Source organism: Nocardia nepalensis, assembly GCF_048910785.1.
GTDB lineage: Bacteria > Actinomycetota > Actinomycetes > Mycobacteriales > Mycobacteriaceae > Nocardia > Nocardia nepalensis.
The window spans coordinates 1-57,671 of record NZ_JBKBET010000022.1 but is presented as its reverse complement, the minus strand read 5'-3'; the positions used below and the strand labels follow the sequence as shown (position 1 = coordinate 57,671).

Here is a 57,671-nt window from a genome sequence, read left to right as displayed (position 1 = left end):
TCGCACCGCTGCTGTGAACGGTCGGGCTCAGGCCGATTTGGGTTTCCGCGTGGATTCGCTTTCCACCCGTGCTACGAACCGCTCGACGTTATCGAGCGCGTCCTTGGCCTCCGGCAGCAGCAGATACGGCAGCTGGAATACATGGAACATGCCCGGCCATGTCTGGACCTCGCAGTCGCCGCCCGCCGCGAGCAGTGCGGCGCCATAGGCTTCGGAGTCGGCCGACAACACCTCGGCCGCGCCTGCCTGCAACAGGATCGGCGGCAGATCCGGCCCGACCGCGCTGAGCACATTCAGCCGGGGATCGGCGAAATGGTCCGAACCGGTGTAGAGCTCGGTCAACTTCCGCGCCGCCCGCACCCGCATAAAGGCGTCGTCGACGTGCGGTTCCCGCTCCTTGGCCAGCGCCCAGGTCGAGTCGACCAGCGCCGAGAATCCGACCACCGCCCTCGGCTGCTCGAGCCCCAGCTCGCGCAGTTGCACACATAACCCGAGCGCGAGATGGCCGCCCGCGGAGTCACCCATCACAACGATGTCCTCGGCCGCATGCCCGCGAGCGCGCAACCACAGGTAGCCATTGAGCGTGTCATCGTGGGCGGCCGGAAACCGGTACTCCGGCGCGCGTCGATAGTCGAGACTGAAGGCCGCTCGATCCAACCGTCGCGACAGCTCGCTGACCAGGCCGCGATGGGTCCCCGGAGTGCAGCCGACATAACCGCTGCCGTGCAGGAAGTAGAGCACAGGACGGCCAGGCTCGGGCACCGCGCCGACCCATTCACCACGCAACCTGCCCCGCGGCCCTGCCACATCGATCGCCTTGTGCGGCAACGTCGGTGCCGATCCGGCGGCGCACGCCACCAGCAGCACCGCACGAGCGAGCCGCGCACCGGCCCGATCCGGCAGCAGCGGCGCCAGCAGCTGCGGACCACGGACGACAACTTTGGCGGCCAGGCTCATACCGCGCCCGGCAAGCGAGGGACGGGTAGAGCTGGCGTGATCGACGTTGACCATCTATCGATTGAAGCAGCCCAGCAGGCTGCTAGCAATAGTTAGCGGTACCTGAAGTAACGCCATATCAGATATCGCGCTTGGGCCCGTATCCGCGCATCTGGTCGCGCAGTGCGCCGCTGACGGCATTCGAAAGCCACGAGTTCAGCGAAACCCCGCTGGCCGCGGCGGCTTCCTCGGCCTTGGCCTTCATCTGTTCGACCAGTCGCAGGGTGACCCGGCTGATATCGCCGGTCATCTCCTCGAACGTGGGATGCTCGTTCTCCGGGGCGGGGTTCTTGCGCACATCCACGGTCGCGTCGGTGCCGTCCACCGAAACATGCACCGTCCGGTCGCCGAGTACCGTGCTGACCTCCGCGGCCAGATCCGATAGCGCGGCGAGCAGCGCCAACCGCGCCGAACTCTCCGTGGCCGCGGCCAGGGCGGCGGCGGTGGCCTGGGTTTTTTCGTCACCGAGGGCGGCGGCCGCGATCAGGTCCTCGCGTAGCCGTGCGGTGTATTTATTCAAATCCATGACATCAGTGTGACGCCATCATTGATGTCATTCAAGGGTGGATTTGACATCATGATCATCGGGTGGGAGGTGAATCACTCGCCCGGGCAAGCCGATCGGCGGTCAGGGTGTCGAGGGCGTTATCGGGAGCGGGTAGCCTTTCTGACCATGACGAACGGTGAATCGACGCCAACGGAGCTGCGCGCGTCCGGCGCGGTAGGTGTCGCGATGGTGACCCCCTTCGGTGTCGACGGCAAGCTCAATGTCGATGCCGGGGTCGCGCTCGCGGCCCGCCTGGTCGACCGCGGCGTCGATTTGCTGGCGATTTCCGGGACCACCGGCGAATCGCCGACCACCACCGAATCGGAGAAGGCGGACCTGCTCCGTGCCGTCGTCGACGCCGTCGGGGATCGTGCCACCGTGATCGCGGGCGCGGGCACCTACGACACCGCGCATTCCATCGAACTGGCCCGCAATGCCCAGCGCGCTGGCGCGCACGGCCTACTCGTGGTGACCCCGTACTACTCCCGCCCCACCCAGGACGGCCTGCTCGCGCACTTCACCGCCGTCGCGGACGCCACCGACCTGCCGGTCACCCTGTACGACATTCCGCCGCGCTCAGTGGTTCCCATTGCCAGCGACACCATTCGCAAGCTCGCCGAACATCCGCGCATCGTCGCGGTCAAGGACGCCAAGGGCGATTTGAACGCCGGTGCGGACCTCATCGCGAATACCGATCTGGCCTTTTACTCCGGCGACGATGCGCTGAATCTGCCCTGGCTCTCGGTCGGGGCGACCGGATTCATCAGCGTCATCGGACATCTCGTGCCCGAGCGGCTGCGCACCCTGCTCGACGCCTATACCGCCGGTGATGTGGTGCGGGCCCGCGAGATCAACGCGAGCCTGCTGCCGCTGAACGCCGCGATGTCGCGCCTGGGCGGCGTCGCGATGAGCAAGGGCGGTCTGCGCCTGCTCGGCGTGGATGTCGGCGAACCGCGCCTGCCGCAACTGATGCCGACCACCGAACAACTCGATGCCCTGGCCGCCGACCTTCGGCTGGCAGGGGTGCTTTCGTGAGGAGTAAGCGAATCAAGGACACCGCACTGTCAGACGTGATCGAACCAACCATTCGGGAGGTGCAGTCATGACTGAGGCAGTAGGCCGCCGCCGCCCCCGCCGGACCGCGACCCGGGCCGCTGGCGCGCCCGAACCGGCCGCGAAACGTCCGGCCACCACGGAAAAGGCCGAGCAGGCAGCACAATCCGACATCGGCGACCTATCGAGATCACCCGAATCAGTGATCGAGGACCGAACGCGAGCGGAAACAGCGCCCGCGAAGAAGGCCGCCGCGAAGGCTCCCGCGGTGAAAGCATCCGCCGCGAAGGCTCCGGCCGCCAAGGCCGAACAACCCCGCAGGCAGGGCCGCGGTCGTCAGCAGGGTGGCCGCGGACGCGGTGAGCAGCCCGTGGCGGCCCCCGCCCAACGTGCCGCCGCCGACCGGCTCGGCGCCCCGCCGAAGCTGCCCAAGCACGGTCTGCGCGTCTTCGCCCTCGGCGGCATCGGCGAAATCGGCCGCAATATGACCGTTTTCGAATACGGCGGCAAACTGCTCATCGTCGACTGCGGCGTGCTGTTCCCGGAGGACCAGCAGCCCGGCGTCGACCTGATCCTGCCCGACTTCCGGCCCATCGAGCACCGGATGGACGATATCGAGGCCATCGTGCTCACCCACGGCCACGAGGATCACATCGGCGCGGTGCCGTTCCTGCTGCGCCTGCGCGCCGATATCCCGGTCGTCGGATCGAAATTCACTCTCGCGCTGGTGGCCGCGAAATGCCGGGAGCACCGGCAACGTCCGAAGCTCGTCGAGGTAATCGAGGGCCAGCACACCACGCACGGCCCGTTCGGCTGCGAATACTTCGCCGTCAACCACTCGATTCCGGATGCCATCGCCGTCGCCATCCGCACCCCGGCGGGTGTCGTGCTGCACACCGGCGATATCAAACTCGATCAGCTGCCCCTGGACGGCCGTCTCACCGACCTCGCCGGATTCTCCCGCCTCGGCGACGAGGGCGTCGACCTTTTCCTGGTGGACTCCACCAATGCCGAGGTGCCCGGCTTCGTCACGCCCGAACGCGAGATCGGCGGCGTGCTGGACACGGTGATCGGCAAGGCCCGCCACCGGGTGATCGTCGCATCGTTCGCCAGCCATGTGCACCGCATCCAGCAGGTGGTCGATGTCGCCCAGAAGTACGGGCGCCGTGTGTGTTTCGTCGGCCGCTCGATGACGCGCAATATGGAGATCGCGCAGGAGTTGGGCTATTTGACGGTGCCCGACGGCGTGGTCGTCGATCTCGATGTCGCCGCGACCCTGCCGGGCGATCGGCTGGTGCTGATCTCCACCGGATCGCAGGGCGAACCGCTCTCGGCGCTATCGCGGATGGCGCGCGGCGAACACCGCCAGATCAATATCCGCGCCGACGATCTGGTGGTGCTGGCCTCTTCGCTGATCCCGGGCAATGAGAATTCGGTATTCGCGGTGGTCAACGGTCTGTCCAGGCTCGGCGCGACGGTGATCACCCAGCAGAATGCGAAGGTGCACGTCTCCGGGCACGCGTCCGCGGGTGAGCTGCTGTATCTGTACAACGCGGTGCGGCCCACCAATGCCATGCCGGTGCACGGCGAATGGCGGCATCTGCGCGCCAATGCCGCGCTGGCCGTGGCGACCGGCGTGCCGGAGGATCGGGTGGTGCTCGCCGAGGACGGCGTGGTGGTGGACCTGGTCGACGGGATCGCCTCCATCGTGGGCCGGGTTCCGGTCGGGCATGTGTACGTCGACGGTCTGTCGGTCGGCGATGTCGGTGAGTCGACACTGTCGGATCGTCTGGTCCTGGGCGAGGGCGGATTCATCTCCATCACCCTCGCGGTCGACTCGACCACTGGTAAGGCCGTCAGCACGCCCGAGATCAGTGGGCGCGGGTTCTCCGATGATCCGACCGCGCTGGTGGATGCCGCGGATCTGGTCGAGGTCGAACTGCTCCGGCTGGCGGGCGAGGGCGTCACCGATACCCATCGCATCGCGCAGAGCGTGCGGCGCGTGGTCGGCCGCTGGGTGGCCGAGACCTACCGCCGCCGCCCGATGATCGTGCCGACGGTCATCGGCGTCTGACAGAAGCCCGAAAACCGCCGGAAGCCGTTGCTATCCGGCGGTTTTCGCGTGTTACGGCTGGCAGTGTGGTCGAGGTCGGCGGAGTCGGACCGCCGCGCCGGCACCGCATCCGATATGTTCGGCACATGAGCATGGCGCAACGGGAACGTCGGGCACTGGTGGACACGATGTCCGCGGTGGGGCCGGACTCGCCCACCCTGTGCGGCAGTTGGACCGTGCGAGATCTGGCCGCGCACTTGGTAGTTCGAGAGCGTCGCCCGGACGCGTCCCCCGGCATCATGCTGAAACCGCTCGCCGGATATCTGGAGTCGGTGCAGGCCAAGGCGGCGCGGCGGCCCTTCCCTGAACTGCTGGAAGACGTGCGGACCGGTCCGCCGTGGTGGTCGCCGCTCAAACCGGTCGACGCCGTCGCGAATCTGACCGAAATGTTCGTCCATCACGAGGATGTGCGTCGCTCCGCGCCCGGCTGGGAGCCGCGTGAGCTGCCCGCCGCCGATGAGGACAAGCTGTGGTCGGCGGTGCGACGGATGGGCCGCATGGCCTACCGCAAATCGCCGGTCACCGTCGAACTCGCCACACCTGACGGCAAGAGCGCCATCGTGCACACGAAATCCGGAACCGCGCCGGTGACGCTGACCGGCAAGCCGTCCGAGCTGCTGCTGCACGCCTTCGGGCGCGACGAGGTGCGGATCGAAACCGCGGGTGATCCCGACGCCATCCGCATCGTCTTGAGCCTCGATCGCTCGATATAACACGCTGACGTGCCCGGAAAGGACTGGAGGGTGGCGAGCGTGACTCAGGATCTTCCAGTGTTTCGTGATGATCGAATGCTGTGGATGCCCTGATCGATAGGTCAACCATCAACGCGTCTCCCGCGCTGATGTGGGGCAACGGTTTGTTGTCGGTGGCTCGTGGCATGCTCTGATGGTGGTGCGGCACACCTCATTCCGTTTCTGCTTGGACCCCACGGTCGAGCAGCAAGCGGTGCTATCACGCCACGTAGGTGCTGCGCGGTTCGCATTCAATCACTGCTTGCACACGGTGAAGGCGGCGTTGACGGCCCGCCGAATCGATCGATCGGTACCGGTGCCGTGGTCGGGATTCGATCTGATCAACGATTTCAACCGGTGGAAGAAATCTGAGCAGGCCGGGCGCGTATTCACCGTCGATACCATGGGCACCGCCACCGTGGCAGTGACCGGGTTGCAATGGCGCGATCAGGTGTGCCAGCAGGTATTCGAAGAAGCCGGGGTGGATTGCGGGCGGGCGTTGGCGGCCTGGGCCGAAGCGCGCGGCGGCACCCGTAATGGTCGGCGGGTCGGCTTTCCCCAGTTCAAGAAGAAGGCCACCGCAGTGCGCTCGTTCCGGTTGCGTAATAAGCGCTCACACAACGGTCGCTCCCTGATCCGGGTTGGTGACAACGATCGCCCACGATCGGTGACGTTGCCGCGGATCGGAACAATAACGGTTCATGACGACACCCGGCGGCTGCGGCGGATGCTGGCTTCGGGTGCCGCGAAGGTCCTGTTCGCCACAATCAGCCAAAAGGGTGGACGGTGGTGGATCACGCTGAATGTGGAAGCCACCGACCTGGACGCTCGCCACCAGCACGAACCACGCGCGAAATCCGACGGCGGCGGCTGGGTGGGCGTAGATCGTGGCTTGTCCGCGTTCATGGTCGCGGCAACCAGTGACGGTGCTGAAGTCGCCCGCGTTAGCGATCCTCCGAAGCCGCTGGTTGCCGGAATACGCAAGCAGCGTCGCCTTGCCAAGTCGGTTGCACGAAAGCTGAAGGGTTCCAACAATAGGCGGAAGGCGGCCGCCCAACTGGGTCGTCATCATGCCCGCGTTGCCAATGTTCGTCGTCATTTTCTGCATGAGATCACCGCAGGGTTGGTCAAAATCCACGATCGGCTCGTCTTGGAAGATCTGAATATCGCTGGCATGCTGCGCAATCGCCGCTTGGCGCGCGCGATCAGTGATGCCGCATGGGCCGAGTTCGGCCGCCTGATCACGTACAAGCAGGCCTGGCGCGGCGGCACGGTAGTGCTCGCCGATCGTTGGTTTCCGTCGAGTCAGATCTGCTCGCGTTGCGGTATCCGCAACGCCGAATTGACCTTGGCCGACCGAAACTTTGCCTGTGGATGTGGTCATCGACTCGACCGCGATCGCAATGCCGCAGTTAACCTCGCCGCCTGGGGCGAACAACATCATTATGATTCTTCCAGGCTCGGGAGCCCGAAGCACGAGCCCCGGTCATCAATGTCCGCTGACGGGACGGCGCTGGCCCACACGCCTGTGGGTGAAAACGGCCCGGTTGACGCGGAAACCGACACTCAGTCATGAGTCGAGGATGTCCGAGAAGGACGGTGCTTCCCTACCTCGTCTGTAGGGATCCACGCTGTAGCCTGAGTCCATGGCAGGTAAGTCCCGCAGCTCCACGACCACTCGTGCGCGGGCGGGATCGGCCCGGGGGAGGACCACGGCGGCATCTCGTTCGGGCCAGGCTCGCGCCACCGGTCAACGCCGGTCGCCCGCACCGCGCGGCCGCACCACACCGGCGCGCCGCCCCGTCCGTCGCAAGTCGGATACCGCACCGCTCGCGGTGATCAGCCGTGGCATCAGCAGCGGCTGGAATATGCTCGCGCGCGGACTCGGCGCCACCACTCGGGCCGTGAGCCGGGCCGGCGAAATCGAACACGGCCATCGTCGCGACGGCATCGCACTGGCCCTCATCGCGCTCAGTGCGGTGATCGCGGCCGCGGTGTGGCTCTCCGCGGGCGGGCCGATCGGGCATTGGGTCGAGGAGGCGATTCGCGCGGTCTCCGGATCGGCATCGGCCGGACTCCCGTTCGTGGCCACCGGCATTGCCATTGTCTTGATGCGGACCGAGGCGCATCCGGAGATCCGCCCGCGGCTCGTGCTCGGCGGACTGCTGATCGGATTGCCGATCCTCGGTCTGTGGCATATCGCGGCCGGATCGCCCTCCGATGCGCACGGGCGTTCCCGCGCAGCGGGTTTCGTCGGTTTCGTGATGGGTGGTCCGCTCACCAATGGGCTCACCGCTTGGCTGTCGGTGCCGATTCTATTGCTGGCCATCGTCTTCGGTGTGCTGCTTGTGACCGGCACGACCATGCGCGAGGTGCCGCAACGGCTGCGCGAATACTTCGGCACCGGCAGCGGCGGCGACGAATACGGTGACTACAACAGCGAATCCGATTTCGATCCGGCCAACTACGATGCCGACGGATTCCCGCTGCATCGCAACACCAAGTCTCGGCGGCGCGGTCGCACGCCCGAGGAGAACTACCCGCCCGACGAATTCGGCGGCTCCGATGCGGTCACCGAGATCATCGGTGAGCCGCCGCTGCGCGATGCGAAACCGATTGCGACAGAGACGCCCGAAGAGAAGCCCAAGCCGAAGAAGCGCGCCCCGGTCAAGGTCGAGGACCAGACCCCACCACCACCGAAGCAGTTGGAGTTCATCACCGACCGCGAGGTCGAGGGTGACTACACGCTGCCGCCGCTGACGCTGCTGACCGACGGCGAACCGCCCAAGAAGCGCAGTGCCGCCAATGAATCGATGATCGAGGCGATCACCGAGGTGCTGGTGCAGTTCAAGATCGACGCGGCGGTCACCGGCTTCGTGCGCGGCCCGACGGTCACCCGGTACGAGGTGGAGCTGGGTCCGGGTGTGAAGGTCGAGAAGATCACCGCGCTGGCCCGCAATATCGCCTATGCCGTTGCCACCGAGAATGTTCGGCTGCTCGCTCCGATTCCGGGTAAGTCCGCCGTCGGCATCGAGGTGCCCAATTCCGATCGCGAACTGGTGCGCCTGGCCGATGTGCTCAAGGCGCCGGCGACCCGAAACGACCACCACCCCTTGGTGATCGGTCTCGGCAAGAATATCGAGGGCGATTTCGTCTCGGCGAATCTGGCCAAGATGCCGCATTTGCTGGTCGCCGGATCCACCGGTTCCGGTAAGTCGAGCTTCGTGAACTCGATGCTGGTCTCGCTGCTGGCGCGTTCCACCCCGGACGAGGTCCGGATGATCCTCATCGACCCCAAGATGGTGGAACTCACGCCTTACGAGGGCATTCCGCACCTCATCACGCCCATCATCACCCAGCCGAAGAAGGCCGCCGCCGCGCTGGCCTGGCTGGTGGAGGAGATGGAGCAGCGCTATCAGGACATGCAGGCCAATAAGGTGCGCCACATCGACGACTTCAACAAGAAGGTCAAGTCGGGCGCCATCACCGCGCCGCTGGGCAGCGAACGGGTGTACCGGCCCTATCCGTACATCCTCGCCATCGTCGACGAACTCGCGGATCTGATGATGACCGCACCGCGCGATGTCGAGGACGCGATCGTGCGCATCACCCAAAAGGCCCGCGCCGCGGGGATTCACCTGGTGCTCGCCACCCAGCGCCCTTCGGTGGACGTGGTCACCGGTCTGATCAAGACCAACGTGCCGTCCCGATTGGCCTTTGCCACTTCGTCATTGACGGATTCGCGTGTCATCTTGGACCAGCCGGGTGCCGAGAAGTTGATCGGCATGGGCGATGGGCTCTTCCTGCCCATGGGCGCGAATAAGCCCACCCGCCTGCAGGGCGCGTTCATCTCCGATGAGGAGATCCACGCGGTCGTCGACTTCGCCAAGAACCAGGCCGAACCCGAATACCAGGAGGGCGTCACCGCCGCCAAGGCGGGCGAGAAGAAGGACGTCGATCCCGATATCGGCGACGATCTGGATGTCTTCATCCAGGCCGTAGAGCTGGTCGTCACTTCACAATTCGGCTCGACCTCCATGCTGCAGCGCAAGCTGCGCGTCGGCTTCGCCAAGGCGGGCCGGCTGATGGATCTGATGGAAACCCGCGGCGTGGTCGGACCAAGTGAGGGTTCCAAGGCCCGCGATGTGCTCATCAAGCCCGACGAACTCGAGGGCCTGCTGTGGACGATCCGCGGCGGCGGTGACGAGGAACCGGGCGACCCGGAGAGCTAACCGCGCCGAAAACGCTTCTGCGGCAAGTATTCTCACCGCCGGTGGGCCACTCTGGCGTGGATACAGTGGCCCGACATGGTGATCTGCGGAATCAAGGTGTCGCACGATGGCGGTGTCGCGGTCGTCGAGGACGACCGGTTGGTGTTCAGCATCGAGATGGAGAAGCTCGGCAACGGACTCCGGTACAGCACGCAGCAGCGGTAAACCGGCGGCGTGCACGGCGGCGGCGGTATCGTCGGTCAGGTCCCATGCCGGTTGCGTCAATGCCGAGCCGGAGGGCGGCGCGGCCAGTGCGGTGGCGGCGATCCCGGCGCATCGTTGCCATGGCTGGCGATGCTCGATCGAGCCGACCACGCGTCCGCGATGATGGTGTCGATGTCGGAGGATTTCGGCGACCAACCCAGCTCGGCGTGCGCGCGGCGGCTGTCGCTGATGAGCCGCTGTGGTTCCGGTGCCGCGGCACGGTATTCGACCGGGATGCGTCGTCCGGTCACCCGGGCGGCCACCGCGACGAGGTCGTTGACGCTGGTGCCGACTCCGGTGCCGATGTTGTAGCGGCGGTGCCGGCCCGGCTGCGGGAGTCCGGCCACAACGGCGTCGAAGGCGCGGGCGGCATCGTCACGATGTAGGTAGTCGCGGACCGCGGTGCCGTCACCATTGACGATCAGGGCTGGATCCGTGCCGCCGGCCACCGCGAGGATCCGCGAGAGGATCCGCGTGTCGTCCGGGTCGGGGCCACCGGCAATGTTGAACAGTCGCAACACCGTTGCGTCGAGCCGACCGGTCGCGGCCTGCGCGGCGATCACCGCCTCGGCGGCCTGCTTACTCGCGGCGTACGGGTGCTGCGGGTCGTCGATGAGGTGCTCGGGCATGGGTTGCCGCGTTGGTGTCCCGTAGATCGACGCGGTGGACGCGAATACGAGTCGGTGCACCCCGGCTGCCGCCATAGCCCGTAACAGCGTCACGGTTCCGCCCACATTGACCGCGAAGTAGTCCAGCGGCTCGGCAAACGATTCGCGAACTCGGGTCAGCCCGGCGAGATGACAGACCAGATCGACGTCCCGCAGAGCCGTTCCGAGGGCATTCTGGTCGCCGAGGTCGGCGGTTCGGATCGCAATCCCCGCCGGGACACGGGACCGCCCTCGATGCACCAGCCCGACAACCTCATGTCCGCTGGCGCAGAGGGTCCGCACGACCGCGCTGCCGAGGTAGCCGTTCGCTCCGGTGACGAGTATCCGCACAGGACCATCGAACCAGCCCACGAGAGCCGCAGGCGCGGTGGTAGCTCATCGTGGAGTCGAACCACGCGACAGGGCCTTATGAGAGCCCCGGGGCGAACCTGCATGAGCCTCGGTCGGTGCGCTGGAGTGCCCGATTACCCCACACTCCATCGGCGCGCTCGGAAGGATTCGAACCTTCATCCGCCTGCTTCGTAAACAGGTGCTCCATCCGTTGAGCTACGAGCGCTGGTCCGGGTCGCGACCCGGATCGTTCCCTCGGCGAGATTCGAACTCGCACCTACCGGATTCTAATTCCGGTGCCTCTGCCAATTGGGCTACGAGGGAATGGTTTTGGTACCCGTGGGTGGGATCGAACCACCGACCTGCGCCGTCGGAGGGCGTCCGTGGCGACTGCTTGCGGGTCGCTCGAAAGGGTCAGCTCTGGTCCACTGAGCAACACGGGTTCAAAACCGGTCTACGGCAGGGTTATTCAAATCCGGTAATACGAAATGTGTACTGCCGTATATTCGCTGTGAAGTTATGAGCACGGATGGAGGGACTCGAACCCCCAACAGCACGACTTTGGAGATCGTTGCTCTTCCGGTTGAGCTACATCCGCTGGACAAGAAAAGGGGCCGCTCCGTGGCGATTATTTCGCCGGGAGCGGCCCCTGCTCAGGCCTTCTCGAATCGAGACCTCAGGGGCGGCTCCGGGCATTTGCCTGTCGCAGTTGCGACATCAGCGGCCGGGTCAGGCGGAGCTGCGACATCGACCGCCGGGCGCCCGCACGCAATTGCCAGGCACCGGCGAGGGAGCGTAGTCCCTGGTCCTGAGTGCTGGTCATTGCCTTTGCCTTTCGTGGTCCCGATTACGGGTGCTGATTACGTTCTGGATAACGCTAACACCGAAGGACGCGCGGAGGAACCCATTTATTCCCCATCGGCGAGTTGTCGGCACGCCTGCAGCGGGTAACTCGGCGGCAGCCGCTCCGGATGGTCGGTGAACCGCCACTCGTCATTCGCCTCGCGCGTCATCTGGCCGGGCACCACGGAACAGTGCGGTGCTCTACCGGTCCGGTGATCGTTATGCGGTCACCAGTTCGCCGATCCTGTGATTTCCACTGTTGGTCACGATCTGGGGGAATTCGGTATCGGTTTCGACATAAGTCGTTCCATCCGAAAACGCCATGGGCTCAGCGATTTCGCAGTACGGATAGCCGACAGTCGGTCGGTCGGTGCGGGTTTCGACGATGCCCCTACAACGTGGCGATTCCAGTGAATACCCGATCGGCAACCACCCCGCTAGCTCGATGGGGCACTCATGGGTTTACGGCAGCTGTTCTTCCTGATCGGCGGCCTGCTGGATCGGCTGGTCTATCTGTCCTACGGCCTGTCGGCGATTCTCGCGTTCATCGGCGTCGAACTGGTGCTGCACGCACTGCACGAGAACACCCTGCCTTTCGTCAACGGTGGTGCGCACGTCAAGGTACCCGAGATTTCGACGCCGATCTCGCTGGGTGTCATTCTCGGGATTCTGGTCGTCGCGACGGTGGCGAGCCTGCTCGAGACCCGTGGTGCGGCGGCCCGATCCGCCGAGGGCCGGATCGGCGACTAGAACACTCGGTTGCGTTCGGGTGCGATCTCGAAACCGCGCCCGGTCGCATCATTGCGGCAGGTCACCCCGACGGGCTGAACCAGGCAGGTGAATCCGTGCACGCTGAGGCTGGAGCCGACCGGCAGCACCGGTGCGCCGCCGGCGCCCTTGCCCGGCTTCGTCGGCGATCCGACGAAGAAGCCCCGGTTCACGCAGAGATATCCGGCGCTGTCGCCGACGGCGAGGGCGGCCGCGCTCGGGTCGCTACTCCAGCAGGCCTGCATCTCGGGCGGAACCGGGCTGGTCGCGCCCTGGCAGCCCACCGGTCGTTTCGGCTGTCCGAACGGCTCGTCGAGGAAGCCGCAGACGATGCCGCGGTCGGCCGTCTGGAAGTAGTAGCCGTCCTCGGCGCGGTACTGCTGCTCGTCGGCCATGCCGGGGAGTACCACCGGACGACCCACTACGGTGAAATTTGCCGGATTGTCGGAATCGGTGTCCCGGCCGGTCACCAAACATGCGGCCAGCGTGAGAAACGCGGCCGACATCGACGCGAAAATCGCGATGGATATGCGCATACGGGGGAGTCTGCGTGGCGGGACTCGGATTCGTTCGCACCCGCTCCGGCGTGTCGCCGGAAGTTTGCTGACCACCGGGCGTCCGGCCGGGGCATGCGGTGGTCAGCCGCTTTCGTCAGGATGCGAATGTGCCCATCACCGGCAGCCACTCCACCGCGCGCACCGCGTCGATCAGGTTCTCGCGCGCGAACGGATCCTGCGGTAGCAGTTCCTTCATCGCCGCGTCGTCCGCGACCTGGAACAGCAGCAGTGCGCCGGAGCCGTCCGGGTAGGGGCCGCTGGTGAGCAGCGAACCCGCCTCGATGAGGCCGTTCAGCCAGGCCCGATGTTCGGGCCGGAAGGTGTCGCGGGCCTCGACGGTGGCATCGGAGTAGGTGTAGTGCACGGCGAAGATGGGCACGATCGATCCGTTCTGATCAGAGGTTGAGCAGCATTCGAGTATTGCCGAGGGTGTTCGGCTTCACATAGCTGAGGTCCAGGAATTCCGCGACACCGGGATCGAAGGTCCGACACATCTCCGCGTACACCTCGGCGGTCACCGGTGTGCCGTCGATCTCCACGAACCCGTGCCTGCCGAAGAACTCCACCTCGAAGGTGAGCACGAACAGCCGCCCGAGTTCGAGTTCCCTGGCCACCGCGACCAGTCGCTCGACGATGAGCCGCCCGACCCCGTGTCCCTTGACATCGGGATGTACCGCGACGGTGCGCACCTCGCCGAGATCGGCCCACAGCACATGCAGCGCGCCGCAGCCGACCACCCGGCCGTCGAGTTCGGCCACCCAGAATTCCTGCACTGCCTCGTACAGCGTGACCAGGTTCTTCTCCAGCAGGATCCGACCGGCGTAGACATCGACCAGGCTCTTGATCTGGGGCACATCGGAGGTTCGGGCGCGTCGCACGACAGGGCGAGATTTGTCCGCGGCAGGTGCCGCGCCCGGATACGCGTCGCTAGTCGAACCACCTAGTGGTCCCCGAGAGGTCATGGGGTGCACAGTAGTCGGCCCGGCTACCGATACTCTGAACGTGTGCCGCACATCCACCCGCTCCGCTCACCGCATCGCTTCGGCATGCGTTCGAGCCTCGTGGCGGCGGTGGTTGCCTTCACGCGCGTGGCGCAGCCGGGCGCCGGCGAGGCGGAGGCATGAGCGTGCAACCAGAAGAGATCGATCGACGTTGGGGTGAGCCGGCGGTGCGGACCGGATTCCTGCCCACCCAGGGTGAACCGGTCGTTCCGCTGATGAATATCGCGAATGTGCTCACCATGCTGCGCATCGTGCTGGTCCCGCTGTTCGTGCTCGCGCTGTTCGTGGGCGGTGGACATCAGACCGGCTGGCGGATCGCGGCCGCGGCGCTGTTCGGCATCGCCGCGATCACCGATCGCTTCGACGGACAGTTGGCCCGCAAATACGGACTCGTGACCGATTTCGGCAAGCTCGCCGATCCGATCGCGGATAAGGCGCTGATCGGTTCGGCGGTGATCGGACTCTCGGTGCTCGGCGACCTGGCGTGGTGGATCACCCTGGTCATCTGCGGTCGTGAGATCGGGATCACGCTTTTGCGGCTGGCGGTGGTGCGGCGCGGGGTTATTCCGGCCGGTCGCGGCGGCAAATTGAAGACGCTGGTGCAATCGGTCGCGATCGCGGTACTGCTGCTGCCGCTGCACGGTGGATTCGCCACCGCGGGAATGACTCTGATGTATGTGGCCGTCGCGCTGACGGTCGTGACCGGACTCGATTACGTGGGTCAGGCGGCGCGGGTATGGCTCGCGGGAGGTCCGGGCCGGGCGCGCGGCGCATGACCGATCCGCTGACAACCGGCGCGCCGGTCGTCGAATTGGTGCACGCGCTGAGTGCTGCTCGGCAGACCGTGGCGACAGCCGAATCACTGACGGCGGGTCTGCTCGCGGCGACCATCGCCGGGGTGCCCGGCGCCAGCGCGGTACTGCGCGGCGGTCTGGTCGTCTACGCGACCGATCTCAAACACACGCTCGCGGGTGTCAGCGATGAGGTGCTGGCGACGGAGGGGCCGGTCGCCGCGAGTACCGCCGAGGAACTGGCGGTCGGGGCGCGTCTGCGCTGCGGTGCGGACTGGGGGATCGGGCTGACCGGGGTCGCCGGACCGGATTCGCAAGACGGGCACGCCGTCGGCACGGTCTTCCTCGGTCTGGCCGGTCCGGGGCATACCGAGGTGATGCGCTGGAAGCTGAGCGGTGACCGCTGGGCGATCAGAATCGGCGCTACGCACAGCGCGGTTCGGGAGTTGCGTCGTATCGTGGGAGACGACCGCTAGCGGTGGCGTCCTTGCGCGGCCGCAATGAGTTTGCCCCCGTGGGAACCAACCGGCCCGTGTTCGACGTTGTGCCAGAAAGGACGGCGTGCGCAGCGCTGGCAGGCGCCCGCGGACCCGGTTACTGGGAGCTGAAGGAGAACGACATGACGCTGCTGCGAGAGGCGATCGGGGACAGTCTGCGGCGTGCTCGTCTCGCCCAGAGCCGGACCTTGCGTGAGGTGTCCACCTCGGCGCGCGTGAGCCTGGGATATCTGTCGGAGGTCGAGCGGGGCCGCAAAGAGGCCTCCAGCGAACTGCTCGCCGCCATCTGCGCGGCCCTGGATGTGCCGCTGTCGCGGGTGCTCTGGGATGTGAGCACGATCATGGCCGGTGTGGACGCGCTGCCCGCCGACGCACCCGCCCAGACCGCCGACGCACCCGAGGCGGAGCGGACCGCCGCGGTCGAGCCCGCCGAGTCGGCGTCGGAGCCCGCCACGATGTCGGCGGCCGGTGCCCGGACCAAGATCGCCGAAGACACCCGGATCGTCATTCCGGCCCCGAAGGCGGACATGCTGGTCCTGGTGAAAAGCAACTGAGAGGTGACGTCCACGACCGGCGCTGCGCGGCAGTGCCGGAAGCGGATAGATTCTGTAATAGGCGTCGGTTGGGCCGGGTTCGCTCGGCCCGGGTGCCAGATGGTGGAGGATAGGCACATATAGGGTGCGTGACGGTCGCGCACTAGAGTCGCGGTAAAGCGCGGCGCATCTTATGGAGGCGGGATCAATCGATGGCTAATCCGTTCGTCAAGGCCTGGAAGTACATGATGGCCCTCTTCGATTCGAAGATCGAGGAGCATGCGGATCCGAAGGTCCAGATTCAGCAGGCTATCGAGGAAGCTCAGCGTCAGCACCAGGCCCTCTCGCAGCAGGCCGCATCGGTCATCGGCAACCAGCGTCAGCTGGAGATGAAGCTGAACCGTCAGCTCGACGATGTCGAAAAGCTCAATGCCAATGCGCGCCAGGCCGTCATGCTGGCCGACCAGGCCGCCGCGGCGGGCGATACCGAGAAGGCGATCCAGTACACCAACGCCGCCGAGGCGTTCGCCGCGCAGTTGGTCACCGCCGAGCAGGCCGTCGAGGATCTCAAGGTGCTGCACGACCAGTCGCTGCAGGCGGCCGCGCAGGCCAAGAAGGCGGTCGAGCAGAACGCGATGCTGCTGCAGCAGAAGGTCGCCGAACGCACCAAACTGCTCAGCCAGCTGGAGCAGGCCAAGATGCAGGAGCAGGTCTCCGCGTCGCTGCAGCGGATGGATTCGACGCTGTCCGCGCCCGGCACCACGCCGAGCCTGGACGCGGTGCGCGAGAAGATCGAGCGCCGCTACGCCAACGCGCTCGGCGCCGCCGAACTCGCGGGCAATTCGGTGCAGGGCCGCATGCTCGAGGTGCAGCAGGCCAGCATCCAGATGGCCGGGCACAGCAAGCTGGAGCAGATCCGCGCCTCGATGCGCGGTGATGCGCTGCCCGCCGGTGGTGCGGGCGCTCCCGCGATCAATCCGGCCGCGGCGCAGGTGAATCCGGCGCAGCCGCAGATGAACAAGGGTCAGACCGCGCAGCAGTAGCGGATAGCTTCACACCAGATACAGCTCGGCGAGGACTGATTCGGTGAAGGACATGGCACGGGTACCCGACGGGTCGGCCGTCGATCACGCTCGGGCCCTGCCCGTCTGGATGCCGCATCGCTCGCGGAGTGGGTTCGCGCTCCGGGGAGGAAACCGATGAGCCCGCAGGGACCTCGCGAGCAGCGCAGTGGCGGCCGCTCCGGTCGCCGCCGTAGTTCGGCCGTCGTGCGCGCGCAGTCCGCGCTCACACCGCAACCCGGGAGCCTGCCCGACAGTCTGCGCGAAGTGGGCGAGCATGCGCTGGTCGCCGTGCGCCGCTGGGCGGATCCGCGGGAACGGGAGTTGCGCAAGCGCCGCCGGGCCCGTCGGCGCAGCTTCCAACTGGGCACCGTCGGCGGTCTCACGACGGCGGGAACCGTTGGGCTCATGGTGATTTCGGCCCCGGTATGGGCCGTGGTGGTGGTCGGTGGCGGAGCGGTGGCGCTGGTCACCGGCACCGCGCTGAGCGCGCGCCGCTACCTCCAATTACGCAGCGCCCCACTGCCGCAGGCGGCCTTTGTGCCGCGCAAGCAACCACCGCCGTGGTCATCCGCGCGCGGTCCGATTTCCCGCCTGGTTCGCGCGGAGAAGGCATTGCACGGCCTCGGCACTCAGATCGCTCGATCGAATCGGCTGCCCGAGGACGAACTCGCCGATATGATCGAAACCGCGGGCTCGGGCGCGGCCGCGCTGCATGCGCTGGCCGCCGACATCGCCGCCATGGAACAGGCGCTCGGCGCCATGGGCGGGGCGAAATCCGTTGTCGCCGTTGGCCTTACCGAGAATATGCAATTCGCGCTCGGCCGCCTCGACAGCGGTGTCGCCGAATACGAGCAGGTGGTCGCCGCCGCCGGACGCATCCTCGCGGTCCCCGAAAGTGCGGTGCTGCGGCACAATTTCGATGTGATCGTGGCGGATCTGCGCCATGCCGCGGACCGGTTGGACGGGTGGGCGCAGGCGCTCACCGAGGTCGCGGATCAGCACGCGCCCACTTCGCTTCCCCCGCAGGGGCGCTGACCACTCGGGTTCGGGAAATCCGGGCCCTGTTTCGATCTGCCCTGTCGGGCGCACCTTTGCTGAGCGATGAGCTTGCCACAACCAGCTGTCCGTATCGAGGATGATTCGCTACGCGATCGACCATGACAGCGGCGCACTGACCCCGCGCGAACACCTCGAGCTCGGTCGTGATCCTTGGGTCGAGGTAATTGACATGTCTTGAGCGACACCACCTTCCAGATCGATGTCGATCGATCCATCCGGGCGTCGGCCCCGAATCACTAGTGATCGACGCTGCTGACGTTCGTCGAGGCCGACCTCTGCGGGCCGGCCATGCGGCGCGGATCCAGTTTGCAGGTTCGTCCCGGGAGGTGGCGTCGCTACATGCTGTTGATACTGATCGTTCCCGTCGTAGCGGCAATTATCGCCGTCGCCATCTTCGTAATCGGGGATCGGCTGCGGCCGGAGTCATGGGTGGCGACCGACGAGGAGTCGGCGGGATCCCTCGTGCTCGACCTGATCAATACGCTCTTTCTGGCCGTGGTCGCCTTCGTGGTGGTGATCTGCTGGCAGGAGTACGACAACGCGCACAATCACACCGTCGCGGAGGCGAAGGCGCTGGTGGATACGTACTGGACCGCGCATGCGATGCCCGATCGGGAACACCGTCAGATCCAGGGCCTGGTGCGGGATTACACCGATCAGGTGCTCAACCGGGAGTGGCCGGTAATGCAGACGGACCGGCGGCTGAGTCAGCCCACGCAGGACACGCTCGACAGCCTGCGCGATGCCGTCGCGTCGGTGAATTCGACGGATCAGGATGTCGTCGATCTGCGCGAGAGTGCGATGGCCAGCCTCGACGCGGTCGCCGAGGCGCGCCAGGACCGCGCCATGGACGCGAGTTACCAGATGCCCGGATTCCTTTATGCGGCCTTGTGGTTCGGCACGATTCTGCTGTTGTGCTCCGCGGTGCTGTCCGGTGTCGAGGTCACCAGGCGCAGTCTGCTGATGACCGCGCTGCTCGGTGTCGTGGTCGGCTCGGCGGTGCTGGCGATCTACAACCTCGATCGGCCGTTCTCCGGTGGAAACAGCGTCCCGAGGGACGCCTTCGAATATGCGATGTCCCGCTACGAGCACATCACCTGACGGGTCACTTCGGACGGTGGAGCTGCGACGAATGGGGTATTTGCAGATGGCATTTGATGTGCGGACACGAAGGACTGCAAGTGGATTGGCCGCGGCGACGATGATTCCGTTGGCCGCTGGGCTGTTGGTGGGACAGTCCGCTGCCGCCGATTCGGTGCTGCCCGAGGTGCCGGGCATCGGGAGTATCGCCACCGGCAGTGCGTCGTTCGACGTCATTGGAACAGGAAGCGCGGCTGCGGATTTTCTGCGTGATGGAACCGCCAGCGGCTCTTCCGGAGGCGTGTTGGATCTCGAGCCCAGGAGTGCCGGAACGGGTGGTGGCCTACTCGGTGGCGTTGACTCATTCGCCGCTGGAGAACAAGTGCCGCATGCGGATGCGACGGTTGGTGCGGGCGAGGCGCTGGGTCTGGACCCGGGCAGTATTCAGTCGGCCTGCACCGGCAGCGCCGTAATCGGTAGCGCGGCAATCCTGCTCGGGTCGGCGACCGGAAGTGGGGTGCTCGGCCCGGGTTTGGTCGGTACCGGTTCGGTCGGTTCGAGTGGGTCCGGACTCGGCAGCGTCATCGTCGGCAGTGCGGCCACCGGCAGCGCACTGCTGACCTGCCTGCTCCTGCTTCCGGCCCCCACACCTCCCCAGCCCGGCATCCCCCTCCAACTCGGCCCGCCGATACCTGGTCCACCCGCACCGCCGGTCGTTCCGTCGGAATTCATCACCGCCGCACCACCCGCGATCGCGCCGGAAATCCCGATCCTGGCCACCCCGCACCAACCACTGAACGAGGCAGTCGAATCCACCCCGGATCCGATTGCCTGGAACCTGCTGGAGCTGGTGGCGGTCATGGTGGTCACGGTCTTGACCGTGGTACGCAGGATCACCGGCGGTCGCCATGCCAGGCGGGCCGAATAATGCCCGGCAGCAGCGCTATTCGGACTTCGCCCGGTCGCGCTCCTCGGCGATCCGACGCCGGATTTCGTCCCACGACATCGGCAATTCGTCGACGGGCGCGGTGAAGAAGACAAAGGTGGCTTCCCGCATGACCTTTCGCTTGCGCTGGACGGTCGACTTATGCGGTTCGGCGCCCGCGTAGGCGAAGATCGCCGCCTTATCGGTCCAGGCGGAGTAGGTCCAGAAGGTGCCCTTGAACATTTCCGCCTTCAATGCGACACCGAGCGCGCCGGGGGAGCGGCGGGCCTGGCGCCACAGCGCCAGCGAGGCCATCAGGAAGGCCGGTGCGTGCAGCACCGATTTGACCTCGAGGCGGGAGGCCATGCACTGCGCCTCGGACGCGGTGGGGGCGTTGACGGTCATCCACGGAAGGGTGGGCATGGTCTGCTCTTTCGGCTGAAGCTACGGGCTGGTCGCGCTCGGGCGACTGCGCTCGAGGGTTTCACACGCCAGATGATCTTGTCAATGACAAGATTACGGAACTTTCTCAGGGTGAACCCTGATCTTCACCCGGATATCGGTGCTGAGCTGGTGATTTATCGTTTTCTGGCTGCCACCATGGAGGAGTCGGATCGTCGGATAGCGGTTCGCCGGAGACCCTCTGGAGGCTGGCATGTTGTGGAAAATCATCGGTGTCGTAGCGGTCGTCTGGATCGCGCTCGCCATTATCGGTGCGTTGATCAAGGGGCTGTTCCCGATTCTGGTGATCAGCGCGGTCGTATTCGGGCTGTACCTGCTGTACAAGGCGGTGTCGGGCTCGGACAATTCCACCGTGAGCAAGCTGTAGCGTCTGAGCAAAGCCGCATGCCCGCCGGGACTTTCGGGTGCGCGGTATCCAGAGGTAGGCCGTGCGCCGTCCGAAGTGGACAGTGCGCGGCCTACCCGCTTTTCGGGGAGCGGCCCGGTGCGAGTCGAAGGGTCTGTTTGAATGATTCGCGTGGAGCAGGTTCCCGAAGACTGGCAGCGCGGCCTCGTGATCGTGGCCCATCCCGACGATATCGAGTACGGCGCCGCGGCCGCCGTCGCCCGCTGGACGGGACAGGGCAAGGACATTCGGTATGTCCTGGTCACCTCGGGTGAGGCCGGGATCGCGGGCATACCGCCCGCGGAGGCCGGACCGTTGCGCGAGGCCGAGGAGATCGCCGCCGCCAAGGCGGTCGGCGTGCACGAGGTGGAATTTCTCGGGTATCCGGACGGTCGCGTCGAGGAGACCCTGGCTCTGCGCCGTGATCTGGCCGCCGCGATCCGCCGCCATCGACCAGAGTTGGTGGTGTTGTTCAACTTCGGCGACACCTGGGCGCCCGGTTACGCCAATAGCGCCGACCATCGCGCGGTCGGCCGCGCCGCTCTCGACGCCATCTCGGATGCGGGCAACGAGTGGATCTTCCCCGAACTCACCGAAGCCCCGTGGTCGGCCCGCCTGGCCGCCGTGGTCGGCCCCGGCGCCACCCATGCCGTCGACGTCACCGACACCCTCGAACAGGCGGCCGCCTCACTGGCCGAACACCGCCGCTACCTCGAGGTGCTCAGCCCCGAACCGGTCGCCGACCAGGTCCGCGCGGTTATCGATAGGGCAACCGCCCCGATATCGGGCTTCCCCGCCGCCCACGCCGTCGGCTTCGAGCTTTATTACTTCGGCTGAACGGGTCGCGGGCGAGATCGGCAATCATCGCAACCGTGGCGCGTATCGACAGTTGCCCGCGGTTGCCCGGCCCGTGGAATGTCGGTCACGCGTCCGACTGTGGCCGGGCTCCGGCGATGCCGTTTGTTACGAACTGTTGCGGACGTCACGTTTAGCTAGGGCGACCAGCCAGGTAGCCTGTCAGGCCGACGGGCCGGATTGCGTAGCCGACGGTCAGCTGGTTACCTGCTGGTCGTGGTGAGGATGGAGTCGTCTACCTGTGCTTATCGATTCACGGAGTTCTGTTGGCCGTGGGGCGCGACGGGCGGCATCACCGCGAGAGCGAGGGTGAATAACCCCCATAGCCGGTGACGGGGACGCGGGGTGGCCCTCGCCTGGGACGCCGACGTCCGCGGAGTGGCGGCTACTGTGTTCTATTCGGCGAACATATAGCGCATTCCCAACCATGGGAAGCCTAGAAGTTTGCTGTCTGTAGGATCGCACGCTTGGCCTACGGCAATGCGATCGTCCGTTGGCGCAGCGCGTTTCCGTTGTGAGGGTGGGTCTTTGCGCGGGCAGGTTGGCAATCGTTGAGAGGTGAAGTACCGGGTATGGCTAGGGACCGTCGTTCTTCGCGTGGTAGTCGTCGCCGAGTCGGTCTACTCTTCGGGAATTTGCTCGCGGCAGCTGTGGAGTCCGCGGCCGATACCGTCGCCGTCCGGTTCAATCCCTCGGGCGATCCCGCCGATGACCGGCAGCTGACCTACCGGGAGCTCGACGAGTCGTCCTCGCGCTTGGCGCGCGAACTCATCGCGCAGCGGATCGGCGCGGGCGATGTGGTGGCGATCGGCATCGCGCGCGGCATCGAATGGATCCTCGCCGTGTGGGCGGTCGCGAAGACGGGTGCGGCCTACGTGCCCGTGGACCCGACGTATCCGCCGGAGCGGATCGCGCACATGCTCTCGGATTCGGGTGCGGTTCTCGGCCTGACCACCACGGCACACCGGCCGGTATTCGGTACCGGGGTGGATTGGGTCGAACTCGATGATCCGGCGCGGGCCGAGCGAATCGCCGAACAGCCCGGACATCCCATCTCCTACGCGGACCGGGTGCGCCCGATCGATCACCGGCACCCTGCGTACGTCATCTACACCTCTGGTTCTACCGGGAAACCCAAGGGCGTCGTGGTCACGCACGCCGGTCTCAGTGGGCTCGTGGCCGCGGGGCGGGAGACCCTGCGAGTGCACGCGGGTTCTCGTGTGCTGCACGTGTGCTCGCCGAATTTCGACCCCTCGGTGGTGGAACTGCTGCTCGCCTTCTCGACGGGTGCGACGTTGGTCGTGGTGCCGCCGCACGTGGGCGGTGGCTTCGAGCTGGCGGATCTGCTGCGGCGTGAGCGCGTCACGCACATGATCATTACGCCCGGTGCGCTGGAGTCGGTGGATCCGGCCGGGCTCGACGACCTCGAGACGGTGCTGGTCGGCGGCGAGCCGTGCGGTCCGGAGCTGGTGGGACGCTGGGCGCGCGACGGTCGGCTGTTCATCAACGGGTACGGCCCGACCGAGGTCACCGTCTGGGCGACCTTGAGCGAGTCGCTACAGCCGGGCGCGCCGATCACCATCGGCACCGCGCTCGCGGGAGTGGGTGCGTTCGTGCTGGATGCGCGATTGCGGCCAGTGCCGGCGGGGGTGGTCGGGGAGTTGTATCTGTCCGGGCTCGCGCTGGCCCAGGGGTATCTGGGGCGGCCGGGACTGACCTCGGAACGGTTCGTGGCCAGCCCGTTCGGCGCGGAGTCCGGTGATCCCGCGGCACGGTTGTATCGCACCGGTGATCTGGTGCGCCGCAACGAAGCCGACGGCACCCTCGAATATCTGGGCCGGACCGACTTCCAGGTCAAGATCCGTGGTTTCCGTATCGAACTCGGCGAGATCGACAATGCGCTGGCCGCCCATCCCGATATCGATTATGCGGTGACCCTTGGCAAGTCGCTCCCGTCCGGTGCGAAGGTGCTGGTGTCGTATGTGCTGCCCCATGCTGGGACCGCTGTGGACACCGCGGCGCTGGCGAGCTTCGCCGGGGACCGATTGCCGGAGTACATGGTGCCCGCGGCGATCGTGGTGCTCGACAAGATTCCGCTCACCCCGATCGGCAAGCTGGACCGCGCCGCGCTGCCGGAACCGGTCTTCGCCGCGAGCGAATTCCGTGCTCCGGTAAGCGCGGTCGAGTCGATCATCGCCGAAGTGTTCGCGGCCGTGCTCGGTGTCGAGCGGGTCGGTCTGGACGACTCGTTCTTCGCGCTGGGCGGCGATTCGATCCTGTCGATCCAACTGGTGTCGCGGGCCAAAGCGCGCGGTGTCGTATTCACCCCGCGCGATGTGTTCGATCACCGCACTGTCGCGGCTTTGGCCGAGATCGCCATGCTCGCAGGTGAATCGGAGCCGCAGCGGTTGGCCGAACTGCCCGGCGCCGGCGTCGGCGAGATCCCGCTGACGCCCATCATGGCGGCGGCGCTGGCGAATGGCTCGTCGTATCAGCGGTTCTCGCAGTCGATGGCGCTGCGGCTGCCCGATGGCATCGACCGGGAGATCTTGGTCGCGACCCTCGGTGCGGTATTCGGTCACCACGATGCACTGCGCGCCCGGTTGCGTGAAACCGAGACCTCATGGGTATTCGAGGCGCTGGAGCCTGGCGCCGTGGACGTCGACGCCCTGGTGCACCGGGTCGAGTTGCCCGCCGATATCGACCATGCGGAGTTGTCGCGGCGGGCGAGTGTGGAATATGACGCGGCCCTCGGCCGACTGGATCCCTCGAACGCGGCCATGGTCCAGTTCGTGTGGTTCGCGTTCCCGGAGTCCGGCGGATCCGCGGATGCCGCCGTCGAACGCCGTCGTGATGTATTGCTGGTCATCGCACACCATTTCGTGGTCGACGGTGTTTCCTGGCGGATTCTGATTCCGGATCTGGCGCTGGCCTGGTCGCAGCTGGCGGCCGGGCAGCCGGCGGCGCTGCCCGCCAACGGAACCTCGATGCGGCGGTGGGCGCATGCCCTCCTCGATGCGGCCGAGGATTCGGCGCGAGTCGCGGAACTGCCGTTCTGGCAGCGGGTTTCGACGACAACGGAGCCGCTGCTCGGTGCGCGTGCACTCGATCCGGCGGTGGACACCTTCGCGACGGTCGACCGCATCCAGGTGACGCTGCCAACGGAGGTGACCGAGGCGGTGCTGACCGCGGTCCCCGGCCGGTATCGCGGTGGTGTCAACGACGGCCTGCTGTCGGCGCTGGCGTTGGCGGTGAGCAAGTGGCGCGGCGAAAGCTCCGGTGGCACCGCACTGGTCAAGCTGGAGGGCCACGGCCGCGAAGAGGAGATCGTCGCGGGGGCGGATCTGTCCAGGACCGTCGGCTGGTTCACCAGCGCATACCCGGTCCGGCTGGATCTTTCCGGCGTCGATATCGAGGACGCGCTCGCGGGCGGAAATGCCATGGGCGACATCGTGAAATCGGTGAAGGAGCAGCTGCTGGCCGTTCCCGACAAGGGAATCGGCTACGGGCTGCTGCGTTACCTGAACCCGCAGACCGCCGCCCAGCTGGGCGATGCCTGCCAGATCAGCTTCAACTATTTGGGCCGGATGTCGACCGGGGAGATCCCCGCGGAACTCGGTGCATTGGGGTGGGTGCCGGTCGCGGATCTCGGGCAGTTGGATGCCGAGATGGATCCGGATATGCCAGCCAACGGCGTGCTCGACATCAACGCGATCGTCACCGACGGCGCGGACGGTCCGCAGCTGGGCGCGTCGTTCGCCTTCCCGAGCGGGCTGTTGTCGCGGGAGCGGGCGCAGGAGTTCGCGGATCTGTGGGTCGATGCGCTGCACGCGCTGGCCGGGCATGTGCGCCGGCCGGATGCCGGTGGGCTGACGCCGTCGGATCTGCCGCTGGTCAGCGTCGGCCAGTCGGATATCGAAGGGTGGGAACGGAATTACCCGGGGCTGTCGGATGTGTGGCCGCTCTCACCGCTGCAGTCCGGGCTGCTGTTCCACGCCCTGATGGCCGAGTCGAGTGTCGATGTCTACACCACTCAGGCGACGGTGGATCTGCGCGGCGCCGTGGACGTCGAGCGGCTGCGGACCGCGGCGCAGGCCATCTTGGACCGCTATCCCAACCTGCGGACCGCATTCGTCACCGGCGCCGACGGCCAGGCCGTGCAGCTGGTCATGGACCGGGTCGAGGTGCCGTGGCGGGAGGTGGATCTGACGCACCTGCCCGAGGCCGAGCGGTTGACCGAGCTGCGGCGGCTGGTCGTGCTCGAGCGCGAGACCGCCTTCGATATGGCGGTGGCGCCACTGATGCGGTTCACGCTGTACCGCACCGAGGCTGCCACCAGCGATACGCCTGGGCAGTGCCATCTCGTGATCACCACCCATCACATCCTGCTCGACGGCTGGTCGATGCCGCTGCTGATGCGGGATGTGCTGGTGCTCTACGCGACCCAGGGCGAACAGTCCGCACTGCCGCGGATTTCCTCCTACCGCAACTTCTTGAGCTGGCTGGCGGGCCGGGATCGGGAGGCTTCGCTGCGGGCGTGGGCGCAGGCGCTGTCCGGTGCGGACGAGCCGACCCAGCTCGCGCCGCAACCGCGGACGGTCGAACGCCATGCGATCGGCAAGGTGGTCACCGAGATCGACGCCGAGCGCACCCGCCGGATCACCGAGCAGGCCGCCGAACTCGGCGTCACCGTGAATACCTTGATGCAGGCCGCGTGGGGCATCCTGCTCGGGCGTCTCACCGGTCGCGACGACGTGGTGTTCGGCACCACGGTGTCCGGCCGTCCGGCCGAGCTGTCCGGCGTCGAGTCGATGGTGGGCTTGTTCATCAATACGCTGCCGGTGCGCGTTCGGATCGACGGCGGCGCGCCGGCCGAGGAGTTCTTGCGGCGCCTGCAGGCCGAGCAAGCCGGTCTGCTCGACCACCATTCGGTGGGGCTCACCGATATTCAGCGGATCGCCGGTGCCGGAGCGCAATTCGACACCCTGCTGGTATTCGAGTCGTACCCGATCGACCGCGACGCGATCGCCGCCGTCGATGCCATCGACGGCATGTCGGTCACCGGTGTCGGACTGCAGGACGATACCCATTACCCGCTGACGCTGCTGGTGACCGCGCAGTCGACGATCGAGTTGACGTGGAAGTACCTCGGCGACCGGTTCACCGCCGATGAGGTGGAATCCCTTGCCGCACGGCTGATCCGGGTGCTGGAGGCCCTGCTCGGCGATCCCGCCGGACGGGTCGGCGATTTCGACATCATGCTCTCGGGTGCCGAGCGGAATCGAATCCTGTTGGATTGGAACGATACTCGGCATCGGGTCGAACCGGAGCTGCTGCTGGATGGTTACCGCCGCGCGGTGCTGGCGCATCCGGATCGGGTCGCGGTGGTCTACGAGGGCCGCGAGCTGACCTACCGTGAGTTCGACGAGCGAGTCAATCGTCTCGCGCGCCTTCTGATCTCGCGTGGCGTCGGTGCGGAATCGCTGGTCGGGCTCGCCGTGCGGCGTTCGCTGGAATTGGTCGTGGGCATGTACGCGATCAGTGCCGCCGGTGGTGCGTATGTGCCGCTGGATCCCGATCATCCGGCCGAGCGCATCCGGCACGTCCTCGACAGCGCGGACCTGGTGTGCGTGGTGACCACGACCGCGGACGCCGTGCCGGTGCCGGATGGGCTCGCAGTGCTGCACATCGACGCCGCGGACCTGGACGGCTTCGATGGCGCTCCCGTGCGCGCCGAGGAACTGCTGCGTCCGGTGCACCCGGACAACCCGGCGTATGTGCTTTTCACCTCGGGCTCCACCGGACGCCCGAAGGGGGTCGCGGTATCGCACGGTGCGATCCACAACCAGATCGCGTGGATGCTCGACGAGTACCGGTTGGGCATCGACGAGGTGTACCTCCAGAAGACCGCCACCACCTTCGACGTCTCGCTGTGGGGTTATTTCATACCGCTGCGGGTGGGTGCGAAGCTCGTCGTGGCCACTCACGACGGCCATCGCGATCCGGCCTACATTGCGGAAACCATTGCGGCACAGCGGGTTACCGTTACCGACTTCGTCCCGTCGATGCTTTCGGTCTTCGCGGCCCATACGGCTGCGGGCGCCGTCTCGACGCTGCGGACCGTATTCGTGGCCGGTGAGGCGCTGCCGCCGGAGACGGTACTCGCGCTGCGGGCGATTTCCGATGCCGCCGTGCACAATCTGTACGGACCGACCGAGGCCGCGGTCTCGGTCACGCATTGGCCGACCTCCGGTGACGAGCGCACCGTGCCGATCGGAACGCCACAGTGGAACACCCGTGCCTACGTGCTGGATTCGCGTTTGCGGCCGGTGCCCGCCGGAGTCACCGGTGAGCTGTATCTGGCCGGTGACCAACTGGCCCGCGGCTATGTGGCGCGCCCGGATCTGACCTCGGACCGGTTCGTGGCCAGCCCGTTCGGTTCCGGTGAGCGGATGTACCGGACCGGTGACCTGGTCGTGTGGCGCGCACGGGGTGCCGCGGAACGCGGCGTGCTGGAATACCTGGGCCGCACCGACTTCCAGGTCAAGTTCCGTGGTCAGCGCATCGAACTCGGCGATATCGAATCCGCGCTACTCGCCCAGCCCTCGGTCAGCCAGTCCGTTGTCCTGGTGATCCCGTCGGAGATCGGCGATAACCTGGTGGCCTACGCGGTGCCGTCGCCCGGAGCCCGGATCGATCCGGCACAGCTGCTGCCCGCGCTGGCGCAGACTTTGCCCGCGTATATGGTTCCGGCCACCGTCGTCGAATTGGCCGCGTTCCCGCTCAATACCAGCGGCAAGCTGGATCGCAAGGCATTGCCGCGACCGACGTTCACCGGCACAGGGTTCCGAGCGCCGTCCACCCCGATCGAGGAGATCGTGGCCGGGGTGTTCGCCGATGTGCTCGGCGTGGAGCGGGTGGGCGCCGATGACGACTTCTTCGCGCTCGGTGGCAATTCGCTGGTCGCCACCCAGGTCGTGGCCCGCATGAGTGCGGCGCTCGACGCGCGGGTGGCGGTTCGGATGCTGTTCGATACACCGGTGGTCGCCGACTTGGCGGCGCGCATCGTGCCCGGCTCCGGTGACGCCGCTGATCGTCCGGCGCTGACCCGGGCTCCGCGCCCGGATGTGGTGCCGCTTTCGCTGGCGCAGCAGCGCATGTGGCTGCTCAACCAGGTCGACACCGAGTCCGGCGGCTACAACCTGCCGTTCGCCATCCGGCTCTCCGGCACCCTCGACGTGCCCGCATTGCGCCACGCCGTCGCCGATGTACTGGAGCGCCACGAAGCGCTGCGCACCAGGTTCCCGGTGCACGGCCCGGACGGGACGCCGCGCCAGGAAATCCTGTCGGTGACCGAAACGCTGCCGGACGGGCTGGTAGTCGAAACGGCCACCGCCGAGGATCGGGACCGAATCGCCGAGCTGTTGTCCGCGGGATTCGACGTCACCGAACATCCGCCGGTGCGGATCCGGCTGTTCTCCGACCCGACCGCGGACGAACATCTGCTCGTCCTTGTCGTGCACCACATTTCGGCAGACGGTGTTTCGCTGGCACCGCTGGCGCGGGACCTGGTGACCGCCTATCTGGCACGGACCGAGGGAACCGAGCCGGGATGGGCACCGCTGGCGGTGCAATACGCCGATTTCGCCATCTGGCAGCGTGCGGTCATCGGCACCGATGACGATGAGAACTCCATCGCCGCACAGCAATTGGCGTACTGGCGGCGGCAGCTGGCCGGTGTGTCCGAGGCGTCGAAACTGCCACTGGACCGCCCGCGTCCGGCGCAAACGTCGATGCGCGGCGCCTCGACCGCCGTCGTTGTACCGGCGCAGGTGCACGCTGATCTGATTCGTATTGCGCGCGAGCACAATTCGTCGCTGTTCATGGTCGTTCATGCCGCATTGGCGGCGCTGCTGGCCCGGCTGTCGGGTGGTTCGGATATCGCGATCGGCACGCCGGTCGCCGGACGCGGCGCGGCCGACCTGGACGATCTGGTCGGCATGTTCGTCAATACGCTGACGCTGCGCACCGGCGTCGATCGGGCCGCCACCTTCGCGGCACTGGTCGACCAGGTCCGCGAGACCGACCTTTCCGCCTTCGCCAATGCCGAGATCCCGTTCGAGCGAGTGGTCGAGGAGGTGCTGCCCGCTCGGACCGGCGCGGGTAATCCGCTGTTCCAGGTGATGCTGTCATTCCAGAACACCGAGCAGCCGTCACTCGAGCTGCCCGGGCTGACGGTCGCCGCGGTGGAGACCGGCGAGGCCGTGGCGAAATTCGATCTGCAGGTGATCGTCGAGCCGCGGCACGGCGGTGATGGTACGCCCGATCAGGTAGATGTCGTATTCACTTATGCGACAGACCTTTTCGAGGAAGCGACGGTACAGGGGCTCGGTCGGCGGCTGGCCCGGATCCTGGCCGCGGTCGCCGCCGATCCGCGCGCGATCATCGGTGATATCGATATCCTCGATGCCGCCGAACGTGACCGGGCGCTGGCCGCGCCGGTCCGGTCCGCCGAACCGAGCACGGATGAGTCGACATTGCTGCCGCAGCTGCTGGACCGGGCCGTGGAGAGCAATCCGGACGGTGTCGCGGTGGTCTTCGCCGATGCCGCCCAGCGGCTGGCGGAATGGGAGTACGTCGACCTCGACGAGCGCTCGACCCGACTGGCCCGGCTGCTGATCGAACGCGGCATCGGTCCGGAGGATCTGGTCGCGATCGGCATTCCGCGCTCGCCGGAGTCGGTGCTCGCGGTGTGGGCGGTCGCCAAGACCGGTGCCGGATTCGTTCCGGTCGATCCCAACTATCCCGCCGAGCGGGTCCGGCACATGATTGCGGATTCGCATGCGGTGCTGGGACTTACGGTCGCCGAGGTCGGTGCCGAGCTGCCCGGCGAAGTGCAGTGGCTGGCCATCGATGCCGACGATATCGATCGGCGGCTCGACGATTACTCCGCCGACCCGGTGACCGACGCGGATCGCCCGCGGCCGTTGCGCGCGGAGCACCCGGCCTATGTCATCTACACCTCCGGATCGACCGGCAAGCCCAAGGGCGTGGTCGTCACGCAGGCCGGACTGTCGAGCTTCTGCGACGAACAGCGCGAGCGCTACCGGGTGACGAGTAGTTCGCGCACACTGCATTTCGCGTCGCCTTCGTTCGACGCGTCGGTGCTGGAACTGCTGCTCGCGATCGGCGGCGGCGCGACCATGGTGGTTGTGTCACCGAGCGTGTACGGCGGCGAGGAGCTGGCCGCACTGCTGCGCCGGGAGCGGGTGACGCATGCGTTCATCACCCCCGCCGCGTTGGCCTCCGTCGACCCGACGGGCCTGGACAAGCTCCGTGTCGTGATCGCCGGTGGCGAGGCATGCCCGCCGGATCTGGTGCGGCGCTGGTCGATTCCGATCAGTGGCCGCCGTAGCCGCGAGTTCTACAACGGTTACGGGCCGACCGAGACCACCATCATGACCAATATCAGCGCGCCGCTGGTGCCGGGGGAGACCGTCACCATCGGCGGGCCGATCCGCGGCATCACCGAATACGTGCTGGATGAGCGCTTGTCGCCGGTGCCGGATCGCGCCGTCGGCGAGCTGTACATCACCGGGGCCCAGCTGGCCCGCGGATATCATGAGCGCCCCGCGCTCACCGCCGCCCGGTTCGTGGCGAACCCGTTCGATCCCGCGGCCAGGCTGTACCGGACCGGCGATCTGGTCCGCCGTACCGTCGACGGTGCGCTGGAGTATCTGGGTCGCAACGACTTCCAGGTCAAGGTCCGCGGCTTCCGGATCGAACTCGGCGAGATCGATGCGGTGCTCGCCGCCAACGACACCGTCGACTTCGCGGTGACGGTTGGACACGAAATAGCCAGTGGTGCAACCATTCTCGTCTCCTATGTGCATGCCGCCGCCGGTGCGGTCGCCGATGCCGACGAGCTGACCGCGTTCGCCGCGAGCAGCCTGCCCGCGCATATGGTGCCGACCACCGTCATGGTGCTCGACGAGATCCCGCTGACCCCGGTCGGCAAACTCGACCGGGCCGCATTGCCCGCGCCGGTGCTGCGGGCGCGGGAATACCGTGCGCCGTCCGGGCCGCTGGAGGAATTGGTCGCGGGCGTATTCACCGAATTGCTCCGTCCCGCAGCGCCGGTCGGCGCGGACGACGACTTCTTCGAACTGGGCGGCAGTTCGCTGACCGCCACCCGGCTCGTGGCGCGTCTGGGGGCCGCGGCCGATACCAGGGTCCCGGTGCGGCTACTGTTCGAGGCCTCGACGGTGTCCGCGCTCGCGGCACGACTGAGCGAGAGCGCGGCCGGTGGTGGCCGTCCCGCGCCGACGGCCGGTCCGCGGCCGGAGCGGATCCCGTTGTCGCTCGGGCAGCAGGGCATGTGGTTCCTCAACCGCCTCGACACGGCCTCGGTGGCCTACAACGTGCCGATGGCGGTGCGTTTGAGCGGCGCCCTCGATGCGGCGGCGCTGCAGGCGGCGGTCGGGGATCTGGTCACCCGCCACGAGATCCTGCGCACGGTGTATCCGTACACCGAGGCGGGTCCGGATGGCGCCGATCACGTTCCGGTGCAGGTGATCCTGCCCGCGACACAGGCGATCCCGCAGGTGCGGATCCAGGCCGTCGACCCCGCCGAGGTGGCGGACGCGGTCGCCGGGTTGGCGAAGACGGTCTTCGATCTCACCACCGAGGTCCCCCTCCGGATCACCCTGTTCGATATCGGCGGCTCCGGACATGAGTACGTGCTGGCGATGGTGGTGCACCACATCGCCGCCGACGGCTCCTCGCTCGGCCCCCTGGTCCGCGATCTCATGACCGCGTATGTGGCACGCAGCGCCGCAGCGGCCCCGGCCTGGGCGCCGCTGGCGGTGCAGTACGCCGACTACAGCATCTGGCAGCGTGAGGTGCTCGGCACCGAGGACGATCCGGAATCGACGGCGTCCCAGCAGATCGCCTACTGGCGACAGGAACTGGCGGGCCTGCCCGATCAGCTCGACCTGCCCTCGGATCGGCCGCGTCCGCTGGCGCGGTCCTATGCCGGTGGTCGGGTGCCGGTGCGTATCGACGCCGGAACACACACGGCGCTGGCCGAATTGGCGCGAGCCGAGGGCGCGACATTGTTCATGGTCGTGCACACCGCACTTGCGGTGCTGCTTGCGCGATTGTCGGCGACCGACGATATCGCGATCGGTTCGCCGGTCGCCGGGCGCGGCGATGCGGTGCTGGACGAGCTGATCGGCATGTTCATCAACACCGTGGTGTTCCGCACCCGATACGACGCGGGCGCGACCTTCACCGAACTGCTCGCACGTCAGCGCGAGACCGATATCCAGGCGTTCGCCAATGCGGATGTGCCGTTCGAACGGCTGGTCAACGTGTTGAATCCGGTGCGCTCGACCACCCGGCACCCGCTCTACCAAGTGGCGCTGTCATTCCAGAACATGGAACTCGTGGCACTGGAGTTGCCGGGGCTGGCGATCACGACCCTGGATATCGGCATCGAGATATCGCAGTTCGATCTGCACTGGATGATCGGCGACACCTACGACGCCGCGGGCGCCCCGGCCGGTATCGGCGGTGTGGTCACCTACGCCACCGACATGTTCGACCACGACACCGTGCAGGGGTTCGTGGACCGCTTCACCAAACTCCTCTCGGTGATCGCCCGTGATCCCGGCGCTGTCCTCGGTGACATCGATGTGATCGATGCGGCCGAACGCGCACAGCTGCTGTCGGATGCGGTCGAGACGACGCATCCGGTATCGGGTGATCTCCTGCTGAGCGGCTACCGCCGTGCCGTCGCCGCGGCACCGGAAGCGGTGGCCATCGTGCACGACGCGACGGCCTGGACCTATCGGGAATTCGACGAGCGCGTCAACCGCCTGGCCCGATACCTGATCGGGCAGGGGATCGGACCCGAATCCGTTGTGGCGCTGGGGATGCCGCGTTCGCCTGAGCTGATGGTCGCGATGTACGCGGTGCTGACCGCGGGCGGCGCGTATCTGCCGCTGGATCGTGACCATCCGGCCGACCGGATCGCGTATGTGTTGCGGACGGCCGAGCCGGTATGCGTGCTGACCACGAGCGGCGATTCGCTGCCCGTTTCCGGGCCGCCGGTCATCGATACCGATGACCTCGACCTCTCGGCATACTCGGCCGAGCCGGTCGCCGCCGGTGAGTTGCGTGCGCCGCTGCGTCCGGACCACCCCGCATATGTGCTGTTCACCTCGGGGTCGACCGGCCGGCCCAAGGGCGTGCTGGTGTCCCACGGCGCGATCACCAACCAGATCGAATGGATGGCGGCGCAGTATTCGTTCCGGCCCGACGATGTCTACCTGCAGAAGACCGCGACCACATTCGACGTCTCGCTGTGGGGTTTCTTCGTGCCACTGTGGGCGGGCGCGCGACTGGTGCTCGCCGCGCCGGACGGCCAGCGCGATCCGGGTTACATCGCCGACCTGATCAGCGCACATCGGGTGACGCTCACGGATTTCGTTCCGTCCGTGCTGCAGGTATTCCTGGCCGCCGCGCGAGCGGAGCAGTTGGCATCGTTGCGGGAGGTCTTCGTCATCGGCGAGGCCTTGCCGCCGGGGACCGTCACCGACTTCGCGGCACTGTCGGGCGCCGGGCTGCACAACCTGTACGGCCCCACCGAAGCGGCGGTGTCGGTGACATACCGGCCCGCCTCCACCCTCGACCGGACCACGGTGCCGATCGGTGTGGCGCTGTGGAATACGCGGACCTACGTCCTCGATTCCCGGCTGCATCTCGCGCCCGCCGGTGTGGTCGGCGAATTGTATTTGGCGGGAAGCCAATTGGCGCGCGGCTACATGCGGCGTGCCGACCTGACCGCCGATCGGTTCGTCGCCGATCCATATGGACCCTCGGGTGCCCGGATGTACCGGACCGGTGATCTGGTGCGCCGCCGTCCCGACGGCGTGCTGGAGTACCTGGGACGCAGCGACTTCCAGGCGAAGATCCGCGGACACCGGATCGAGCTGGGGGAGATCGAGGCCGCGTTGCTGGCCGAGCCGTCGGTCGCGCAGGCCGTGGTCGTGGTGACGGCCTCGGAAATCGGGGACCAGCTGGTCGCGTATGTAGTTCCCGCGACCGACCTCGAACCCGATACCCTGCGCGAGTCACTGGCCCAGGTGCTGCCGTCCTATATGGTGCCCGCGGCGATCATGGTGCTCGACGCATTCCCGATGAACGGCAGCGGGAAGCTGAATCGTGCCGCGCTGCCGCGGCCGGTTTTCCGAGCCCGCGAATTCGTCGCACCGGTGACCGCCACCGAGCAAGCGGTCGCCGCGGCATTCGCCGAGGTGCTGACTGTCACCCGGGTCGGTGCCGAGGACGATTTCTTCGAACTCGGCGGAACCTCGCTGCTCGCCTTCACACTGCAGCGCGCGCTGGCCGCCCGGCTCGGCATCGACGTGCCGATGGCGGCATTGTTCACCGCGCCGACGGTGCGCGGCTTGGCCGCCCGCATCGACAACCCGGACGAGCCCGCGGCGGTGCTCGCCGCCGATGACGGCGCGACGATCGCCACCGATGCGGTGCTCGGACCGGAGATCGATGGCGCGGGTGTCGCGCCGGTTCGCCCCGCCGCCCCGCGCGATGTACTGCTCACCGGCGCAACCGGATTCGTCGGTGCGTACCTACTGCGGGAATTGCTGTCCAGCACGCCCGCACGCGTCTGGTGCCTGGTGCGCAGCGACGATGACGAGCAGGCGTACAAGCGGATTCGGGACGCGCTGGAGAAGTACCGGATCTGGGACGACGCCTACCAGGCCCGAATCGTCGCCGTCGCAGGCGATCTGGCCGCGCCGCGCTTCGGGCTCGACCAGTCCGGTTATGCCCGGCTGGCCGATCAGATAGATGCGATCTACCACAACGGAGCCCGCGTCAACCACATCGAGCCGTATGCGCGGCTGCGTGCGGCGAACGTCTCGGGCACCCGTGAGGTATTGCGCCTGGCGACCACCAGCCGGATCAAACCCGTGCATTTCGTCTCCACGGTCAATGCCGTGATTCCGGCCGCTGCCGCACCGGATTTCGTCGGGCGCGAGAATGCGGAGCTGAGCCTCGACGAGGTGTCCGGGAACGGCTATGTGGCCAGCAAATGGGTCGCCGAGCAGTTGGTCCGGCAGGCGGGCACACGCGGTGTGCCGGTGAGCATCTACCGGCCGGGCATCGTGTGCGGCGATCCGCGGGTGGGTGTGAACAGCGTCGACGACTCGTTCTGGAACATGATCCGGGCGGCCGCCATCCTCGGGCTCGCCCCCGACACCGCCGATGCGGCGATGCCGCTGGTACCGGTGAACTACGTGGCCGCGGCCATCGTCGCGCTGGCCGACCGACCCGCGATCGGCACGGCCTATCACCTGGTGAACACCAAGCCGGTGGTAATCGGCGACATTTTCGAAACCCTGCGCAGGCACGGGATTCCGATCGCGATCGCCTCGATCGAGGAGATCGCCACCAGGCTGGCCGAACAAGCCGCGGCGCGTGATGCGGCGGGCGACGACTCCCTGGTGCGTGCCGCGCTGGTCAGCGGCAACTACGGCGGAGTTTCGGCGCCGGTCGAGGACACCCACACCCGCGCCGAGCTCGCCAAACAGCAAATCCACTGCCCGCCGATCGATGCGGCGGCGCTGGACGCCTACATCGGGTCGTTCATCGAGTCGGGCTTCTTCCCCGCCCCGAGCGATGACGATTTGGTCGAGTGCCGATGAACAATCGCGCTGCGGCATCATTCAGTCATCCGTCGGAAAGGAAAGCATGACCACGCAAGCCCAGTCACGTCCCGCGGCAGCCTCTGGCGAATTCGCCCTCGGCGGTGATCTACCCGTCCACCGTCTGGGCTACGGCGCAATGCAGATCTGCGGGCCCGGAGTATGGGGTGATCCGAAGGATCCGGATGAGGCCGTGCGCGTGCTGCGCCGCGCCGTAGAACTCGGCATCACCTTCATCGACACCGCGGATTCCTACGGTCCGTTCGTCAGCGAAACACTCATTCGCCGGGCACTGCACCCGTATCCCGACGACCTGGTGATCGCGACCAAGGCCGGGTTGACCCGGCCGGGGCCCGGTGACTGGCGTACGGTCGGGCGGCCCGAATATCTGCGCCAGCAGCTCGAACTGAGCCTGCGCCATCTCGGCGTCGACCGCATCGATCTGTTCCAACTGCACCGGATCGACCCGAAGGTGCCCCTCGCCGACCAAATCGGCGAGCTGGCATTGCTGCAGCAAGAGGGCAAGATCCGGCATATCGGCGTCTCCGAGGTGTCCGTCGCCGGGCTGAAGCAGGCCGGCAAGATCGCCGACATCGTCTCGGTACAGAATCAGTACAACCTCGCCAACCGCAGCGCCGAGGACGTCCTCGAATACGCCGAGGCGAACAATATCGCCTTCATCCCCTGGTTCCCCATGGCCACCGGCGAGCTCGCCCGTCCGGGCGGTCCGCTGGACGACCTCGCCCGCACCGACGCCAGCCCGTCCCAGCTCGCGCTGGCCTGGCTGCTGCGGCGCTCGCCGGTCATCCTGCCCATTCCGGGAACCTCCAGCGTGGCGCACCTCGAGGAGAACACCGCCGCCGCCACCATCACGCTCACCGACGACGAATACGCCGCACTATCCGCGGTGAGTGCGCCCGCACCGGCCAACCCGCGTGGTCTGCGTTCCCTGCTGCCGAAACTGTCCCGCGGCTGACGAAATGCCGGGTCCCGGGCGAACGCGGCCCGGGACCCGCAAGTCGGATCGGCAATGCCGACGGCCGACGGCCGATTTAGATTTCCACCCGACGTGATGGCAGAGTGCTGCAAATCGGATCGACGAGAGCAGCATCATGCACGAATCACAGCTGGTGGCCAATGACGCCGCCTATTACTATCTGGCGCGCTCGGGGCGGGCGACCGACTGGCCGATGTGGTGGGTGTTCGACAGCGCGACCGATGCGCCGCCGACCACCGCCGATATCGCCCGCCACTTCGACGAGCGCGCCGAACTCCTGCGACCGCTGCGCCGCCTGATCAGCGAGGTGCCCGGCGGGCTCGGACATCCGTTCTGGGTGGTCGACGACAGCCCGATCGCGGAGCACGTCGTCACTCATACTGCGGCGCAACTGGATTGGGCGCAGTGTCTGGACGAGATGGGGCGCATTCTCGCCCAACCACTGGATGCCCGGGTCAGTGCCTGGCAGCTGCACGTGTTCGCGAACGTAGCCGGAATCGCGACGCTGCGCGGTGCGGGCACCGTAGTGCTGATGCATGTCAGTCATGCGCTGATGGCGGGTCCGTCGATGACATCGCTGTCGGAGGCATTGTTCGCATCGGCGCCGTTGCGGATCGATGGACTGGGACCTGCCGCGAAACGTCCGCGCCTCGGACTCGCCGCCGTGGGCGGCGCGCTGCGCTGGCCGTTGCGGGTGCTGGGTTTCAATATCCGCGTACGGGGCGAGATGCGCCGGATCGCACGGGAAGGCGATGACGGCGGACCGAGCACACCACCGCTCACCCCGACCGTGCTCAACCGGCGAATCGGTCCGGCACGCGCGATGCGCACGATCCCGCTGGAGCTGCGGGACGTGCGCGTGCCGGGGATCACCGTGACGGCCGTCGGCCTCGCCGCGATCTCGCGCGCCATGCAGCGCTACCTCGAAAAGCGGGATGGTACATGCCCCGACGATCTCGCGGCATTGGTGACCATCGCGGTGCCCGAAGCGGTGGTGATGGGTGTCAATCGGGTGGGCGCCGACGCGGTCGCCCTGTCCGCGGGAGAGCCCGACCTCGCCGATCGCGCGCGGGCCGTCGATGCCACATTGCGGGAGCGCCGCAGTTCTCCATCGAGCCGTCGCGAACTCAACCGACTGGCGCTGATCGACGGGCTACCGAGCCGCATATACCGGGCGCGGTTCGGTACGCTGCCGCCCGCCGACCCGGACGGCCCCGCGCACGGACATACGATTCTGACCAGTATCAGGTGCGAGCCGACCGCCGAATGGTCGTTGCTGGGCAAGGCATTTCGCTTCGCGGGGATGCTGCCGCCGGTGTACCCGGACATCGGTTTGGCGCATTCGTTCGTCGGTGTCGGCGACAGCTTCACGGTGTCGGTGGCATGTGATCCGGAGATCGTCGCGGACCTGGACGCCTACAGCGAGATCCTGCTGGAATCATGTCGGGAGGTCGCCGCGGCGCTCAGCGAGGCGCAGTAGGCGATCGCCTACCCGGGTGCCTTCGCCTCGGCACCCGGGGCCGACCTCATCGGACACGGCCGGACCACCTGGGCGATCACCGAACGACTCGCGACAAAAACGCCTACCAGCTGACCGGTAAAGCCTTCGGCCCGCGTACCAACATGCCTGTCTTCCATGGAATGTCCTCGACCGGTACCGCCAGGCGCAGGGTCGGGAACCGCCGCAGCAGGGAGCCGAGCGCAACCTGCAATTCCACCCTGGCCAGCTGCGCACCGAGACAGTGGTGTGCGCCGTGCCCGAAGGCCATGTGCGGGTTGCGTTCTCGGGTCAGGTCCAGCTCCTCGGGACCCTCGAAGACGGCCTCGTCGCGGTTCGCGGCCTGGGTATTGACGAATACCGACTCCCCGGCCCGGATGGTGATGCCACCCAGCACGAGATCCTCGGTGGCGATCCTCGGAAATGAGCCGCCCGAACCCAATTGGACGTAGCGCAGCAGCTCCTCCACCGCGCTCGGGACCAGTTCCGGTCTGCCGCACAGCAATTCCCACTGCTCGGGTTCGGTGAGCAGCACATAGGTGAAGTTGGCGATCTGGTTGGCCGTCGTCTCGTGGCCCGCGATGAGCAGGCCGATACCGAGGTTGACCAGCTCTTCCTCGCTCAGCCGATCCTCGTCGTCGCGCGCGGCGACCAATGCGCCGAGCAGATCGTCGGTCGGCTGTTGCCGCCGCTGCGCCACCAATTCGGTGAGGTACGCCTCCAGGCCCGCGCGGGCGGCCGCGATCTGCTCGCGGGTGTGCGCGGTGGTGGAGAGCACCGTATCGGAGAAGTCGCGGAAGCGGTGCTGGTCTTGGGCTGGGACGCCGAGCATTTCGCAGATCACGGTGACCGGCAGCGGCAGTGCGAGCAATTGCACCAGATCGGCGGGCGGTCCGAACTGCTCGATGTCGTTCAATCGCTCGTCCACGATCTGCTGGGCGCGCGGGCGCAGTTGCTGGACCCGGCGGGCGGTGAACGCCTTGACGACCAGTTTGCGCAGCCGGGTGTGCTCCGGCGGATCCATGCTCAGCAGCGAATTGCGGCGCGCGGGCTCCGGCGTGGTGCGCGGAATGTCCTCGCGCTCGACCGCCGCGGCGCGGCTGAATCTCGGGTCGGCGAGTACCAGTTTCACATCCTCGTAGCGGGTGACCAGCCAGCCCTCGCCGCCATAGGGCAGCCGGACGCGGCTGATCGGCTCCTCCCGGCGCAGCCGCGCGTACAGCGGATCCATATCGAGGCGGAACGGGGTGCCGAAGGGGTAGCGGCGCACTTCGTTGTCGGCAGGCCCACCCGTCGACCGACCGCCACCCCTCATCGAATCGCGCGATGCTGCCTTCATTGGATCTCCCTTCCGCGACGCGGACGGTGAGCGCCCGGTCTATGTAAGCGAGTGCTTACAACTGATGGTATGGAGGCGGCATCGGCAAGTCAACGGTTGAATCCCGTTATGGCTCTGGGAAATTCACATCCACCCGCTCCAACAGCAGGCGCGCGGCGCGCAGCACATGCCGGGCAACCGCCGCCGAATCGGCGCTGGCCAATGGTTCTCTGCGGTGCACGGACCGGAGCAGCCCGATGCCGAGCAACCAGGCGAGCAGTAGATCGGCGCGCAACTCGGCGTCGTGGCCATCGGTGAGCCCGGACAGCGCACGGACGTATTCGTCACCCAGTTCCCGGCGAATCGCCGATGTTCCTTCGTCGTGTCCACTGGAGCGCAGCGCCGCCTGCAGCCAATCTCCTTGTGTCGCCGAACCACTCGCCTCCAGCGTTCTCGTCAGCAAGCGCCCGAGCAAACCCTCGACCGGCCCGTCCTCGAGCACGCGCCGTCCCCGATCGGCGATGGCCGCCCGGAACAGCTCGTCCTTACTACCGAAGTACCGGAACAGCAGCGCCTGATTCACCTCGGCCCGCGCCGCGATCTCGCGCACCGTCGCGCGCTCGTAGCCGCGTTCGGCGAACAACTGTTGCGCCGCGGTCAGAATCGCGGTTCGTGTCGCGGCCGAATCCCTTTTGCGGCCGACGTTCTCACCAGACATGCGCCCTCCGGTTGATCCCAGACAGGGCAGCGTAAGTCCCGCGATGAGCGGAGACCAAGCGGACACGTGCACGGCTCGGCCGGTCACGCCCGGCTATTCCATCGGTTCCCAAAAATGGGAATGGGATCGTGGGCATACTCGAGTTGCGGCGGTACCGTTACGCACCTGGCGCCACTGAGAATTGGACCTCGAAGGTGGTGCTGGAGCTGTCACGATGCGGAAGGCGTTGGTCGCGCGGACTTCGGGTTCCATTGCTCACCTCTTGTTCCCCCTTGCCTCGAGGTGCCGGGGATAACTGCTGCGACCGGCGATGGGTGCCGTTTCGTGACCCCACTCCCGATTGCGGATTCTCGAATTCCGCAACGGGAGTGGGATATCCAGCGCGCGATCGGAAGGACCATTGATGAATGCCTGCGATCGGCCGTTTCTCGTTTCCGCCGATGCGGATACCCTCTTGTCATTCGGTCAGCTGGAAGCCTGGGCCGAATCCGTCGCATGGTGTTTGAAACGAAATGGAGTCGGTTCGGGTGACGTGGTGGTCGCCGAACTGCCCAATTCGCCGGCCTTCGCGGCCGTAATGTCGGCGGTCTGGAATATCGGCGCGGTATTCGCACCGGTGGATCCGGGGCTGAGCGCGCGGGAGAAACAGGAGATCCTGGCGCTGGCCCGCCCGAGAGTGGTGGTCGCGCCGACCGTCGCGTCGATCGAGTCGCCAACGCTATTGTGGCGCAACCCCTTCGAGCCACCGTCCGAGATCGAGTGGATCCCGGCACCGGCAGCACACAGACATGGGTGGGTGCCGACGCTGCCCGACCCGCCGGTGCACGAGGGCGATCGGCTGATCCTGTTCACCTCGGGCTCCACCGGAGCACCCAAGGCGGTGCCGCTGTCCGAGGCCAATATCGCCGCCGGAATCTCCGCCGTAGCGGATCATTTCGCACTCACACCGGAGGATCGCACCATCGCGCTGCTGCCGTGGGCACAGGGCCACGGTCTGTTCGCGAATCTGATGGCGACCCTGCGCAACCGGTGCACGGTAGTGCTGCCGTCCGCTGGCGAGGTGCGCCAGTCGCACCGATTGCTGGATTCGGCGGCGCCGACCTGGCTGACGGTGGTGCCGGCACAACTGGCCGGTCTCACCGCCGGGCTGGTGGCCTCGCGAAAGCGTGCGCGTGGCATGCGTTTCCTGCGCACCGCCTCGGCCCCGCTGTCGCGCCTCGCGGCCCAGCGCGCCGAGCGGTTGCTCGACTGCCCTGTCGTCGAGGCCTTTGAACTCGCCGAGACCAGCCACCAGGCGGCGGCCGATCCGCCATCGTGGGAACGCGTCCCCGGCACCGTCGGCACACCGACCGGTGTCGAATTCCGCTTGGCCGGTGACGAATTGGCGGGCGGACATGAGCTAGAGGTCCGCGGCACCGCATTGTTCAGCAGATATCTCGGCAACCCGGCGGCCACCGCGGCGGCGTTCACCGCGGACGGCTGGTTGCGCACCCGCGATGTGGCGCGCCGGGAAGGCGACGGCCGCCTGCGAATTCTGGGGCGGCTCAGCGAGATCGCGCACCGTGGCGATCATGCGGTCGCACCGGTCGACGTGGAGTCCGCGCTCGACGAACATCCCGATGTCGTCTCATCCCTCGCGACACGCGTGCCACACCCGCACCTCGGCGATGACATCGCGGCAGTCGTGCACCTGCGCAAGGGGTCGCAGACCACCAAACGAGACATCATGCGGCACTGCCACGCGCACTTGGCCGACCACCAGATTCCGGGCCAGATCCGTCTGGTGACGCAGCTGCCGCACTTGCCGAACGGAAAGCCGAGCCGCCGCATGGCGGCACAGCTGTTCGAGGTCGGCTGAAATACTCGAAGAGCCGTGCCCGACGAGTGAATCCACGTGTCGGGCACGGCTTTTCCGTCCTGACTAGAACGTCGGTATCGCCTTCGACGGAGTGAGGGTGCTGCTGCCCGTCCAGTACTCGGGCAGCGCCATTTTCTGCAGGATTCCCGATGCCGCCGCGAAGTTCTCGGCTTGGGCCGCGGCCAGGTACTCCCTACTGAGGTGCACATTGATGAACCTGTTCATCAACGCGGCGCGATCCCGGGATACGGTGCCGGTCAGACCGGGCAGCGAATTACCCGTGCCCGAGACGACATCCCGAATGGCATGAATGACCGGTTCGGTGGGATTGTTGAAATAGTCCCGCAGGAACTGCTGTTCCGGTGCGGTGAAGCTGCCGAACTGCAGGGCGGGGTCGGCGAAGCGGCGTTCCGCGAGCCGGTGCGCGGTCCGCTTGAACAGCGCGACATTGGCTGGTGTCGCGCCGAGTTTGAGCACGCCGAGCGAGGCGATGGCCTGTCCGACATGCTTATCGCCGTCCCACATATTCGGCCCCCAACTCGTTCGGTAGTTGTAGGCCTTGATCGCGTCGGTCCGCATTTCCTTATCGGTGAATCCGGCGCTGAACAGGGCCGCTTCGGCATCGCCGAGGCCGGCGCCGCGGTCGATCACCCGGTCGATCGCGACGGCGGCGCCCATGGGTGTGTGCCCATATGTCGCCGCGGCGGACCGGGCGGAGTCGATGATCTGCTCGCGGGTGCGGTAGTAGTTGCGGATCCAGCCGAATCGGTCCGCCTCGACCGCCATCCGCATATTCGCCAGTTCCGCTTGCTGGCGCATCGCGGAGCGCGAACTCAGCGGCGATCGCCTGCGGCCCATGAGATATTCGGTCACCGGCGAGGCGTTGACCGTGTTGAGCGCCGCGAGTCCGGTAATGAGCCGCTGGGTTCCGGACATACCGCCGCCCGCTCCCATCATCGCCGCGCCGCCACCACCGGCTGGAGCGGAATGCCCGGTCGCGAGAACGCCACTGATCTGACTGGTTATCCGGCCGGTTCCGGCGGCGAGACTCCGGCTCACCCTGCGCAGCAGGACAATTCCGACGATCATCACCGACCCGCCGATGAAGATCACCGCAATGCCATGCCCCTGAGCCTGTCCGAACACATCACCGAGAACCAGGGCGTAAACGCCGAGATACACGGTGAAGGCGATCATCTTCCCGGCCGATACGAACGAATCGACCAGATTGCGCACCAGGAACGTCTGGCTCGGTCCGTAGACGAATCCGCCCGCCGCGAACCCGAAAATGGCCATGAAGGCGTGATAGATCGCTTCCGCCGCGGCCACCACGATCTTCCCCGAGAGATATACGCCGAACATCAGCAGTACGGCGGCGAAAATCAGCAGCAGCAGACCTGTGCAGACCTGGCCCGCATTGGGATTCTGGGCCTTGGTGTAGGCCGCCACATCGCCGCACCCTTTCATCCCGCTGGTGACCTTGTCATCGCTACCGGCCAGCACCCCCGCCGACCATGCGGCGCGGCAGGCCGGTGCGTCGTCCACGACATGGCCGAAGTTCCACACCTGCAGCGGATAACGCACGAAGTTGTCGGCGAGCGTGCCCGCTATGGAGGTGATGACCACATTCGTATCCGGATTCGATTGCCCGTTGAGGCCCGCGGCGACCGCGACACCGACGTCGCGCCCCTGCGCGAGCAGCCCGTCCGAGGACAAGACGTCGGCCATCGGATGCGCCAGGTACGGCACGCCGAACAAGGCGACCGCCAGCATCGTCACCACTTGGACAGTGGCCTTGGAGAAGTGACCGCGAACCACGAAAACGCCTACGAAGACACCGCCCACCGACACCGCCACCGCCATGAGGACGGGCGTGCCCACCTGGGCGGAGAGGGCCTCGGCGACCCGCGTCAACGGCCGTGCGATCAGGTCGAGCCAGCGAAAGCTCACCACGTAGTCGATCACCCAGATGCCGGTGACCTCGGTGCCCATGAAACCGGCGAACTCCAGATCGAGGATGCTCGACAGCGCCGAATTCCCCGGATGCAGAATGCTGCCGTGATTCGTGGCGAATACATAATTGGCCAGTGGTACTCCGGACGAATCCCGGACATTCATCCAGCCGACGGCATCGATCGTCGAGGACCCGGCCGTATCGGTCCGGGTCTGTGCCGTCGCCACCGCGCCGAGCGTCATCGGAATCACGAACAGCACGATCACGCCGAGCAGCAAACGGGCCGTTATTCGCCGTAATCTAGTGGCGTAGACCCATTGCGCGCAGCGGTGGATCACCGCTCGCGGCTGCCAACGCGCCGTATCCCAGAATTCGAGGTCCGAGAGCACATTCGGATCCGGCCTGCCCGAAATCAGCCGCGCGCCAACGAGTTTATCCGATCGTCCGAACACGTATTCAAACCTAATGTTCGGTCGAGCCTCGAAAACCCATTGCGCTCAGGATGATTCGTTTCGCAACTGCCGTGCTGTCACCGATGTCACATCGATTCCATTGGCGCGAGCCGAATTTCGCCTGGACGAAATTCGATCGGTGCGAAATCGTTGGGCCGTTACGGACCCGGTGACGTCGGTATCAGCTCGGCGGCAACTCGGAATGCCGGGCGAAGGCTTGATCGATCAATTCGGATGCGGCGCGGGTCGCTATCAGACGCGCGATGGCCAACTCGGTCTCGAGTTTGGCGCGGTCCTTCGGCGTGCGCGCGGACTGTTCGTAGTTCTGGCCCGCCAGAAAGTAGAACAGTTGGGTCGCATACTGATCGGCGATCTGATTGCAGTCGGCTCTGATCCGCTCGACCAATTCGAAGGCGTCGCGCGCGGAGATCCCGGCGTCGACGAGCCGGGTGGTGAGATCGCTGCAGCGGGGATTGATCACCCGATAGGCCTCATGCGGATCGGCGCTGGTGGCCAGCGCCTGTTGCACGTAGTCCGGCAGTTCGGGAGCCGCTTGCCTGCGGTCCCGGCCGGATGCGACGGTCGAGGCGACCGTCGTCGGTTCCGTCGTCGGTGGATCGGCGACGCCGAGGACGTCGGCGAGACCGTCACCGCGGTCCCACGCCTCGAGCAGTTCCCGGATCCCGTTCAACTTCATGCCCCGACTGAGCAGTCGACTGATCGTCTGCAGTCGGTTCAGGTGATCCGACCCGTAATAGCCGATGCGCCCCCGCACTTCGGGGGAGGGGAGGAGTCCTCGTTCGTGGTACACGCGGACACTGCGCACGGTGGTATCGGCCGCCCGCGCCAGCTCGTCGATCGTGTACTCGGACTCAACAGCCATATCCATAGGAAACCATAATTCGCCTAGCGGATGGCCCGCGACCAAATGTACCGTTACTCAACGATACGTGAGGATCACATGTTGGTCAACGTGCCGTTAAGTAGCGGCAGAAACGATTGCCGATCGGCCAATGGTGGGTTAACGTGCGTGGACCAGCAATCATCGCTGGGCCTTCCGGGGACTGTTGAGCAGCCCTGATGACCGCCCGACCAATGGGCTCGCACAACCGATGTTGGCGACCCCTGGCATCCCCGGAGACGGCTATGAGCATCACCCAAACTTCCTTTGCCGTGGAATCCCCTGCGGCGGCACGGGTTTCGACGATCCCGAGCAGGTCCGCGCATCGACCGCCCTGCGCGGATGGTCCCGACGACTGGGATCTCGACGTCGGCACTCCGGACTCGTGGCGAGCGGCCATGCGAATTTGCCAGAGCTGTCCGGTGTTCGCGAAATGCGAACAGCTGGCACAGACACTCACCGAACGCGGCACCGGACCGCGGGCAATGATCTGGGCCGGAGTGGCCTACGACAGCGCGGGGAAGGTCGTCGCCGACCTGGACCGCCATCGCATCACTCCCATCGACCACAAGCGGCCGCTGCGAATCATCCGAACCGGCTCGCGTCCGGCGCCCGCCGAACCCGCCGCGGCGACGCCGCGCCGCCACATTGTGCTGGGCCGTCGGCTGGAGCCGACCGGCACCGGTGACCACTGACCTATGCTTCGTCCACCATTCACGACGAATTTCACTCTGGCGGTGTGTAACTCATGACGGTTCTGGCGTTGGCGATCGGGTCGCACGATTTTGCGGCAACACAGGTGTCCGACGACGTCGACGACATCCGGCGTCGCCCGATACCTGTCCGTGGCACCTGGGAGGTGTGCCGAGATCTGCTGGTCGAGGTCGCCGGCGGCACCGATGTCACCAGCGTGGGGATCGCCTCCGTCGGTCCGATCGATATGGCGGCGGGCGTGGTCGCGCCGACCGAAATCCGCGAGTGGCGAACGGGCTTCGGCCTCGTCGAGGCTGTGCAGAAGCTGTTCCCCACCGCCGCGGTGCAACTCGCCCTCGACGGTGTCTGCGCGGCTACTGCCGAGCGCGCCTTCGGCGCCATGCGTACGGTGCCGGATGCGCTGTCGATGACGGTCTCGGACCGGATCATCGGCGCTGTCTCGGTTGGTGGTTTCGTGGTGGTCGGTCGTACCGGAAATGCCGGACAAGTCGGACATGTGCTGGTCCCAGGGTTCGATGACGTCTGTGACTGTGGTGGGCGCGGGTGTCTGGAGTCAGTGGCGAGCGCGACCGCCACGCTGAAATGGGCACGCACCCAAGGCTGGACGGGCGCATCCGTCGATGAGTTGCTCGAGACCGCTCGCGCGGGTGACGAGATCGCCGAGGCCGCACTGAGTCGGTCGGGAACCGCGCTCGGTCGGGCAATCGCCTCGGCGGCCGCACTGCTCGACGTGGATCTGGTGATCGTCGGCGGCGCGATGGCGCGTCCGGGTACCGCGCTCTGGAAGTCGCTCGGCGCGGCCGTCGCGACACACGCCAGGCTCAGCTCTCTCACCGGATTGCGGGTGGTGCCGTCCGGACTCGGTGACATGGGTGCGCTGGCGGGTGCCGGTGTGATCGCCCTCGCGGCGCAGCGCTGAAATCTGTTCGCGGCAGTTCACCCCGCTCAACGCCTTGGCCCCGCCGGGTTCGCCGGGCGCCTTGCTGGTTCGATCGGGTGGTGCGGCGCCGCGGTTCGTTCGCGTGCGGCGAACCGCGGTGTGCGCGCGGAATTGTGCTGTTTAACCGTAGCTTCATCAAGCGGATGTTAAGAAACGACCGGTCGGTGAACCTGTGGCGTCCGAGTCATGCAGACTGCATGTGATGTCGACATCATGGAACCTATTGAACGAGCCGTTAGATAGCGGTACATTGTTCTGGTCACATGGTGTCGCCCCTTGGGTGACAGCTTCCGGAAGAACGGCTGGTACGGGCAAGTGCGATGACGAGTGGCGCAGTAATTCCTTGGATAACGATCGAGACGTTGACGCCCGAAGCGATGTCGGTGGCGTCGGTGGGGGAAGCGCCGCGGGATTTCGCCGACTGGCAGCGAGTGCTGCAGCGGCTGCTGGCGCGGACGCCAGCTCTCTATGACAGTCTGAGGACCCGGAGTCTGGTCGAGGCCTTACGCGCGGCGCGTGACGGGGCCGAGGATGTGGATCTGACGATCAAGACCGGTTCGGGGCCGCACCTGCTGCGGATCCGTCCGGTATTCGGACCCGGCGGGGATGTGCACGCGGTCCGCCTGTGGATGGGGCCCGCCACCGCGAACTGCCCGGTACTTCCGGCCGCGGTGGGTGCTATCTGGGACCTCGGTACCCAGACCATCCAGCAACCGATCGGCGCGACGCGGTTGACCGGCAACTCGGCCGAGCAGTACGCGCCGGTGATGTCGATCGCGGAGCTGTTCCATCGGATCTCGGGCTTCAACCGACACGCCGAGGTCCTTGATCTGCTCTATAACCCCAAACCCGGTGACCGACTCCAGTTCGACGTCACGGTGACCGATGGACCGGAGCGGCCGGGACGGTGGCGCATCACCATCCGGGCCCGCGACGACGACCGGACGCACGGCGCGTGGTTGCTGATCGAGGACGTCACCTCCGACAACGAACCGTCGGAGTGGCCGACACTGGAACGAGTCGGCCTGCGAGAGGCGCACCGCCGGGCCGGAACTCACCTCGCGATCGTGCAAACCGAGCGAGCGAGCATCTCGCACTGGCTCACCGATCCGGCGCCCTGGATCCGCTGGGACTACCTGTTCCGGCCGGTGGACGTCTTCCATCCGGATGACCGTATCCGGTTGGTCGGCCTCACCGATCGGCTGCAATCGGGGGATACCGCGGGTGTCACGGTGCGAGCGCTCAACTACGGCGGTGGTTACACGCCGACGTCGCTGCTGCTCTACCCGTATCCCGGATATCCGAGTCGGCAGCTGGCGATCGCGCAACTGGTTCGCGTCGCCGACGATGTGCCGATGCTGGAATCCGGGCGCAACGCGCTGGAATCCGTGCCGGGGCATGCGCCGATCGGTTATGACGATCAGCTGCAGTATCGGCTCGCACATCGCTTGAAACGTAGTCCGGTGTACTGACCCGCTGTCCCCAACCCTGGGAATGGCGGGGCGGCCGGAAACGACTGTGCTCTCTACCATTTCGAAAGTGCGGACAATGGCTGGCAGATCGACTGATTCGGGCGAGGAATTACTTCGCCGAATGGTCGCACGCCGCCGCCGCGACAATGTGATCGTCGGGGCGCTCGCGGTGCTCGCGATCCTGGGCGGTGGCCACGCGATCCTCGATTGGTTCGCCTCGGATCCGCCGCCACCGTCGGACAATGCCACGCCCGCGACCGTCGGACGCGCGCAGTTGGCCGGTTCGTTCGCCGAGCAGTTCATCGTGACGTACCTGGGTTCGGTTGCTGGACAACAGGATCGGCTCGGTGAATATGTCGGCGGCAGTGCGCAGCAGATCACGCTGCCGACGACCGCGCGGCAGGTGTCGGAGCCGATGGTGGTGTACGTGGCGCGTATCGGCAGCTTCGATGCACTCGAGGTCTGGTCGGTGACCGTATCGGTTCGGGTCGGCAAGACCACGGGGACCGCGGGGACCACGGGGACCGCGGGGGCCACCGGTACTGCCGGGGCCGCCGCCGAGGCGCGGCAGTACTACCGGGTAGGAGTATCGGTACTCAACGGGCGGCTGCGGGCGTTATCGCTGCCCGCCCTGGTGGAACCGCCCAGCCGGGGTGCGGATCTGGCGCAGGCGTATTCCTCGCCGTGCACGGCCGATACCCCACTGGCTCAAGTGGCTTCGGGTTTCCTGACGGCGTACTTGACCGGTACCGGGGACGTGGGTCGCTACATCACCCTGGATGCCGGGATCGCCGCGTTGCGTCCGGCGCCGTTCACCGCGGTGGAGACGGTCGCGGTCACCTCCGATGACAACAGTTGCGGCACAGCGCGATCGGCGGCGCAGGTGCTGGCCACGGTCAATCCCAAGGGCGACGGCGGCGCGGCCGCGACGCTGGCCTACCCGCTGACCATGGTGCGCGACGGCGGCCAGTGGCAGGTGCAATCGGTGGATTCTGTGCCCGCGATGACGAATCCGCCGGCCGTGGTCGCGCAGCAGGACTCGCGCGGTGGTAGCCGCCCCTCGAGCTCGGTCACCTCCTCGGTGCCGTCGTCCGTGGCGCAGATTCCGCGGGCTACCCAGAACTGATACGAAAGAGGCAGGCCCATGGGTAATTTGAGCGCCATCCTGTACGGCGTGCTGGTCTTCATCCGCTGGGCGGGGTTGATCCTGATCACCATTCTGAGCATGGGGGTGATGATCTCCGAGGCGGCCAAATCCCGGCTGTCCCCGGCGAAGATCCTCGCGGTCGCGGGCTCGGCGGTGTTGGCCGCGGTCCTGTTCTGGATATTGCCGACCCTGGTCAACTACGCGCGCACCGACTCCAACATCATCGTCCCCGATCACCCCATCGGGGGCTATCGGTGACCCAGGTGATCAAGGTTTTCACGCCGATCAAGCGCGTGCCGACCATGATCGGCAAGGCACAGAACGGGCAGAAGCTCCCGTTCGGACCGTATACCCTGCCCCAGGTCACCGGTGCGGTGGTGATGATGGTGATCACCTCGGTGTGCGCCATGACGTTTCCGGTCAATCCCGCGGTCACCTTCATCGCCGGTCTGGTGCTGACGGTGATGGTCGTTTTCGGACTCGGTCTGGTGCCGTATACCGGGGTCCGGATGATTTCCCGGGCGATGTGGGTCGGTCGGCTCATCGTCTATCGCAAACCGGTCTCGGCTTCCGGGATGCCGATCGACGCGGACTCCGCACGCCTGGCCATGTTCGTCGAGGAATCGGTTGTGCTCATCCTGCCCGACCGCGTCGGCGCCGAAAAGCCTTCCGGCAACACGATCGTCGACGAACGCGTGCTGGCGGCACTGGGAGCGGGCGCGAGCGGGGCGGATCTCAGCGCTCGGTTGAACGGCAACGGTCACCACCCAGCGGAAGGGCGCGGTTGATGGCATTCGGACAGGACATCCAGCCGACCGCGGCGATTCGCGGGAATCTGCAATTCACCCATTCGGGTCTGGTCACCGCGACGTACTTCATCAACCCGCTCGGCTACGGGCTGCGCAAGGCCAGCGACAAGTACGACGTGAAGGCGGCCCATCACTCGCTCATCAATAATCTGCCGAACGGTTCGCTACTGCTGGGCATCCAGGCGCAGCTCAATACGATCGACGTGCTGACCAAGATGGTGGAGGGCGTGGATCTCGACGAGTGCGAGGAATACGCCGACGAAGTGGTCGCTGCCTACGAGCGGGTCCGGGCAATTGTGCCGCAGACGCGGATCTACCTGCTGTCGATACCGGTGGGGGCCACGAACCCGGGCATCTCCTCGCTGTCGCGAATGTGGCGAGGCAGCACCACCACGATCGATGCCACCGCGATCTCACGCGCCGACCTGGACGGCTTCGACGAGAAGGCGAACGAGATACTGTCCCGGATCGGCGGCGATTTCGATCCGACTCCGGTGCCCGCCGCGTTGTTCCAATGGCTGTGGGAACACTATCTGGCGCGCGGAGCGGTAGGCGATCCGGTCGCGCCGACACGGGCCGGTGCACTCGATGACGCGACATCGGCGGTATTCCGCTCGGCGGCGTTGGACGAAGGCGCACAGGCCGACAGCAATCGGCGCGTACGGCCGTCATTCGTTCCGGTGATCAAGGTGGTTCAGCCGGACTCGATTTATCAGTCGTCATACCAGGCAATGCTCACACCCCGCTCATTTCCGTACGCGGGGATGAGATTTCCCGGTGGCAGCGAATTCCTCAACGTGCTCGAGGGTTTGGGGGATGTCACCGTCGACTGGGGTATGCGAGTGTCGACGAAGCCCTCCGAGCAGGTTCTGAAGAACAACGAGCTGAGCCTGCGGCGGCTCGGCGAGCAGATGGACCAGCGTGACCAGGAGGTTTCCTTCGCGCAGAACACCCTGATGTCCAAGGCGCAAATGCTCGGCGAGTACAACCAGCACTTCGAGGTCAACGGTGGCGAATCGGAGGTGTCGTTCACCACGGTGATCGCCATCGGTGGGCACTCGCGGGATGTGACGCTGGACGCGGTGAATACGATCAAGCGCCGCTACAAGCGCTTCCAGGTCGAGATGACCGCACCGGTCGGCGCCCAGGTCGATCTGTGGTCGATGCTGATTCCCGGCAGCCCGTCGCGGCGGGCGTTCGACGATTTCGCCCATATCGTCCCCTCGGATATGTGGGCGGGTTTCGTGCCGTTCACCACCAGTCAGATCGGTGACGACAGTGGCCCGGTGATCGGGGTCAATCTGCTGTCCGGAAACTTCGAGCCGATCCACTTCGGCATCATGGAAGCCGCGCTGCACGACCTTTCCGCGTCCTTCGCGGTCACCGGCGAACTCGGGTCCGGCAAGTCCTATTTCCTGAAGCTCATGGCGGTTCTCGTCCACGATCTGGGCGGACAGTTCCTCGCCATCGACCGCAGTCAGGTCGGCGAATGGGAGCATTTCGCCTCATCGATCGATAATGCCGTCGTCATCGACTTGGCCGATCCGACCGTGTCCTTGGATCCGCTGCGCTTATTCGATCCGAGAATCGCAGGAGAGCGGGCATTGGACTCGATCCTGCCGCTGCTCGACCTGTCGCCGACCTCCGGGGCAGGCGCTGCCGCCAGCAATCTGCTGACGCCCAAAGGCATTGCCGAGCACAATATCCGGAGTCTGCTCGATCTGTACCACGTCGTCCGAAGGCTTCGTGATCAGCCGGGGCGTGAGGAGGAATACGCAGATCTGGCGGCGCGACTCGGCACCATTGTCGAGCGGGTGCCGGTGCTCTTCGATCCGAAGCTGCGCCCATTGCAGCTGAACGCCGCGGCGACCGTTATCCGCAGCCACCAGCTGGCCTTGCCGTCGGCCGAGGAACTCACCACCCCACACCTGTACAACCGATTGCCGTTGACCAAGCGGCTCGGCACCGCGCTCTACGAACTGGTCGGTGTCGCCGCTCGGGAGGCGTTCCTCACCGACAATGGCAGATTCGGATTGCTGGTCGGTGACGAGGCGCACCATTTCACCCAGACCCAGGTCGGTTCGTCGGTGACTTCGGATTTCAGCCGGGACGGTCGTAAGCACCTCGCCGCGATCGGGTTGGCCTCACACGATCCCGCAACCGACTTCCAGGGTGCGGCACACAATCTGATCCCCAACAGGTTCGTCTTCCGGCAGCGCGACGAAACCCTGGCCCGCAATAGCCTGGAATGGCTCGGCGTGGATTTGGAGGAAGCGCCGTTTCTGCTGCAGATATTGCGGGAGGAGACCTCTCCGCCGATCGGTCCGGGACGTCAGGTGCCCGACGAACGCCGTGGCGAGATGTTCATGCGTGATGCGCTGAACCGGATCGGGCGCGGCAAGGTGCTCGGCCCGGCACGTCCCGACCGCGCGGCGGCGATCACCAGCACACCGGCCGCCGCCGGCGTCCGCACCCCCGATTCGGAAAGGCAGGCGATCCCGTGACCGCGGGCGCCGCTAGCGGTGTCGCCCTGCACGATTGGCGGACGCACGCGCTGGGTGCGCCGGATTGGGATCCGGCGCATTGGTCGCCGAGGGTGCTGTTGCGGCGATGTCGTAGTTGGATCGCCGCGACGCGTCGTAGGCGCTGGACAGCATGGATTCTGCTCGCGGTCTTCGTATTGTTCGTATTTCCGGGTGTCGTGAATGCGATCGCCACCGCGCAGTCCGGCACCGACACCGCGGGATCGTCGGTCAATAGCGCGACCAGCTGGATGAATATCCGCGATTCATCAGGGGTCCCGCTGTCGAACTATACGTTCGTCACCAATCACGGCAGCGTCTTCAATCCCGGATATGCCGTGATTTCGCTGATGATCTTCCTGATTTTCGAGCCCTGGATCATCATTGAGACCAGCGCCAATTGGATGGTCGGTAATGCCTTCAGCTTCGAATGGTTGAATTTGATCGGCAAGCCGGTGCAGGCGGCGGCGGAAAATCTGTCGCGTACGGTTGCGACGCCTCTGCTGGCAACGGTTGCGGTCGCTATCGGCGGGATCCCGTTGGCCGTATTCATCATCCGCGGTTATCACGCGAAAGCGGCGATGGGCGTTTTGTTCATCGGTGGCGTAGTTGTGCTGAGTCCGCTATTTCTGGATCATCCGGTGGAAGACGTTATTTCGTCGAATGGGTTTCTGGCGCAGGGGCGGAATCTAGGTATTTCTGTGGCCGCCGGGCTCAATGGCAATAGCAATCCGGACACCACCCAACTGGTAGCGACGTTACAGGAGGGCATGGCGGATAATTTCGTGCGGGCGCCGCTGCAGGTGTGGAATTATGGGCACGTCGTGGACCAGCGACCAGCCTGTAAGGCGGCGTGGTCGGCCGGGATGATGGCCGGCAGCGAGGACCAGGTGAAGAGCGGCCTCAGGTCATGCGGGGACACCGCCGCGTACGCGGCGACGGAAAAGCCCAGCTGGTGGCAGGTCGGCGCCGGGTTCATCATAATTGTGTCGGGGGGCGTAACGGTTGTCTTCTGCGTATACATGTCGTGCCGGGTCGTCTTGTTCGGGATGGACGCGATGTATTACTCGGTCCTGGCGATATTTGGGTTCGGCGCCGGCGGATACATCTACGGAGCCACTCAGACGTGGACGATCCGTTGTGTGGTGCACGCTGTCTACTCGGGTTTCTGGATGGTGTTCAATATTATTTTTCTCGCCATCTATATGCTGATCCTGAACGGTCTGTTCGAGGCGGTGGGCGGATGATATCGGTCCTCGTTATCGTTGCGGTCGTCCAGGTCATTGCCATCATTCAACTCAGACGTCTCAACTTGAATCTGGATCGTGGTAACGAATGGATCGCCAACCGGTTCGCCCTGGCGGTCCAAAATGGCGGTGCCAAGGCCGGTTCGGGCTCGGGTTCAGGTGGTGGGACCGCGTTGGGGATGGGTAACGCGCATGCTGGTGGTTCGATGCACGGACTGGGGTTCCTTGCCACGCTGGGCGCAGCCAGCACTATCGCGAACTCGCCTTTGACGGAATGGGCCATGCTGGGGATCCCGGGATCATGGCGTCCCCAGTCGAAGCTGAAAAGGGATATGGCCAAGCAGCAGGCGGGATTCTGGAACAAAAAGGGGACGGGCGGGGCCGAGGGCGAATATGCGATGTCCTACATGAACCGCTCACAGTTCATGCGTGCCGCGCGCCAGGCCGCCAGGGAATACCCGCAATTCGGCCGCCGCAACACCTACCGAAGCGCTGCTGCGGCGTTGCGAGGTGTGGAGCAAGCCGGTGGCGGTCGGGGTGATGCGTTGGGAGCTCTCACGGGAGCCGGCTTCACCAACAACAGGATGAAGGACATCGCGATCAGGACCTGGGGGATTGTCGATGACAACGCTGAGGACGAAACCCTCGCCAACAAGCAGCTCGGCCACGTGGTCGCCGCGACGCAAGAAGCCCAACGCCAGGCATATCGTCTCGTGAACGGAACAGGCGGTAGCACCGAGGAAGTGGCAGCCGCCTATGCGACGCTCGAGCAGAGTGTTTTCAGGTTTCGACGGGCCAACTATGGCGGTGTCCGCCTCGACGGTGGGGCCGCCTGGGGGGAAGAACGAGCGTTTGTCATGGACTACATGGGGGATCCCGCCAACGGGATCCCGGCGGCGCAAACAGAGCAAAAGATCAAAGACTTGCAAAATCTGCGCAATGGCGACCTCAGTGTCCAAACTTCGAACACGATGCTGGCCAACATCACTCCGGACCAGGCAGGGCGCATGATGGACTGGATCGGCAATGAACATGCCCTGCGGACCGAGGATGCCGTGGCGCGTCTCATCGCGAATCCCACCTCCCAGCAAGCCCTTCGAGATGTTCGCGAGCAGGTTGTCCGTGCCACCGACACCGACCAATGGCAGTCCGGTGCCCCGAGAACATCATGGAATAACCTGGCACCGCCCGACCCGAGGACTCCGATCAACGGGGACTGGGCCAGGCGACTCAGGGGCGTGACGCGACTGCTGAATTATTAAGACTTCGATCGCAGAACGTGCGGTGTCGCCGCGGCAGCCGAGCAGCTATCTCCTAGGAAGGGGGCAATTCGATGATCCAACGTCTGATGATCCTCGCGATGATCCCGGCCTGGCTGTGGGTGTTGTTGGCGGTCTTGGGGGGCTGCGGCAGCATGCTGGCGGTGGTAGTGCTCTCGGTGGGCGGGGTGACATCGCCGGCCGCCGCGGATCTGAACTACCAGTGTGACAGTGCGGTGGGTCCGGATCCGGCCAGCACCGCGACGGTGGTTCCCAGCACGACCGCCGCCGCGAGTGGCGGATCCAGGAAGGCGGGCGCCGACTCGGTGAGGTCGTCGCCGCTACCCACCACCAACCCCTATGCGCAGCTGACCATCGCCCCGGACGACACCGACGCTTCCGAATGGCAGCGGGCCTGTGTCAGCGCGTTGAAATCCGCGCCGTACCAAGCCCCACCACTGCAAACCGCGAACACCGGGTTCGTCGCCGAATGCGCGCAGAAGCTGGCCCTCGCGCAGCTCGGGCCGCCGCCGGGGACGACCGACAGCGGTTCGGGTGGTCTGGTCGGGGACCTCGCCGCGATCGGGCGGGCGGTGATCTACCAGGCATCGGCCGCATCGGAGACCGGGCGTTGCGACCTGCCGACCGCCGCGAATGCGGGCAGCGCTGGCTCGGCTTCGCCCGGGACCGACATAGCCGAGCAAGGAAGTTCGATGTCGCGCAAACCGTGCGGGCAGCTCAATGCGGCAGGCGACGCGGCATCGGCCGTGGTTGTCCTGCCGAATACCGTTGCCGGGCAGGCGAGTTGCGGTCAGCGAGTCGATCCGTCGGCAGTCTCCGCAGGAGATCTGGTGTTCTGGAATTACCGGAACCACGCCCCGACGCGCTCCGGAATCGCGGTTAGTGCAACGCAAATCGTCACCGTCGATCCGGCCTCGGGGCGGACGGTGCAGGAAGCCATGCCGACCGGGCGTGATGTCCGGGTGAAGCGTGTTTTGGGTGGTGGATCGTGACGAGTCCGGTGGATGTCGAGGTCGATGCCGAGGTTCCGGCCGACGCTGGTGGGGTGGAGGGGGATTCGTCTGCTCCGGTGACGCCGTGGTCGGCTAAGGGGCAGGAGCGGCGTCGGGGTGGGCCGTCGGTGGCGCCGCCGCCGGGTGCGCCGGGGCAGAATGGTTCTGGTCAGAATGGCCAGGGTCCGGCCGCGCCGGGGACGAGTCCTGGTGGTGGGTCGGCGAATTCGCCGACCGCGCCGGGTGGTGCCGGTTCGGGTGCGGTGGCTCCTGGCGGGGCCGCACCGGCCGCACCGCCCCCGGCGACCCCCGCGCCGCCGGCGGCTGCGGGTCCGGCTCCGGCGGGGCAGGTGGCACCGGGTCAGCGGTCGGCGCCTGCGCCGGCGG

At 66.4% G+C, this 57,671-nt stretch carries 41 protein-coding genes, 3 tRNA genes and 3 pseudogenes (1 of these 47 running past the window's edge); 32 read left to right on the top strand and 15 right to left on the bottom strand.

What is annotated here, in order from left to right:
- Window positions 1-17: the end of a winged helix-turn-helix domain-containing protein gene (locus tag ACHQ4I_RS19045; RefSeq protein WP_420773140.1), read on the top strand. Its footprint begins 1,183 nt before the window's first position; 17 of the gene's 1,200 nt are visible here — the last part of the coding sequence; its start codon lies off the left edge, out of view; it ends in the stop codon at window positions 15-17.
- Window positions 18-27: 10 nt separating this feature from the next.
- Here ACHQ4I_RS19045 and ACHQ4I_RS19040 read toward each other — a convergent pair whose 3' ends face one another.
- Both ACHQ4I_RS19040 and ACHQ4I_RS19035 read right to left on the bottom strand, forming a co-directional pair.
- Complete coding sequence (locus ACHQ4I_RS19040) at window positions 28-1,011, bottom strand: alpha/beta hydrolase (protein ID WP_420773139.1); 984 nt, start codon at window positions 1,009-1,011, stop codon at window positions 28-30.
- Window positions 1,012-1,075: 64 nt separating this feature from the next.
- Window positions 1,076-1,522, bottom strand: a complete 447-nt coding sequence (locus tag ACHQ4I_RS19035) for a toxin-antitoxin system HicB family antitoxin (protein WP_420773138.1) — start codon at window positions 1,520-1,522, stop codon at window positions 1,076-1,078.
- 147 nt (window positions 1,523-1,669) lie between these two features.
- Here ACHQ4I_RS19035 and dapA point away from each other — a divergent pair, with 147 nt between their 5' ends.
- The 6 genes from dapA (at window position 1,670) to ACHQ4I_RS19005 (ending at window position 9,876) form a co-directional block, all read left to right on the top strand.
- Complete coding sequence (gene dapA, locus ACHQ4I_RS19030) at window positions 1,670-2,578, top strand: 4-hydroxy-tetrahydrodipicolinate synthase (RefSeq protein WP_420773137.1); 909 nt, start codon at window positions 1,670-1,672, stop codon at window positions 2,576-2,578.
- 67 nt (window positions 2,579-2,645) lie between these two features.
- The gene (locus ACHQ4I_RS19025) at window positions 2,646-4,670 is read left to right on the top strand and encodes a ribonuclease J (RefSeq protein WP_420773136.1); all 2,025 of its coding nucleotides are present in this window, start codon (window positions 2,646-2,648) and stop codon (window positions 4,668-4,670) included.
- Window positions 4,671-4,795: 125 nt separating this feature from the next.
- On the top strand, window positions 4,796-5,422 hold the full coding sequence (locus ACHQ4I_RS19020) for a TIGR03085 family metal-binding protein (protein ID WP_420773135.1): 627 nt from the start codon (window positions 4,796-4,798) through the stop codon (window positions 5,420-5,422).
- A 172-nt stretch (window positions 5,423-5,594) separates the two neighbouring features.
- The gene (locus ACHQ4I_RS19015) at window positions 5,595-7,016 is read left to right on the top strand and encodes an RNA-guided endonuclease TnpB family protein (RefSeq protein WP_420773134.1); all 1,422 of its coding nucleotides are present in this window, start codon (window positions 5,595-5,597) and stop codon (window positions 7,014-7,016) included.
- Window positions 7,017-7,086: 70 nt separating this feature from the next.
- Window positions 7,087-9,672, top strand: coding sequence for a DNA translocase FtsK (locus ACHQ4I_RS19010; RefSeq protein ID WP_420773133.1), 2,586 nt, complete (start codon window positions 7,087-7,089; stop codon window positions 9,670-9,672).
- Window positions 9,673-9,747: 75 nt separating this feature from the next.
- Complete coding sequence (locus ACHQ4I_RS19005; RefSeq protein ID WP_420773132.1) at window positions 9,748-9,876, top strand: carbamoyltransferase N-terminal domain-containing protein; 129 nt, start codon at window positions 9,748-9,750, stop codon at window positions 9,874-9,876.
- Window positions 9,877-9,932: 56 nt separating this feature from the next.
- Here ACHQ4I_RS19005 and ACHQ4I_RS19000 read toward each other — a convergent pair whose 3' ends face one another.
- The 5 genes and pseudogenes from ACHQ4I_RS19000 to ACHQ4I_RS18980 all read right to left on the bottom strand — a co-directional run bounded on the left by ACHQ4I_RS19000 (window position 9,933) and on the right by ACHQ4I_RS18980 (window position 11,511).
- Window positions 9,933-10,913 carry an NAD-dependent epimerase/dehydratase family protein gene (locus ACHQ4I_RS19000; protein ID WP_420773131.1) on the bottom strand — a complete coding sequence of 327 codons (981 nt, stop codon included), beginning with the start codon at window positions 10,911-10,913 and terminating at the stop codon, window positions 9,933-9,935.
- Between the two features lie 153 nt (window positions 10,914-11,066).
- Window positions 11,067-11,139 (bottom strand) — tRNA-Arg (locus ACHQ4I_RS18995).
- Window positions 11,140-11,163: 24 nt separating this feature from the next.
- A tRNA-Leu gene (locus ACHQ4I_RS18990) sits at window positions 11,164-11,237 on the bottom strand.
- A 7-nt stretch (window positions 11,238-11,244) separates the two neighbouring features.
- Window positions 11,245-11,356: pseudogene (locus tag ACHQ4I_RS18985) on the bottom strand.
- Window positions 11,357-11,437: 81 nt separating this feature from the next.
- A tRNA-Trp gene (locus ACHQ4I_RS18980) sits at window positions 11,438-11,511 on the bottom strand.
- 695 nt (window positions 11,512-12,206) lie between these two features.
- On the opposite strand from ACHQ4I_RS18980, the pseudogene ACHQ4I_RS18975 reads away from it, so the two are divergent.
- A pseudogene (locus ACHQ4I_RS18975) lies at window positions 12,207-12,506 on the top strand (TerC family protein); the annotation flags it as partial.
- Here ACHQ4I_RS18975 and ACHQ4I_RS18970 read toward each other — a convergent pair.
- The 3 genes from ACHQ4I_RS18970 to ACHQ4I_RS18960 all read right to left on the bottom strand — a co-directional run bounded on the left by ACHQ4I_RS18970 (window position 12,503) and on the right by ACHQ4I_RS18960 (window position 14,043).
- Window positions 12,503-13,060 (bottom strand): hypothetical protein, encoded by a 558-nt coding sequence (locus ACHQ4I_RS18970; RefSeq protein WP_420773130.1) that lies wholly within the window; start codon window positions 13,058-13,060, stop codon window positions 12,503-12,505. The pseudogene ACHQ4I_RS18975 and the gene ACHQ4I_RS18970 sit on opposite strands and share 4 nt — an antisense overlap.
- A gap of 115 nt (window positions 13,061-13,175) precedes the next feature.
- Window positions 13,176-13,460, bottom strand: a complete 285-nt coding sequence (locus ACHQ4I_RS18965; protein WP_420773129.1) for a YciI family protein — start codon at window positions 13,458-13,460, stop codon at window positions 13,176-13,178.
- A gap of 16 nt (window positions 13,461-13,476) precedes the next feature.
- Entirely contained in the window at window positions 13,477-14,043 is a 567-nt protein-coding gene (locus tag ACHQ4I_RS18960) for an amino-acid N-acetyltransferase (protein ID WP_420773128.1), read from the bottom strand.
- Between the two features lie 158 nt (window positions 14,044-14,201).
- On the opposite strand from ACHQ4I_RS18960, the gene pgsA reads away from it, so the two are divergent.
- From pgsA to ACHQ4I_RS18925, 7 genes are all read left to right on the top strand, one after another.
- Window positions 14,202-14,858, top strand: coding sequence for a CDP-diacylglycerol--glycerol-3-phosphate 3-phosphatidyltransferase (gene pgsA / locus ACHQ4I_RS18955; protein WP_420773127.1), 657 nt, complete (start codon window positions 14,202-14,204; stop codon window positions 14,856-14,858).
- A complete protein-coding gene (locus ACHQ4I_RS18950; protein ID WP_420773126.1) occupies window positions 14,855-15,349 on the top strand; it encodes a CinA family protein in 495 nt (164 codons plus the stop codon). Before pgsA ends, ACHQ4I_RS18950 begins: the two co-directional genes overlap by 4 nt.
- A 143-nt stretch (window positions 15,350-15,492) precedes the next feature.
- Window positions 15,493-15,924, top strand: a complete 432-nt coding sequence (locus tag ACHQ4I_RS18945; protein WP_420773125.1) for a helix-turn-helix domain-containing protein — start codon at window positions 15,493-15,495, stop codon at window positions 15,922-15,924.
- A gap of 191 nt (window positions 15,925-16,115) precedes the next feature.
- A complete protein-coding gene (gene pspA, locus ACHQ4I_RS18940; protein WP_420773124.1) occupies window positions 16,116-16,946 on the top strand; it encodes a phage shock protein PspA in 831 nt (276 codons plus the stop codon).
- Window positions 16,947-17,102: 156 nt separating this feature from the next.
- Complete coding sequence (gene pspM, locus ACHQ4I_RS18935; RefSeq protein ID WP_420773123.1) at window positions 17,103-18,002, top strand: phage shock envelope stress response protein PspM; 900 nt, start codon at window positions 17,103-17,105, stop codon at window positions 18,000-18,002.
- Window positions 18,003-18,365: 363 nt separating this feature from the next.
- On the top strand, window positions 18,366-19,127 hold the full coding sequence (locus tag ACHQ4I_RS18930) for a bestrophin-like domain (protein ID WP_420773122.1): 762 nt from the start codon (window positions 18,366-18,368) through the stop codon (window positions 19,125-19,127).
- An 85-nt stretch (window positions 19,128-19,212) separates the two neighbouring features.
- Entirely contained in the window at window positions 19,213-20,034 is an 822-nt protein-coding gene (locus ACHQ4I_RS18925; RefSeq protein WP_420773121.1) for a hypothetical protein, read from the top strand.
- 15 nt (window positions 20,035-20,049) lie between these two features.
- Here the strand turns inward: ACHQ4I_RS18925 and ACHQ4I_RS18920 are convergent, their stop codons facing one another.
- Window positions 20,050-20,454: a hypothetical protein gene (locus tag ACHQ4I_RS18920; protein ID WP_420773120.1), complete on the bottom strand. Its 405-nt coding sequence runs from the start codon at window positions 20,452-20,454 to the stop codon at window positions 20,050-20,052.
- A 232-nt stretch (window positions 20,455-20,686) separates the two neighbouring features.
- Between ACHQ4I_RS18920 and ACHQ4I_RS18915 the strand changes: the two genes are divergently transcribed.
- The 5 genes from ACHQ4I_RS18915 (at window position 20,687) to ACHQ4I_RS18895 (ending at window position 38,942) form a co-directional block, all read left to right on the top strand.
- Window positions 20,687-20,860, top strand: coding sequence for a hypothetical protein (locus ACHQ4I_RS18915; protein ID WP_169810825.1), 174 nt, complete (start codon window positions 20,687-20,689; stop codon window positions 20,858-20,860).
- A gap of 150 nt (window positions 20,861-21,010) precedes the next feature.
- Window positions 21,011-21,715, top strand: a complete 705-nt coding sequence (locus ACHQ4I_RS18910; RefSeq protein WP_420773119.1) for a PIG-L deacetylase family protein — start codon at window positions 21,011-21,013, stop codon at window positions 21,713-21,715.
- 653 nt (window positions 21,716-22,368) lie between these two features.
- Window positions 22,369-36,465 carry a non-ribosomal peptide synthetase gene (locus ACHQ4I_RS18905; protein ID WP_420773118.1) on the top strand — a complete coding sequence of 4,699 codons (14,097 nt, stop codon included), beginning with the start codon at window positions 22,369-22,371 and terminating at the stop codon, window positions 36,463-36,465.
- A gap of 46 nt (window positions 36,466-36,511) precedes the next feature.
- The gene (locus tag ACHQ4I_RS18900; protein WP_420773117.1) at window positions 36,512-37,441 is read left to right on the top strand and encodes an aldo/keto reductase; all 930 of its coding nucleotides are present in this window, start codon (window positions 36,512-36,514) and stop codon (window positions 37,439-37,441) included.
- 136 nt (window positions 37,442-37,577) lie between these two features.
- Window positions 37,578-38,942 carry a wax ester/triacylglycerol synthase domain-containing protein gene (locus ACHQ4I_RS18895; RefSeq protein WP_420773116.1) on the top strand — a complete coding sequence of 455 codons (1,365 nt, stop codon included), beginning with the start codon at window positions 37,578-37,580 and terminating at the stop codon, window positions 38,940-38,942.
- 103 nt (window positions 38,943-39,045) lie between these two features.
- Here ACHQ4I_RS18895 and ACHQ4I_RS18890 read toward each other — a convergent pair whose 3' ends face one another.
- Window positions 39,046-40,299 carry a cytochrome P450 gene (locus ACHQ4I_RS18890; RefSeq protein ID WP_420773115.1) on the bottom strand — a complete coding sequence of 418 codons (1,254 nt, stop codon included), beginning with the start codon at window positions 40,297-40,299 and terminating at the stop codon, window positions 39,046-39,048.
- A 106-nt stretch (window positions 40,300-40,405) separates the two neighbouring features.
- Entirely contained in the window at window positions 40,406-40,996 is a 591-nt protein-coding gene (locus tag ACHQ4I_RS18885) for a TetR/AcrR family transcriptional regulator (protein WP_420773114.1), read from the bottom strand.
- A gap of 403 nt (window positions 40,997-41,399) precedes the next feature.
- On the opposite strand from ACHQ4I_RS18885, the gene ACHQ4I_RS18880 reads away from it, so the two are divergent.
- On the top strand, window positions 41,400-42,854 hold the full coding sequence (locus ACHQ4I_RS18880; protein WP_420773113.1) for a class I adenylate-forming enzyme family protein: 1,455 nt from the start codon (window positions 41,400-41,402) through the stop codon (window positions 42,852-42,854).
- A gap of 63 nt (window positions 42,855-42,917) precedes the next feature.
- On the opposite strand, the gene ACHQ4I_RS18875 is transcribed toward ACHQ4I_RS18880, so the two are convergent.
- Window positions 42,918-45,260 (bottom strand): hypothetical protein, encoded by a 2,343-nt coding sequence (locus ACHQ4I_RS18875; protein WP_420773112.1) that lies wholly within the window; start codon window positions 45,258-45,260, stop codon window positions 42,918-42,920.
- Window positions 45,261-45,441: 181 nt separating this feature from the next.
- Window positions 45,442-46,143 carry a MerR family transcriptional regulator gene (locus tag ACHQ4I_RS18870; protein WP_420773111.1) on the bottom strand — a complete coding sequence of 234 codons (702 nt, stop codon included), beginning with the start codon at window positions 46,141-46,143 and terminating at the stop codon, window positions 45,442-45,444.
- A 263-nt stretch (window positions 46,144-46,406) separates the two neighbouring features.
- Here ACHQ4I_RS18870 and ACHQ4I_RS18865 point away from each other — a divergent pair, with 263 nt between their 5' ends.
- From ACHQ4I_RS18865 to ACHQ4I_RS18815, 11 genes and pseudogenes are all read left to right on the top strand, one after another.
- Entirely contained in the window at window positions 46,407-46,856 is a 450-nt protein-coding gene (locus ACHQ4I_RS18865; protein ID WP_420773110.1) for a hypothetical protein, read from the top strand.
- Window positions 46,857-46,909: 53 nt separating this feature from the next.
- On the top strand, window positions 46,910-47,794 hold the full coding sequence (locus tag ACHQ4I_RS18860) for an ROK family protein (RefSeq protein ID WP_420773109.1): 885 nt from the start codon (window positions 46,910-46,912) through the stop codon (window positions 47,792-47,794).
- Between the two features lie 341 nt (window positions 47,795-48,135).
- Window positions 48,136-49,287 (top strand): GAF domain-containing protein, encoded by a 1,152-nt coding sequence (locus ACHQ4I_RS18855; RefSeq protein ID WP_420773108.1) that lies wholly within the window; start codon window positions 48,136-48,138, stop codon window positions 49,285-49,287.
- Between the two features lie 76 nt (window positions 49,288-49,363).
- Entirely contained in the window at window positions 49,364-50,413 is a 1,050-nt protein-coding gene (locus ACHQ4I_RS18850; protein ID WP_420773107.1) for a conjugal transfer protein, read from the top strand.
- 18 nt (window positions 50,414-50,431) lie between these two features.
- Complete coding sequence (locus ACHQ4I_RS18845) at window positions 50,432-50,692, top strand: hypothetical protein (RefSeq protein WP_420773106.1); 261 nt, start codon at window positions 50,432-50,434, stop codon at window positions 50,690-50,692.
- Window positions 50,689-51,222, top strand: a complete 534-nt coding sequence (locus tag ACHQ4I_RS18840) for a hypothetical protein (RefSeq protein WP_420773105.1) — start codon at window positions 50,689-50,691, stop codon at window positions 51,220-51,222. The genes ACHQ4I_RS18845 and ACHQ4I_RS18840 overlap by 4 nt, the downstream gene beginning before the upstream one ends.
- Window positions 51,222-53,747, top strand: coding sequence for an ATP-binding protein (locus ACHQ4I_RS18835; protein WP_420773104.1), 2,526 nt, complete (start codon window positions 51,222-51,224; stop codon window positions 53,745-53,747). Before ACHQ4I_RS18840 ends, ACHQ4I_RS18835 begins: the two co-directional genes overlap by 1 nt.
- Window positions 53,744-55,012 carry a hypothetical protein gene (locus ACHQ4I_RS18830; protein WP_420773103.1) on the top strand — a complete coding sequence of 423 codons (1,269 nt, stop codon included), beginning with the start codon at window positions 53,744-53,746 and terminating at the stop codon, window positions 55,010-55,012. The genes ACHQ4I_RS18835 and ACHQ4I_RS18830 overlap by 4 nt, the downstream gene beginning before the upstream one ends.
- Entirely contained in the window at window positions 55,009-56,274 is a 1,266-nt protein-coding gene (locus tag ACHQ4I_RS18825) for a hypothetical protein (protein ID WP_420773102.1), read from the top strand. Before ACHQ4I_RS18830 ends, ACHQ4I_RS18825 begins: the two co-directional genes overlap by 4 nt.
- Before the next feature lie 71 nt (window positions 56,275-56,345).
- On the top strand, window positions 56,346-57,284 hold the full coding sequence (locus ACHQ4I_RS18820) for an NlpC/P60 family protein (RefSeq protein WP_420773101.1): 939 nt from the start codon (window positions 56,346-56,348) through the stop codon (window positions 57,282-57,284).
- Window positions 57,281-57,671: pseudogene (locus ACHQ4I_RS18815) on the top strand (hypothetical protein); the annotation flags it as partial. The gene ACHQ4I_RS18820 and the pseudogene ACHQ4I_RS18815, both read left to right, overlap by 4 nt.

Bases quoted from the DNA above. Each gene is read 5' to 3' on its own strand.
- ACHQ4I_RS18915 (WP_169810825.1), top strand. From the start codon at position 20,687: ATGTTGTGGAAAATCATCGGTGTCGTAGCGGTCGTCTGGATCGCGCTC.
- ACHQ4I_RS18835 (WP_420773104.1), top strand. From the start codon at position 51,222: ATGGCATTCGGACAGGACATCCAGCCGACCGCGGCGATTCGCGGGAAT.
- ACHQ4I_RS18895 (WP_420773116.1), top strand. From the start codon at position 37,578: ATGCACGAATCACAGCTGGTGGCCAATGACGCCGCCTATTACTATCTG.
- ACHQ4I_RS18855 (WP_420773108.1), top strand. From the start codon at position 48,136: ATGACGAGTGGCGCAGTAATTCCTTGGATAACGATCGAGACGTTGACG.
- pspA (WP_420773124.1), top strand. From the start codon at position 16,116: ATGGCTAATCCGTTCGTCAAGGCCTGGAAGTACATGATGGCCCTCTTC.
- ACHQ4I_RS18870 (WP_420773111.1), bottom strand. From the start codon at position 46,143: ATGGCTGTTGAGTCCGAGTACACGATCGACGAGCTGGCGCGGGCGGCC.
- ACHQ4I_RS18825 (WP_420773102.1), top strand. From the start codon at position 55,009: ATGATATCGGTCCTCGTTATCGTTGCGGTCGTCCAGGTCATTGCCATC.
- ACHQ4I_RS18845 (WP_420773106.1), top strand. From the start codon at position 50,432: ATGGGTAATTTGAGCGCCATCCTGTACGGCGTGCTGGTCTTCATCCGC.
- ACHQ4I_RS19005 (WP_420773132.1), top strand. From the start codon at position 9,748: ATGGTGATCTGCGGAATCAAGGTGTCGCACGATGGCGGTGTCGCGGTC.
- ACHQ4I_RS18880 (WP_420773113.1), top strand. From the start codon at position 41,400: ATGAATGCCTGCGATCGGCCGTTTCTCGTTTCCGCCGATGCGGATACC.
- ACHQ4I_RS19020 (WP_420773135.1), top strand. From the start codon at position 4,796: ATGAGCATGGCGCAACGGGAACGTCGGGCACTGGTGGACACGATGTCC.
- ACHQ4I_RS18945 (WP_420773125.1), top strand. From the start codon at position 15,493: ATGACGCTGCTGCGAGAGGCGATCGGGGACAGTCTGCGGCGTGCTCGT.
- ACHQ4I_RS18865 (WP_420773110.1), top strand. From the start codon at position 46,407: ATGAGCATCACCCAAACTTCCTTTGCCGTGGAATCCCCTGCGGCGGCA.
- ACHQ4I_RS18930 (WP_420773122.1), top strand. From the start codon at position 18,366: ATGCTGTTGATACTGATCGTTCCCGTCGTAGCGGCAATTATCGCCGTC.
- ACHQ4I_RS18900 (WP_420773117.1), top strand. From the start codon at position 36,512: ATGACCACGCAAGCCCAGTCACGTCCCGCGGCAGCCTCTGGCGAATTC.
- ACHQ4I_RS19015 (WP_420773134.1), top strand. From the start codon at position 5,595: ATGGTGGTGCGGCACACCTCATTCCGTTTCTGCTTGGACCCCACGGTC.
- ACHQ4I_RS18950 (WP_420773126.1), top strand. From the start codon at position 14,855: ATGACCGATCCGCTGACAACCGGCGCGCCGGTCGTCGAATTGGTGCAC.
- ACHQ4I_RS19025 (WP_420773136.1), top strand. From the start codon at position 2,646: ATGACTGAGGCAGTAGGCCGCCGCCGCCCCCGCCGGACCGCGACCCGG.
- dapA (WP_420773137.1), top strand. From the start codon at position 1,670: ATGACGAACGGTGAATCGACGCCAACGGAGCTGCGCGCGTCCGGCGCG.
- ACHQ4I_RS18860 (WP_420773109.1), top strand. From the start codon at position 46,910: ATGACGGTTCTGGCGTTGGCGATCGGGTCGCACGATTTTGCGGCAACA.
- pspM (WP_420773123.1), top strand. From the start codon at position 17,103: ATGAGCCCGCAGGGACCTCGCGAGCAGCGCAGTGGCGGCCGCTCCGGT.
- ACHQ4I_RS18820 (WP_420773101.1), top strand. From the start codon at position 56,346: ATGATCCAACGTCTGATGATCCTCGCGATGATCCCGGCCTGGCTGTGG.
- ACHQ4I_RS18885 (WP_420773114.1), bottom strand. From the start codon at position 40,996: ATGTCTGGTGAGAACGTCGGCCGCAAAAGGGATTCGGCCGCGACACGA.
- ACHQ4I_RS18970 (WP_420773130.1), bottom strand. From the start codon at position 13,060: ATGCGCATATCCATCGCGATTTTCGCGTCGATGTCGGCCGCGTTTCTC.
- ACHQ4I_RS18960 (WP_420773128.1), bottom strand. From the start codon at position 14,043: ATGACCTCTCGGGGACCACTAGGTGGTTCGACTAGCGACGCGTATCCG.
- ACHQ4I_RS18890 (WP_420773115.1), bottom strand. From the start codon at position 40,299: ATGAAGGCAGCATCGCGCGATTCGATGAGGGGTGGCGGTCGGTCGACG.
- ACHQ4I_RS19040 (WP_420773139.1), bottom strand. From the start codon at position 1,011: ATGGTCAACGTCGATCACGCCAGCTCTACCCGTCCCTCGCTTGCCGGG.
- ACHQ4I_RS19010 (WP_420773133.1), top strand. From the start codon at position 7,087: ATGGCAGGTAAGTCCCGCAGCTCCACGACCACTCGTGCGCGGGCGGGA.
- pgsA (WP_420773127.1), top strand. From the start codon at position 14,202: ATGAGCGTGCAACCAGAAGAGATCGATCGACGTTGGGGTGAGCCGGCG.
- ACHQ4I_RS18850 (WP_420773107.1), top strand. From the start codon at position 49,364: ATGGCTGGCAGATCGACTGATTCGGGCGAGGAATTACTTCGCCGAATG.
- ACHQ4I_RS18920 (WP_420773120.1), bottom strand. From the start codon at position 20,454: ATGCCCACCCTTCCGTGGATGACCGTCAACGCCCCCACCGCGTCCGAG.
- ACHQ4I_RS19035 (WP_420773138.1), bottom strand. From the start codon at position 1,522: ATGGATTTGAATAAATACACCGCACGGCTACGCGAGGACCTGATCGCG.